34 protein-coding genes and 1 pseudogene are annotated in these 44,692 nt (G+C 75.2%); 29 read left to right on the top strand and 6 right to left on the bottom strand.

Annotated features, from left to right (window positions below):
* Together AB0Q99_RS32220 and AB0Q99_RS32215 are read right to left on the bottom strand one after the other, a co-directional pair.
* Nucleotides 1–1,840 (bottom strand): GAF domain-containing protein (locus AB0Q99_RS32220; protein WP_363577437.1); only part of this gene is annotated, 1,840 nt, incomplete at its 3' end.
* Nucleotides 1,841–2,093: 253 nt separating this feature from the next.
* A complete protein-coding gene (locus AB0Q99_RS32215; protein ID WP_363577435.1) occupies nt 2,094–4,397 on the bottom strand; it encodes an MMPL family transporter in 2,304 nt (767 codons plus the stop codon).
* Between the two features lie 181 nt (nt 4,398–4,578).
* Here AB0Q99_RS32215 and AB0Q99_RS32210 point away from each other — a divergent pair, with 181 nt between their 5' ends.
* On the top strand, nt 4,579–5,253 hold the full coding sequence (locus AB0Q99_RS32210) for a TetR/AcrR family transcriptional regulator (RefSeq protein WP_363577433.1): 675 nt from the start codon (nt 4,579–4,581) through the stop codon (nt 5,251–5,253).
* 100 nt (nt 5,254–5,353) lie between these two features.
* Here the strand turns inward: AB0Q99_RS32210 and AB0Q99_RS32205 are convergent, their stop codons facing one another.
* Nucleotides 5,354–5,842, bottom strand: coding sequence for an Lrp/AsnC family transcriptional regulator (locus tag AB0Q99_RS32205; RefSeq protein ID WP_363577432.1), 489 nt, complete (start codon nt 5,840–5,842; stop codon nt 5,354–5,356).
* 160 nt (nt 5,843–6,002) lie between these two features.
* On the opposite strand from AB0Q99_RS32205, the gene AB0Q99_RS32200 reads away from it, so the two are divergent.
* The 9 genes and pseudogenes from AB0Q99_RS32200 to AB0Q99_RS32160 all read left to right on the top strand — a co-directional run bounded on the left by AB0Q99_RS32200 (nt 6,003) and on the right by AB0Q99_RS32160 (nt 17,921).
* The gene (locus AB0Q99_RS32200; protein WP_363577430.1) at nt 6,003–7,667 is read left to right on the top strand and encodes a histidine decarboxylase; all 1,665 of its coding nucleotides are present in this window, start codon (nt 6,003–6,005) and stop codon (nt 7,665–7,667) included.
* Between the two features lie 93 nt (nt 7,668–7,760).
* Complete coding sequence (locus tag AB0Q99_RS32195) at nt 7,761–8,387, top strand: hypothetical protein (RefSeq protein ID WP_363577428.1); 627 nt, start codon at nt 7,761–7,763, stop codon at nt 8,385–8,387.
* 188 nt (nt 8,388–8,575) lie between these two features.
* Nucleotides 8,576–10,711, top strand: a complete 2,136-nt coding sequence (locus tag AB0Q99_RS32190) for a SpoIIE family protein phosphatase (RefSeq protein ID WP_363577426.1) — start codon at nt 8,576–8,578, stop codon at nt 10,709–10,711.
* A gap of 235 nt (nt 10,712–10,946) precedes the next feature.
* Nucleotides 10,947–13,535, top strand: coding sequence for a SpoIIE family protein phosphatase (locus tag AB0Q99_RS32185; protein ID WP_363577439.1), 2,589 nt, complete (start codon nt 10,947–10,949; stop codon nt 13,533–13,535).
* 145 nt (nt 13,536–13,680) lie between these two features.
* Nucleotides 13,681–14,238, top strand: a pseudogene (locus AB0Q99_RS32180) (RNA polymerase sigma factor); the annotation flags it as partial.
* A 56-nt stretch (nt 14,239–14,294) separates the two neighbouring features.
* Entirely contained in the window at nt 14,295–15,122 is an 828-nt protein-coding gene (locus tag AB0Q99_RS32175) for a zf-HC2 domain-containing protein (protein WP_363577424.1), read from the top strand.
* Between the two features lie 29 nt (nt 15,123–15,151).
* Nucleotides 15,152–15,961: an ABC transporter ATP-binding protein gene (locus AB0Q99_RS32170; protein ID WP_363577422.1), complete on the top strand. Its 810-nt coding sequence runs from the start codon at nt 15,152–15,154 to the stop codon at nt 15,959–15,961.
* Complete coding sequence (locus AB0Q99_RS32165; RefSeq protein WP_363577420.1) at nt 15,958–17,358, top strand: hypothetical protein; 1,401 nt, start codon at nt 15,958–15,960, stop codon at nt 17,356–17,358. The genes AB0Q99_RS32170 and AB0Q99_RS32165 overlap by 4 nt, the downstream gene beginning before the upstream one ends.
* Nucleotides 17,355–17,921, top strand: coding sequence for a hypothetical protein (locus tag AB0Q99_RS32160; protein ID WP_363577418.1), 567 nt, complete (start codon nt 17,355–17,357; stop codon nt 17,919–17,921). The genes AB0Q99_RS32165 and AB0Q99_RS32160 overlap by 4 nt, the downstream gene beginning before the upstream one ends.
* 541 nt (nt 17,922–18,462) lie before the next feature.
* Here AB0Q99_RS32160 and AB0Q99_RS32155 read toward each other — a convergent pair.
* Complete coding sequence (locus tag AB0Q99_RS32155; protein WP_363577416.1) at nt 18,463–19,908, bottom strand: hydrolytic protein; 1,446 nt, start codon at nt 19,906–19,908, stop codon at nt 18,463–18,465.
* A gap of 260 nt (nt 19,909–20,168) precedes the next feature.
* On the opposite strand from AB0Q99_RS32155, the gene AB0Q99_RS32150 reads away from it, so the two are divergent.
* The 16 genes from AB0Q99_RS32150 to AB0Q99_RS32075 all read left to right on the top strand — a co-directional run bounded on the left by AB0Q99_RS32150 (nt 20,169) and on the right by AB0Q99_RS32075 (nt 40,856).
* Complete coding sequence (locus AB0Q99_RS32150) at nt 20,169–21,011, top strand: LuxR C-terminal-related transcriptional regulator (RefSeq protein WP_363577414.1); 843 nt, start codon at nt 20,169–20,171, stop codon at nt 21,009–21,011.
* A 138-nt stretch (nt 21,012–21,149) separates the two neighbouring features.
* Nucleotides 21,150–24,443: a hypothetical protein gene (locus AB0Q99_RS32145; protein WP_363577412.1), complete on the top strand. Its 3,294-nt coding sequence runs from the start codon at nt 21,150–21,152 to the stop codon at nt 24,441–24,443.
* Nucleotides 24,440–25,177, top strand: coding sequence for a DUF4255 domain-containing protein (locus AB0Q99_RS32140; RefSeq protein ID WP_363577410.1), 738 nt, complete (start codon nt 24,440–24,442; stop codon nt 25,175–25,177). The genes AB0Q99_RS32145 and AB0Q99_RS32140 overlap by 4 nt, the downstream gene beginning before the upstream one ends.
* Nucleotides 25,174–27,402 (top strand): ATP-binding protein, encoded by a 2,229-nt coding sequence (locus AB0Q99_RS32135; protein WP_363577408.1) that lies wholly within the window; start codon nt 25,174–25,176, stop codon nt 27,400–27,402. The genes AB0Q99_RS32140 and AB0Q99_RS32135 overlap by 4 nt, the downstream gene beginning before the upstream one ends.
* 221 nt (nt 27,403–27,623) lie before the next feature.
* Nucleotides 27,624–29,183, top strand: a complete 1,560-nt coding sequence (locus AB0Q99_RS32130; protein ID WP_363577406.1) for a phage tail sheath family protein — start codon at nt 27,624–27,626, stop codon at nt 29,181–29,183.
* A 60-nt stretch (nt 29,184–29,243) separates the two neighbouring features.
* A complete protein-coding gene (locus tag AB0Q99_RS32125; protein ID WP_189917863.1) occupies nt 29,244–29,684 on the top strand; it encodes a phage tail protein in 441 nt (146 codons plus the stop codon).
* Nucleotides 29,681–30,199 (top strand): hypothetical protein, encoded by a 519-nt coding sequence (locus AB0Q99_RS32120; protein WP_363577404.1) that lies wholly within the window; start codon nt 29,681–29,683, stop codon nt 30,197–30,199. Before AB0Q99_RS32125 ends, AB0Q99_RS32120 begins: the two co-directional genes overlap by 4 nt.
* Nucleotides 30,196–30,354, top strand: coding sequence for a DUF6760 family protein (locus AB0Q99_RS32115; protein ID WP_167344238.1), 159 nt, complete (start codon nt 30,196–30,198; stop codon nt 30,352–30,354). The genes AB0Q99_RS32120 and AB0Q99_RS32115 overlap by 4 nt, the downstream gene beginning before the upstream one ends.
* A gap of 3,350 nt (nt 30,355–33,704) precedes the next feature.
* The gene (locus AB0Q99_RS32110; RefSeq protein ID WP_363577402.1) at nt 33,705–34,058 is read left to right on the top strand and encodes a hypothetical protein; all 354 of its coding nucleotides are present in this window, start codon (nt 33,705–33,707) and stop codon (nt 34,056–34,058) included.
* A 161-nt stretch (nt 34,059–34,219) separates the two neighbouring features.
* Complete coding sequence (locus AB0Q99_RS32105) at nt 34,220–34,645, top strand: phage tail protein (RefSeq protein WP_363577400.1); 426 nt, start codon at nt 34,220–34,222, stop codon at nt 34,643–34,645.
* A 129-nt stretch (nt 34,646–34,774) separates the two neighbouring features.
* Entirely contained in the window at nt 34,775–35,497 is a 723-nt protein-coding gene (locus tag AB0Q99_RS32100) for a LysM peptidoglycan-binding domain-containing protein (RefSeq protein WP_363577398.1), read from the top strand.
* Nucleotides 35,494–37,269, top strand: coding sequence for a VgrG-related protein (locus AB0Q99_RS32095; protein WP_363577396.1), 1,776 nt, complete (start codon nt 35,494–35,496; stop codon nt 37,267–37,269). The genes AB0Q99_RS32100 and AB0Q99_RS32095 overlap by 4 nt, the downstream gene beginning before the upstream one ends.
* Nucleotides 37,270–37,401: 132 nt before the next feature.
* Nucleotides 37,402–37,713, top strand: a complete 312-nt coding sequence (locus AB0Q99_RS32090) for a PAAR domain-containing protein (RefSeq protein WP_363577394.1) — start codon at nt 37,402–37,404, stop codon at nt 37,711–37,713.
* Nucleotides 37,710–38,168, top strand: a complete 459-nt coding sequence (locus AB0Q99_RS32085; protein ID WP_363577392.1) for a GPW/gp25 family protein — start codon at nt 37,710–37,712, stop codon at nt 38,166–38,168. The genes AB0Q99_RS32090 and AB0Q99_RS32085 overlap by 4 nt, the downstream gene beginning before the upstream one ends.
* Complete coding sequence (locus AB0Q99_RS32080; protein ID WP_363577391.1) at nt 38,168–40,186, top strand: putative baseplate assembly protein; 2,019 nt, start codon at nt 38,168–38,170, stop codon at nt 40,184–40,186. Before AB0Q99_RS32085 ends, AB0Q99_RS32080 begins: the two co-directional genes overlap by 1 nt.
* A 97-nt stretch (nt 40,187–40,283) precedes the next feature.
* Nucleotides 40,284–40,856 (top strand): phage tail protein, encoded by a 573-nt coding sequence (locus AB0Q99_RS32075; protein WP_363577389.1) that lies wholly within the window; start codon nt 40,284–40,286, stop codon nt 40,854–40,856.
* Between the two features lie 71 nt (nt 40,857–40,927).
* Here AB0Q99_RS32075 and AB0Q99_RS32070 read toward each other — a convergent pair whose 3' ends face one another.
* The gene (locus AB0Q99_RS32070; protein ID WP_363577387.1) at nt 40,928–41,104 is read right to left on the bottom strand and encodes a hypothetical protein; all 177 of its coding nucleotides are present in this window, start codon (nt 41,102–41,104) and stop codon (nt 40,928–40,930) included.
* 256 nt (nt 41,105–41,360) lie between these two features.
* On the opposite strand from AB0Q99_RS32070, the gene AB0Q99_RS32065 reads away from it, so the two are divergent.
* On the top strand, nt 41,361–42,134 hold the full coding sequence (locus tag AB0Q99_RS32065) for a zinc ribbon domain-containing protein (protein ID WP_363577385.1): 774 nt from the start codon (nt 41,361–41,363) through the stop codon (nt 42,132–42,134).
* Between the two features lie 184 nt (nt 42,135–42,318).
* Nucleotides 42,319–42,519: a hypothetical protein gene (locus AB0Q99_RS32060; protein ID WP_363577383.1), complete on the top strand. Its 201-nt coding sequence runs from the start codon at nt 42,319–42,321 to the stop codon at nt 42,517–42,519.
* Nucleotides 42,520–42,650: 131 nt separating this feature from the next.
* Here the strand turns inward: AB0Q99_RS32060 and AB0Q99_RS32055 are convergent, their stop codons facing one another.
* Nucleotides 42,651–43,286 (bottom strand): TetR/AcrR family transcriptional regulator, encoded by a 636-nt coding sequence (locus AB0Q99_RS32055; protein WP_363577381.1) that lies wholly within the window; start codon nt 43,284–43,286, stop codon nt 42,651–42,653.
* Nucleotides 43,287–43,395: 109 nt separating this feature from the next.
* Between AB0Q99_RS32055 and AB0Q99_RS32050 the strand changes: the two genes are divergently transcribed.
* Nucleotides 43,396–44,181 (top strand): SDR family oxidoreductase, encoded by a 786-nt coding sequence (locus AB0Q99_RS32050; protein ID WP_363577379.1) that lies wholly within the window; start codon nt 43,396–43,398, stop codon nt 44,179–44,181.
* The last annotated feature ends 511 nt before the right edge of the window (nt 44,182–44,692 follow it).

Genomic DNA, 44,692 nt, shown 5'->3' with positions numbered 1-44,692 from the left:
GGCCGATACCGGTATCGGCCCCGGCGAAGACCCCGGTGGCGGTCCCGGCTCCGGTGCCGGGGTGGGCCGGCCGGCCGCCGGGCAGGTCGCGTCGGTCCTCGATGAACAGCGGCACGCCGAGGGCCGGCGCCTCCGTTTCGGGCAGTGGGGCGTCGAGCGGTTCGCCCTCCAGGCGGTGCAGGAAGCGGTCGTGGTGGCCGGTGTGGAAGAGCAGGTGCAGCCGGCCCTCCTCGATGGCGTAGACGGCCAGGTGCTGTCCGCCGAAGGCCGGCAGGAGCTGGCCGGCGACGACCTCGCACACCTCGTCCATGGTGACCGCCGCGGTCAGCGCGCTGCCCAGCTGCATCATGCGGTAGATGGCGCCGAGGCGGGCGGGTGCCGCCCGGTCGGTCGGCGGGGCCGGGGCGGAGGGGTCGGGCCGGGCGTCCGGGGCCACACCGGTCGAACCCCCGGAGTCCTCGGAGTCCCCGGAGTCCTCCGTCGGCTCCCGGGCCCGCACCGGTGGCCCGGCGGCCGTCCCCGGTGGCTGCGGAGGGGCGGCGGGTGCCACCCTGCCGGTCACGCCGTTGGCGTCCGGGTGCAGGGAGAAGGCGAGCCACCGGTCCGGCGGGCGGCAGACCAGGAAGGTGACGGGTTGCTGCGAGACCATCGCCGCCCGGTGCCGGTCCTCGAAGACGGGATCGGACAGCCAGGGGACGACCTCCCACAGGCAACTGCCGAGCAGCTCCGGGCCGGACACCCCGAGCAGCTGCTCCAGGCCGCGGTTGGTGTAGGTGACCTCGCCGCCCGGGGTGAGCGAGAAGAGTCCGTCCCGGAGTCGTTCGACCGCGGTGACGGCCGCGGCGCCGGCCCCGGCGTCGAGCACGCTGCCGACCAGGTGGGACCGGGCCTCCTCCCCGGGCACCTCCGGTACGCGCCCCCACAGCTCCACCGTGCGGTACCCGTCGGCGGTGCGGACGCGCAGCCGCCGGGCGAGCACCCGGCCGTCCGCGCGGGCCGCCCGGGCCGCGGCCCGGAGCGACAGCCGGTCGCCGGGATGGAGCCGGGAGGCCAGCGTCTCGGCCCGGCCGTCGAACGTGCCGGGCGTGAGACCGAACAGGGCGCACAGCTCGTCGTCGGCGACCACGGCCCCGGTGTCGAGCCGCCAGTCGAACAAGCCGACCCGCACCGCCGGCACGTCGGGAGCCGGGACCTGGAGGGGGACGGTGGTGGCGTCGTAGTCGAGGGCGCCGCCGCGGGCCCTGAGGTCGGCGAGGGCGGCGCCGAGCCGGCCGGCGATGGCCCGCAGGTGACGGAGCTGGGTCCGGGACAGCCCCAGGTGCCCGGAGGCCGCCGCCCACACCACCGCCAGCGCCCCGAGGCTCTCCCGCCCCGCCCGGACCGGCACCGATGCCGAGCCGAACGTGTACGGCAGGGCCACCGCGAGCTGCGGGTAGCGGCGCACCGTCTCGGCGGCGTCGGCCAGGTGGACCGTCCGGCCCGACCGGTAGGCCACCGCCACCGGGATGGGGCTGTTCACCGGGATGAGCCGCCAGCCGCCGAGCAGCGAGGGCGGGGTGCCGCAGGTGGCGGCCAGCACGATGGACCGGCCGTCCCGGGAGCGGAGGAAGATGCTCCCGGCGTGGGCCGCGCTCTCCCCGACGGCCTTGACCACGGCCGTCACCAGGGCGTCCTCGCACTCGGCCCGCACCCGGTCGGGCGCTTCCGCCCGCACCCCGTCGGGCGCCTCCGCCCCGGCTGCGCGCCCGCGGCCGTCGGCGCCCGCCGCGGCGCCGACGGCCGGGTGGGCCGCCGTGCCTCGGTGCGGTCCCGCCTGTTCGGCGGGCTCGTGCCGACTCATGCTTCCCCGTCTACGTCCGACCGGCGCCACTGTCAAGAGGAGCACGGTGCGGAGGGAAGCAGGCGCGAAAGGGAGGCCGGTGCGCGGCGCTCGGGTGCGAGCCGGGTCGGCCGGGCCGACGGCCGCCTTCCGGGCCCCGGGCAACCGCGTGCCGATCGGCGATCGCGTGCCGATCGGCGAGGGCGGGGCCTCCGGTACCGCCGGTCGAGCGAGCGGCCGAGCTCGACCGGCAGTGCCGGAGGCCCGTGCAGGGTCAGCCGACCATCGCCGGGGAACGGGATTCCGTGGAGGCGGCGGCCGGCTGGTAGTGCTCGGTGTGCCCCTCGACGTGGAGCTGGGGCAGCCGGCGGTCCAGCCAGGCCGGCAGCCACCAGTTGCCGCGCCCGAGCAGGTGCATCACGGCCGGTACCAGCAGCAGCCGGACCAGCGTGGCGTCGATCAGGATCGCCGACCCCATCCCGACCCCGATCACCTTGATCGGCAGGTCGGGGGACGGGACGAAGGCCGCGAACACGGCGACCATGATGGCCGCCGCCGCGGTGATCACCCGCGCGGTGCCCGCCAGGCCGCTGACGATGGACTCCGCGTTGTCGCCCGAGCGCAGCCAGGCCTCACGCATCCGGCTGACCAGGAACACCTCGTAGTCCATCGACAGGCCGAACAGGACGGCGAAGGTCAGTACGGGGACGAAGGCGGGCAGCGGGGTGGGGTTGTCGATGCCGATCAGCCGGCCGGCGGTGCCGCCCTGCAGGACGAGGGCGACCACGCCGTACGCGGCCCCGACCGAGAGCAGGTTCATCACGGCGGCCTTGAGGGCGACGGCCAGACTGCGGAAGGCTACGAGCAGCAGGAGCATCGACACCGTGACCACGCCGCCGACGAGCAGCGGGATGCGGCGGGCGATGTTGTCGGTGCTGTCGATCGCGCTGGCGGTCGCCCCGCCGACGTGCACCCGGACCCCGGGGCCGGTGACGGCGGGCAGGACGTGCTCGCGGAGGTCGCGGACCAGGGTCTTGGTCGCGGTGTTCTGCGGACCGCTGTCCGGAACGACGGTCAGCAGCAGCGAACGGCCGTCGGCGCTGGGCACCGGAGGGGTGACGGCCGCGACCCCGGGCACCGCCCGCAGCGCGCCGGGCAACCCGGCCGCCGCGTCGGCGGGGACACCCGGCGACAGCTCGGCGACCAGGACCAGCGGCCCGTTGCTGCCGGGCCCGAAACCGGCGGCCACCACGTCGTACGCCAGCCGGTTGGAGCGCCCGGCGGGGTCGTTCCCCGCGTCGGGGAAGCCGAATCGCACGCCGAGGAACGGCGCCGCCAGGGCCAGCAGCACGACGACCCCGGTGACCGCACCGAGGACGCGGTGGCGCTCGACCAGCCTGCTCCAACGCAGCCAGCCGGCGGCCGGCGTGCCCTCGGACACAGTGCCATCGGCCACCGCGCCCTCGGACACAGTGCCTTCGGACCGCGTGACGCGGCGCCGGGGCAGCGGCAGCCGCAGCCGCTCGACGTGCCGTCCGAGGTACCCCAGCAGGGCGGGGAAGAGGGTGGCGGACGCGGCGAGCACGACGAGCACGGAGAGGATGGCCGAGACCGCGGCGCCGCGCATGAACGACAGGCCCATCGCGAACAGTCCGAGCATGCTGACCACCACGGTCATCCCGGCGACCACGACCGCGCGGCCGGCGGTGTCCAGCGCGGCGACCGTGGCGGCCTCGGGCGTCAGCCCCTCGGCGCGCCACTCGCGGAACCGGGTGACCAGGAGCAGCGCGTAGTCGATGCCGACGCCGATGCCGAGCATCGCGGCGAGCGAGGTCGACCAGTCCGGTACCGGCATGACCGCCGCGAGGACGGGCAGCAGGGTGCTGCTCACCGCGAGCCCTCCGAGCGCGGTGAGCAGCGGCAGGCCGGCGGCCACGACCGAACCGAAGGTGACCACCAGGATCAGCGTGGCGGCCGCCATGCCGATGCCCTCCGAGCCGATCGAGCCCTGCTCGGTCTGCTGGACCGTCATGCCCCCGAGGTGGACGCGCAGTCCGCCGTCGGCCGGGCGGGCGAGGTCGAGCAGCCGCTGGGTGTCCGCCTTGGGCATGTCGGGAGCATTGGCGACGTCGAGGTGGATCTGCCCCAGGGCGGTGCGGCCGTCGGGCGACACCTTGCCGCGCGGACCGTACGGGTCGTCGATGCCGCTGACGTGCGGCACCTCGGCCATCCGGGCGAGCAGGCTCTGGACCTGGGCACGGGTCGCGGCGTCGGTCACGCTGCCGTCGGAGTTCAGCACCAGGCTGATCGTTTCGCCACCCAGCCCGGGGAAGTCCCGTGCCAGCAGTTGCTGGGCCTGCTTGGAGTCCGAGCCGGGGGCGGAGTAGTCCGCGCTGTACTTCGCGCCGAGGCCGGTCGAGAGCCCGAAGGCCGCGCCGGCGGCGAGCAGCCACAGCAGGACCGTGCGGCCCCGGTTCCGGAAGCTCCAGCCGGCTATTCGGCCGAGCGGACCGGGTCTGTGCGGCGGCGCGGCGGCACCGGCGGCGGTCCGCCGATCGCCGTACGGTTCCTGGGACATGAGGTCCTCCGTACGTCCTGAGGGGCTCCGCCCCAGTAATGCGTTACGCTCCATAACGCTCTTTATGGAGCGTAACGTTTCCCTCGATCGGTACGGCTTGTCAATGCCGTGCCTGCCGAACGGGAGTCGAACGGGAGTCGAAGTCGAAGCTGTGGCCGAGGCCGGAGCCGAGGGAGTCGCGATGGCGGGTGAGTCGAACGAGGTGAGCGGAGGGCTGAGCCGCCGTGAGCGGGTGCGGGCCGGCACCGTGGAGGAGATCAAGCACGCGGCCCTGGGGTTGATCGGCGAGCACGGCAGCGCGAACCTCCGCTTCACCGACATCGCCCGGAGCATGGGGATGACCCCGCCCGCGTTGTACCGCTACTTCGCCGACCGGGACGAGCTGCTGACCGCCCTGGTCGCCGACTCGTACGACAGCCTGTCGGGAGCGCTGACGGCGACTCGGGACACCGTGTCGCCGGACGACCTGGACGGTCGCTTCCTGGCCACCTGCACGGGCTACCGCACCTGGGCGCAACGGAATCCGGAGCGCTTCGCCCTGATCTTCGGATCCCCGGTGCCCGGGTACGCGGCCCCGGTGGAGGGCCCGACCGCGGTGGCCGGCCGGCGGGCGATGGAGCACGTGGCCGAACTCGTCGCGGACACGGCCGAGCGCGGCCGGCTCGGCAGCCCGCTGGTGCCCGATGCCGAGGAAGCGATACTGCTGGCCTGGGCCACCGTGCACGGCTTCGTCATCCTTGAGGCGTACGGCCACTTCGACAGCCTCGATCAGGAGGCGCGAGACCGCCTCTTCACCGTTCAGGCGGGCCTCGCCGCGCGCACGGCCGGTCTGGCGCCGCCCGCCGACCGGCCGTGATCAAGGCTCACGTGGCAGGCGGTGCCGTCGCCCCGGGGGCGGCGCCCCGGTCGGGCGCGGGACCGGCCGACGGCCTCCCGCCCCGCGACGGGCGGGGAGGTCAGAGGGGATCCAGGTAACGGCGGCCCGGTATCTGTTCGAAGATCAGGTTGGTGCGGGTCTGGGCCACCGCCGGGTGGGTGGTGAGGTGGTCGACGACGAAGTCGCGCAGGGATTCGGGGCCGGCGACGCCGACGTGCAGGAGGTAGTCGTCGGAGCCGGCCATGTGGAAGACGGCCAGGACACCGGGCAGGTCGGGGGCGGTGCTCCGGAAGCTCTCGTTCTGCTCGCGGGTGTGGGCGCGCAGCCGGACCGAGATCATCGCCTGGAGCGGCAGGCCGATGGCCGCCGGGTCGACCTCGGCGCGGTAGCCGCGGATGACGTCGCGGTCCTGGAGGGCGCGGACGCGGGCCAGGCAGGTGGAGGGGGCGATGCCCACCGTCTCGGCGAGGGCGTTGTTCGGGAGCCGGGCGTTCTCGGCCAGGGCCCGGATGATCGCCCGGTCCGTGTCGTCGATGGAGGGCCGTTCGCGCTGCGGATTGTTCGGCATGGCCGCCAGGATTCCACTCGATTCCGTCGATGAGCAAACCCTTTCGGGCTTCGGCCGAATGTTCTTCGGAAGACCTTCCGGAAAACGCCGGAAAGTTTCATCCTGGGCGCGAGCGGCGAACGCCCTCGACCTCCCTCACCACGCCCGGAGCGCCACGCCCATGAGCCCGACCGCCACCTTCGCCGCGACCGCGACGGCGACTGCCGCGACCGCCGTCGACCCGGGCCCGGAGCTGGACGGCGGCGAGTTCGTGCTCCCCGCCGCAGGGCTGGACGACGCCCAGCGGCTGCGCGCGCTGGACACGGTGGACGAGTACCTGACGCGCAAGCGCGAGCACCTGGTCGGCTACCAGGCCACCCAGGACATGCAGGGCACCGCGCTGGACCTGGCCCGGTTCATGCCGAACAACATCAACAACCTCGGCGACCCGTTCCAGAGCGGCGGATACAAGCCGAACACCAAGGTCATCGAGCGCGCCGTCCTCGACTACTACGCCAGGCTGTGGCACGCCGAGCGCCCGCACGACCCCGCCGACCCCGAGTCGTACTGGGGCTACATGCTGTCCATGGGCTCGACCGAGGGCAACATGTACGCGCTCTGGAACGCCCGCGACTACCTCAGCGGCAAGGCCCTGATCCACCCGCCGGCCTCCCCCCGGGACGAACTGCGCTACGTCCAGGCCGCGCCCGACCGGCACAACCCGAACGCCCACCGGCCGGTCGCGTTCTACTCCGAGGACACCCACTACTCCTTCGCCAAGGCCGTCCGGGTGCTGGCCGTCGAGACCTTCCACGCCGTCGGCCTGGAGCTGTACCCGCAGGAGTGCCCGCTGGTCGACCCGGCCACCGGGCGCCGGGAGTGGCCGGCCGAGGTGCCGTCCCGCCCGGGCCCGTCCGGGTTCTCCTGGGACGGCCCGGGCGAGATCGACGTCGACGCGCTCGCCGTGCTGGTCGAGTTCTTCGCCGCCAAGGGGCACCCGGTCTTCGTCAACCTCAACCTCGGCAGCACCTTCAAGGGCGCCCACGACGACGTCCGGACGGTCTGCGAGCGGCTGCTGCCGATCTTCGAGCGGTACGGCCTGGTGCGGCGCGAGGTGGTGTACGGGACGGACCCGCGCACCGGCGAGGCGCTGGTCGACGTGCGCCGCGGCTTCTGGATCCACGTGGACGGCGCGCTCGGCGCCGGCTACGCGCCGTTCCTGCGGATGGCCTCCGAGGACCCGGCGCACGGCTGGACGCCGGAGACGGAGCTGCCGGAGTTCGACTTCGGGCTCGCCCTGCCCACCGCCGGGTCCGGCGAGGTCGACATGGTCTCCTCGATCGCGATGAGCGGCCACAAGTGGGCCGGCGCGCCGTGGCCCTGCGGCATCTACATGACCAAGGTGAAGTACCAGATCTCGCCGCCTTCCCAGCCGGACTACATAGGCGCGCCCGACACCACCTTCGCCGGCTCCCGCAACGGCTTCTCCCCGCTGATCCTCTGGGACCACCTGTCCCGCCACTCCTACCGGGACCAGGTCGACCGGATCCGGACCGCGCAGGAGCTGGCCGGGTACCTGGAGCGGCGCCTGGTGGCCATGGAACGGGAGCTCGGCGTCGAGCTCTGGCCGGCCCGCACTCCGGGCGCCGTCACCGTACGGTTCCGCAAGCCGAGCGCCGAGCTGGTGGCGAAGTGGTCGCTGTCCTCGCAGGACGTGCTGCTCGTCCCGGGCGACGACTCGACCCGCCGCAGCTACGTGCACGTCTTCGTGATGCCCTCGGTGGACCGGGCGAAGCTGGACGCCCTGCTCGCCGAACTCGCCGAGGACCCCGCCATCCTGGGCTGACCCGCCGGGCCCGGCCGCAGGGCGCGCGGCGGGCGGGAGGGGGCGGGGGCGTCGTACGCGCGCGGTCCGCCTCCCGGGGGGAGCATGGCTCCCATGGACACCGAGACGGTCGTACGCACCCGCCGGGCCCTGCACGCGGTGGCCGAGCTGGTCCTGGCCGGGCCGCAGTACCGGGCCTGCGGCACGATCCGGCTGCGCGCCTGCGCGGGCGGCTTCGCCACCACGGGCGAGCCGCGGCTCAGGGTGGTCGGCGCGGAGCTGATCGGGCCCGGACAGGCCCTGTCCCTGGAACGGACCACCTGCACGGCGCTCGGCGCGGCCCTCGGGATCACGACCGGTGCTCCCGCGGGGCTGTACCGGGACGGGTCGGGCAGCGGCGACGACCACCCGATCGAGGCGGACCCGTCCGCCGCCCGCCGGCTCGCGCACTGCTTCGCGCTCGGCGACGCCGCGCTGCGGGGGCTGTTCGTGGGGGCGGACCCGGTCATCTGGCCCGAGCACTTCGACATCGGGGTGACGGTCGGCGACGTGAACTACGGCGTCTCGCCCGGCGACGCGTTCCAGCCGGAGCCGTACGCCTACGTCGGCCCGCACGCCCCGCGGCAGGGCGGGTTCTGGAACGCACCGTTCGGTGCCGCCCGGACGATCCCCGAACCCGGCGGCGTGGCCGACGTGATGGCATTCCTCGACCGGGGCCGCCGACTGGCCACCGACGGCTGACGGCCGCGTGAGACGCCCGGTGGCCGCGTGAGACACCCGGCGGACGCGGAACGCGCATCGGCGGACGCGGGCCGCGCCCGGCTGCCGGGAGCGGCCCCCGGCGGGCACGACGGGACGTACGGTGCGGCCCGGGCCACTATGGGAGGGGGCCTACGGGTTCACTGGTCGGCTCGAATGGAGTGCTCCTGATGGGCGTGCCGTGGCATCGGTCGCCGGGGCCCGGCCACGAGGCCGCCGGGGCTCCGACCGGGCGCGGCCTGGACGAGGCGGCGCGGATCCTGCGGTCGGCGCCGGCCTGGCTGGACGCGCACATCGGCGGGCTCTACCTGCTGTCGGAGGACCGGCAGCTGCTCGAACTGGCCCTGACCCTCGGCGCCGCCCGGCAGTTCACCAGGCCGTGGCAGCGCGTCGGCCTCACCGCGCCGGTGCCGGTGGCCGAAGCGGTGCGCAGCGGCCGGGTCGTCTGGGTGGGCGGCGCGGAGGAGATGGCGCGCAGCTTCCCGAGGGTCGCGGTCGCCATGCCGTACGCGTTCTGCCTCGCGTCCGCCCCGCTCGTCTCGGAGCGGACCGTGTACGGGGCGGTCTTCATGCTCTGGCCCGCCGCGCATCCGGCCGAGCTGGCGCCCGGTGAACGGGACCGGCTCGACGCGTTCGCCGCACGCCTGGCCGTCGTGCTGGCGGACCAGGCCGAGGCGGGCCGGCCGGCCCGGGCGGGCCCGCGTCCCGAAGCGGCGGAGCCGGGTTCCGCCGCTCCGCCCGGCGCGATGGCGGACCGGCTCCCGGAGGGCGTGTGCGACCTCGACCTGGACGGCAGGCTGACCGCGGTCACGCCGACCGCCGTCGGACTGCTGGGCGTGCCGGTCGGGCGGCTGCTGGGCGCGCGGCCGTGGGCGGTCCTGCCGTGGCTGCGGGACCCGGTGTACGAGTACCACTACCGGGCCGCGGTGATCAGCGGGCAGCCCAGCTCCTTCGTCGCCCTGCGGCCGCCGGACCGCTGGCTGTCCTTCGAGCTCTTCCCGGACCCGTCCGGCCTGACCGCGCGGATCACCGTCGCCGACGGCGCCGGCCGCGAGCGGCCCGCCAGGGCCCCGTCGAAGCCGACGGCGCACACCCGGCCCGGAGCGCTGTACCACCTGCTCCACCTCGCGGGCGCGCTGACCGAGGCCGTCAGCGTGCAGGACGTGGTGAGCATGGTCTCCGAGCAGATCGTGCCGGCCTTCGGCGGCCGGGCCGTGGCGGTGCTGATGGCCGAAGGGGGCCGCCTGCGGATCGTGGGCCACCGCGGCTACCCGCCCGGGCTGGTCGACCAGTTCGACGGCACCCCGCTGACCGAGTCCACGCCCGGTGTGCAGGCGTCCACCAACCCCGTGCCGGCGTACTTCGAGTCCCGTGCGGAGCTGGAGCGGCTCTACCCGGGCCGCCAGGAGACGCAGGACGGGATGGCCGCCTGGGCCTACCTGCCGCTGGTGACCTCGGGCCGGCTGATCGGCACCTGCGTGCTGGCGTTCGCCGAGCCGCACCACTTCGACCTGGAGGAACGCGCCGTCCTGACCTCGCTCGGCGGACTGATCGCCCAGGCCCTGGACCGCGCCCGGCTGTACGACACCAAGCTCGGCCTCGCGCACGGCCTCCAGGAGAGCCTGCTGCCCCGGGCGCTGCCGGACGTGCCGGGCCTGGAGGTCAGCGCCCGCTACCTGCCGTGCACCGAGGGCATGGACATCGGCGGCGACTTCTACGACCTCATCCCGGTCGGGCCGGACGCCGTGGCTGTCGTGATCGGCGACGTCCAGGGCCACAACGTCAACGCCGCCGCGCTGATGGGCCAGGTCCGCACCGCCGTCCGGGCCTTCACGGTGGCCGACGCCGATCCGAGCACCGTGCTGTCCCGCACCAACCGGCTGGTGGTCGACCTGGACACGGCCCTGCTGGCCAGCTGCGCCTACCTGCGGGTCGACCTCACCCGCCGCGAGGCCTGGCTGGCCGACGCCGGCCACCCCGTGCCCCTGCTGTACAGCCCGGACGGCCGGGCGGGTGCGCTGGAGCCGCTCGTCGGCATGGTGCTGAACGTCGACCCCGCCGCCGACTACCCGCAGATCCGGGTCGACCTGCCGATCGGCGCCACGCTGGCGCTGTACACCGACGGCCTCATCGAGACGCCCGGTGTGGACATCGACCGGGCGCTGGCCGACCTGACGGCCACGCTGGCCCGGCACGGCGGCGAACCGCTCGACCGGCTGGCCGACGCCCTGGTCGACCGGGCCGGCCACGGAGAGCACCGCACCGACGACGTCGCGCTGCTGCTGATCCGGTCCGTCCCGCGCTGAGCGGGCGGCGAGGGCCGGTGCGGGGCGGTCCACGAGCAGCGCCGAGCCGTTACGCCGTGTCCTGTTCGGGCCGGGGCGGGACCATGGGTGTATGGCGAGAGACACGGACCCCGATCCCCGGGCGCCGGGCCGAACGGGCGGTCGTCGTGGGCGGCAGCATTCAGGCCCCGTCCCGGGGGACCCTTCGGTGCGGCGTCTGCGGTCGGTGCTGAACATCCGCAGCGTCGCCGGTCAGATGTTCCTCCTGCAGGTGCTGATCGTGCTGCTGCTCGTGGTGGCGGCGGTCGTCGCGCTCCTGATCGAGTCCCGCAGCGACCGGTTCGCGGCGGCGCGCGACCGTTCGCTCGCCGCGGCCGAGGCGTTCGCGCACAGCCCCGGTCTGGTGGCGACGATGCAGGGCCCCGACCCCAGCGCGGTGCTTCAGCCGCTGACCGAGGCGGCCCGCAAGGACGCCCAGGTCGACTTCATCGTGGTGACCGACCGCAACGGCATCCGCTACACCCACCCCCAGCCGGAGCAGATCGGCAAGAAGTTCGTCGGCACCATCGGGCCGTCGCTGCACGGGCTGGTCACCGTCGAGCAGGTGCACGGCCCGCTCGGCCTGGAGTACCAGGTGGTGGTTCCGGTGGAGGACGCCCACGGCGGGGTCGTGGGCATCGTGTCCGCCGGGATGAAGGTCGTCAACGTGAGCAGCGCGATCGACCGCCAGCTGCCCGTGGTGCTGGCCGCCGGCGCCGCCGCGCTGTGCCTGGCCACGGCCGGGACGGCGCTGGCGGGCAGACGGCTGCTGCGGCAGACCCACGGACTGGGGCCGGAGGAGATGACCAGGATGTACGAGCACCACGACGCGGTGCTGCACGCGGTGCGCGAGGGCGTGGCCATCGTCGGCGGCGACGGCCGGGTGCTGCTCGCCAACGACGAGGCGCGCCGGCTCCTGGACCTGCCCGCCGACACGGAGGGCCGGGCCGTCACCGACCTCGGCCTCGACCCCCGGACGACCGAACTGCTGCTGTCCGACAGCGCGGTCACCGACGAGGTGCTCCCGGTGGGCGACCGCCTGCTGGCCGTCAACAACCGCCCGACCGACAGCGGCGGAGGACCGCCCGGCAGCGTCACCACCCTGCGCGACTCCACCGAGCTGCGCGCCCTGGCGGGGAAGGCCGAGGTCGCCCGCGGGCGGCTGAGGCTGCTGTACGACGCGAGCATGGCCATCGGCACCACCCTGGACGTGCGGCGCACCGCCGAGGAACTCGCCGGGATGGCCTCCCGGGAGTTCTGCGACTACGCCACCGTCGACCTCGCCGACGAGGTGCTGAGCGGCGAGGAGCCGCAGACCCTGACGGCCGGTGCCACGGTGGAGCTGAGGCGGGTGGCGGTCGCGGGCGTCCGGGACGACTCGCCGCTGTACTCCCCGGGCCGGCTGGTCCGGTGGGCGGGCAGCACCCCGCAGGCGGCGGGCTTCGTCAGCGGGCGGTCCGCGCTGGTCCCCGAGGTGGCGACCGACGCCGGGTGGCGCAAGCAGGACGCCGAGCTCACCCAGGCGGTGCTGGACTTCGGCCTGGCGTCGCTGATCGCCGTTCCGCTGACGGCGCGCGGCGTGCTGATGGGCGTCGCCTGCTTCTGGCGCGGCCGGGACCGGGGCCCGTTCGAGGACGACGACCTGTCCTTGGCCGAGGAGCTGGCCGCCCGGGCCGCCGTGGCCATCGACAACGCCCGCCGCTTCACCCGCGAGCACACGATGGCCGTGACCCTGCAGCACAGCCTGCTGCCGCGGGCGCTGCCCGAGCAGAGCGCCCTCGACGTCGCCTACCGCTACCTGCCCGCCCAGGCGGGGGTCGGCGGCGACTGGTTCGACGTCATCCCGCTGCCGGGCGCCCGGGTCGCGCTCGTGGTCGGCGACGTGGTCGGCCACGGTGTGCACGCGGCCGCCACCATGGGCCGGCTGCGCACCGCCGTCCAGAACTTCTCCACCCTCGACCTGCCGCCGGACGAGCTCCTCGGGCACCTGGACGAACTGGTCGCCCACCTGGACCAGGAGACGGCCGGGGGAGAACTCGCGATCACCGGCGCCACCTGCCTCTACGCGATCTACGACCCGAGCACCGCCGGCTGCGCGCTGGCCCGGGCGGGCCACCCGCCGCCCGCCCTGGTCCACCCGGACGGCACGGTGGAGCTGCTCGACCTCCCCGCCGGTCCGCCGCTCGGCCTGGGCGGGATGCCCTTCGAGGCGGTCGAGGTGCGACTGCCGCCGGGGAGCAGCCTGGTGCTCTACACCGACGGGCTCATCGAGGACCGCACCCGCGACATCGGGGTCGGCCTGGACGTGCTCACGGGCGTGCTGGCCCGGCCGGACCGGCCGCCCCAGGAGACCTGCGAGGCCGTGCTCGCCGCCCTGCTGCCCGCCCGCCAGGCCGACGACATCGCCCTCCTGGTCGCCCGCACCCGCGTGCTGGAGCCCGACCGGACCGCCGAGTGGGAGGTCGCCTCGGCCCCGGAGGAGGTGGCCCGGGTCCGCGCCGAGGCCATCCGGCAGCTCGCCCGGTGGGGCCTCGACGAGGCCGCCTTCGTCACCGAACTGGTGCTCAGCGAGCTGGTCACCAACGCCATCCGCTACGGCAGCGAACCGATCCGGGTCCGGCTGCTCTACGACCGCACGCTGATCTGCGAGGTCTCCGACAGCAGCAGCACCGCCCCGCACCTGCGCTACGCCGTCGCGGAGGACGAGGGCGGCCGCGGCCTGTTCCTGGTCGCCCGGCTCACCGAGCGCTGGGGCGTCCGCTACACCGCCGACGGCAAGATCATCTGGGCCGAGCAGTTCCTCTGACGGGGGCGCCCCCTCCGCCTTCCGCGCCCCCGCCCTCCGGGCCCGCGACCGGGCGGGGGACCGGAACCCGAGGGCCGGACTCCCGCCTGTGACGCAGGTCACCCCCGACGCAGAACCCGCACGCCGGACCGGGCGTCTGGCTGGTGTGAGATCACGCAGGAGAGCACCGGACGAGCTGGACGAGGAACGCCTCGTCCGGCTGGTGGCCAGAGGTGACCGCGGGGCGTTCGACGAGCTGTACCGGCGCACGTCGCCCTGGCTGGCGGTGCGCCTGCGCCGCCGCTGCGCCGACGAGCAGATCGTCGCCGAGGTCATGCAGGAGACCTATCTGGCGGTGTGGCGCGCGGCCGGCGCGTTCGCCGGGAGCGCGGTCGGCGGGACGGCCGTCGGATGGCTGTGGACGATCGCGGCGCGCCGCCTCGTCGACGCGTTCCGGCGCCGTGCCCACCACGCCGAGCCCCCCGTCGCCGCCGCCGAGCGGGCGGTGGTGCCCGCGGCGGAGGACGAGGCGCTCGCCGGGACGGTCGGCGGCGACGTCGGCGACGCCCTGCGGCGACTGGCCCCGGAACTGCGGGCGGTCCTGCAGGCCACGGTGCTCGACGGGCTCTCCGTCCGGGAGACCGCCGTCCTGCTTCGACTGCCCGAAGGCACGGTCAAGACCCGCGCCCGCCGGGCCCGGATCGCGATGCGGGAGGCGCTGGCACGAGCGGGCGGGCCGGTACGAGCGGGTGGCACGAGCGAGCGGAGCGAGGTGGGCGCATGAACGGGGAACACGCGTCGGGGCGGTTGATCGAGGACTACGCGCGCGGTGACACCGCGATGGCCGCGGACACGGTGTGGGCGCTGGAAGCCCACCTGGAGACCTGCGCGCCGTGCCGGGCCCGGCTGGCGGCCTCCGTGGCCACCGGGGCACCCGACGTCGCCGCGCTCCTGGACACCGTCCGGGCCGGCCTGGAACCGCAGCTGGACGCGGTCCGCCCGGCGCCCGCCCGGCGGTACCGCCCGCGGTGGGTCTCGGGGTGGCTGACGCCGGTGATGACCCCGTGGCTGGCCATGACCGTCGTCGTCACCCTGACGGCGCTGCTGCTGGACGCGGTCGCGCCGCCCACGTTTTTCGGCGGGTCCTCTCCGCTGGTGCCGATCGCGCCCGTCCTGCCGCTGTGCGGTGTCGCCGCGTCGTGGTCGCGGGCCCTGGACCCGGCGCACGAACTGACGGCCTCGACCGCCCGGGCCGGGCTGCCCCTGCTCCTCAGGCGCACCACGGCGGTCCTCGTGCTGGTCCTGCCCGGGCTCCTGCTGGGCGGCCGGCTGACCGGGACCATGACGGCCGCGCAGTGGCTGCTGCCCTCCCTGGCCTTCACCTCCACCGCCCTGGCGCTGGGCAGCGTGGTGGGCGTGACCCGCGCCGCCGTCGGGCTGGCGGCCGCCTGGGGCGCCGTCGTCGTCGTCCCCGCGTGGGCCGTCGGCCACGTCCCGCCCGCCCTGCAGTTCCTCCTGCAACCGGACCGGCTGCCCGCGTGGGGACTGCTCCTCGCGCTCGGGACCGGCGCCGTGATCGCCCGCAGGAACGCGTACTCGACGCTGTGAAACCATCTTCGACCCCCGAGAGGGACCGCATGACACCGATGACGAGCGCGGCCGACACCGCGCCGAAGACCTACGCCTGGGAGATCCGGGCCGCCGGCCTGAGAGTGCGCGTCGGACGGAAGAAGATGGCCGTCGACGGGCTCGACCTCTCCTTGGGCATCGGCACGCACGGCCTCCTGGGGCCCAACGGCGCCGGCAAGACCACCCTGATCCGGACCCTGGCCACCGTGCTGCGTCCCACCGGGGGCGAACTGGAACTGTTCGGCACCGCCGTCGGCGGGCTGGGCGACCACCGGGCCCTGCGGCGCCGGATCGGTTATCTGCCGCAGGACTTCGGCTACTACAAGCGCTTCACGGTGCGCGAGTTCGTCGAGTACATGGCCTGGCTGAAGGAGGTGCCGAAGGCGGACGTCCCCGGGGCCGTCCAGCGGGCCGTCGAACGGGTGGGCCTGGCCGACCGCGCCGACCACCGGATGAAGACCCTGTCCGGCGGCATGGTGCGGCGGGCCGGCATCGCCCAGGCCATCGTCAACGACCCCGCGGTGCTGCTGCTGGACGAGCCGACGGCCGGACTGGACCCGGCGCAGCGGATGCGCTTCCGCGAGCTGCTGCAGGAACTCGGCCGGGACACCTGCGTGGTCGTCTCCACCCACCTGGTCGAGGACGTCGCGGCCGCCTGCTCCGACGTGGTGCTCTTCGCCGACGGCCGGCTCGTCTTCCAGGGCGCGCCGGAGGACCTGGCCGCGGCGGGCGGCCCCGAACACCCGGGCGACAGCCCGTTGGAGCGCGGCTACTCGGCGCTGCTCAGCAACTCCGGTCGGCCGGGAGGGATCTGGTGAACGGACTTGTCCTGCGCATCGAACTGAGGCGCTCCGCCGCCCCGTGGGTCGGCATCATCGTCCTGGGCGGCAGCCTGGCGGTCTTCTGCCCGTTCGACGCGGTCTGGTGGCGGGGCACCGCGGGCTGGACGGCCCAGTGGACCTCCATGGCCATGTGGACCCGCTGCCTGCTGGCCTTCTGGTGGCCGGTCTCGGTCGGCATCGGCGCGGTGTACGGGATGCGCGAACCCCGCTCGCGGATGGCCGAACTGCTGACGAGCACACCACTGCCGGCCTGGCGCCGCGCGGCGGTGCCGGCCGGTGCGCTGGCGCTCGCGACGGTGTCGGGCTTCGGCCTGCTGGTCCTCGTCGGCGGCGTCCAGGTGGCCCTCGGCCGGACCACCTACGCGCCGCTCGGCTGGCTGCCGATCTCGCTGGTGGGCGCGCTGGCCCTGGCCGCGGGGGCCGTGTTCGGCATGGGCGTCGCGCGGACCCTGCCCCATGTGCTCACCCCGCCGGCCCTGGTGGTGTCCTTCCTCCTGCTGACGGGCGCCCTCCTGCGGTCGACCACGGACGGCCGCGTGCCGTCGAGCAGCGCGCCGAACCGGCTCGCGCTGCTGTCCCCGGCGGTCGCGGAGCCGCGGCAGATGCTGCTGACCCTGTCCGGTGCCGCGCACCTCGGGCAGGCGCTCTGGCTGCTCGGCCTGCTCGCCACCGGCTTCGCCCTGCTGTCGGCCGTGACCCGTCGGGTCCGGCTGCTCGCGGTGGTTCCCGTCCTGGTCGGCGCGGTCCTGGCCCTGCTGGTCCTCCCGGCCGATCCGCGCGACACCTACGTCGTCGACCGGACCGCCGCCGCCCTGGTCTGCGACGGACCGGCGTGCGTGACGCGGGCGAACCGCGACCGCCTGGACGAGCTCGCACGGCGCGGCGACGAGGCGCTGAGCGTGCTGCGCGGCGCCCTGGGCGATCAGGCACCGCACTCCGTGCGGGAGGACGTCAGGCTGCGCGCGCTCGGCGACGACCGCGAGCTCTCCGGCGACGTGGTGCTGGTCGACTTCGACGAACGGCTGTTCGCCGATGCGACCGGTGAGGCCCTGACCCGCGCACTGGTCTCCCAGGGCCTGGCACCGAACTGCCACGGGAACAACGCCCGGGAGAGCGCGTGGGAGGGCGACATCGCACTCCAGAGCATCGCCGTGAGCTGGGCCCTGCACGACCCCCAGCTCCGACCGCTGCAGGAGAAGGGCACCGACGTGTACTCGATCAAGACCTGGGCGAGCGCCGACGCGGCCTGGCAGCACCTGATGGCGATGGCACCGGCCGAGCAGCGCTCCCGGATCGTCGAGCTGCGCGCCGCCGCCCTCTCCTGCGCACGGGAGGACGGGCTGCTGCGCCTGGCGGGGGAGGTGCCGCGATGAGGTGGCTGGTCCTGCACGCCCGTTCCCGGCAGGTGCCCGGCTCGGCCGCCGCGATCGCGCTCGTCTCGCTGGCGGTGTGGGCCCTCGCCGAGTCGGACCCGTCGAACCTGCAGATGGCGGTCTTCGTCCTCACCGCGAACGTGGCGGCGGCTTCGGTCGGGCTCGGCGGGTGGGACCCGGTGCTGGAGCGGACGGCCGCGATCCGGTGGGTGCCCCGCCGGGCGGTGCACGTGCTGCTGATCGGCCTGGTCGCGGGCCTGGCACTGCTGACCGTCCGGGCGGCGGGCGTGGACCTCGCGCCCACCGGGGTCGTCGTCCGGGACAGCGCGGGACTGGTCGGCCTGGCCGCGCTCGGGGCGGTGCTGTGCGGGGCGCGGTTCGCCTGGACCCTGCCGACCGGCTGGCTGGCCTTCACCGTCCTCGTCCCGTCCATGACCGGCGTCGTGGGGGAGGTGGTGAGCTGGATGATCTTTCCTCCCGGCACCTCGGTGTCCGCCGGGACCGCGTGGGCCCTGTGCGTGACCGGGACCGTGGCGTACGCCGTGGCCGGGCCGAGGCGGTGACGGGCACGCCTCGGCCGTCCTGACGGAGCGTCGTCCTGACCGACCGTTGTATCGACCGAACGCTGTATCGACCGAACGCCGTCCTGATCGAACGTTGTACCGACCGAACGCCGAAGTGTCGGCCCCGCTCCCCGGGGTCGACACTTCGGCGTTCCGGCGTTCGCGGCCGCGGTCCGGCGAGCGCTGTGGGAGTGGCCTGCGTCACTGCCCCGCCGACGGGCCGTCAGTGGTGGTCCGGGGCAGACTTCGCCGCCCCCGGGGGACGGGTCGGCTGCCCTGCGGGGACCTGTTCGGTTGCCCCGGGAGGGCAGACCGGGCCCGGCTGGTGCGGTCCTGAGGCGTTGTCGGCGGGGCGCGGACCGGGGCGCGGACCGGGCCGCCCTTTGCGCCGTGTTGACATGATCACGGGATGTGGGGGGAGATACGGGAGGCAGAGATCGGAGACGAACGGGTCGAAAGGGACTCGTCGGCATCATCGGGGCGCCAGGCACACCGTTCCGGTCCGGTTGCCCGGAGAGGGAAGGTCACGCTGTACGCCGATTCAGTTACCCGGCCTGAGGTCGCTCAGCGCGCCGCTGACGTTGAGGAGTTCGTGGCACGTGGCCGCCTGCTTGCCCGAGGCCGGGGTGCCCGGGGACTCGCAGGTCACGCTCGCCGTCACCGCCTGGTCCTCGGAGACCTGAATGGGGGTCACCCAGTGGTAGTCCTGGTTGCGGAAGGTCTCCAGGGCGATCGTGGTGATCGTCTGGTTGCCGGCCGTGATGGTGATTAGCCCTTGGTCGCCCTGGAAGTTGGCGACCACGATGTCCGTGACGTCGAAGACCTTGCCGTGCGGCACCTGGTAACTGCCCACGCCGGAAGCGGCGTTGGCGCTCTGTACGTCGATCGTGGCGGAGCTCTGCCGGCCGGTTCCCGGCACCGCCGGTCCGCCCGGGCCGGAGTTGCCGCCGCCGGTGCCGGGGCTCGGCTGGCCGGCGCCCGGCTTGCTCTGGCCGCCGGGGCTCCCGCCCGGGGAGGCCGTCGGCGCGCCGGGTTCGGGGGCGCCGGCGGTCGGGGCGGGGGTGGCGCTCTGCTGGGCGACGGCCTGCTCGGCGGCCTGCTTCGCGGAGCTGCGAACCGCCGGGCGGACCAGGGCGAACCAGGCCAGCAGCAGTGCGAGCAACGCCGCCAGGAGAGCGAGCAGCCATGTGGGGAGGATCGGAAGTTGGATGAACTCACCGTCCAGGCGCGGATGCTGATGGACAGTCACAGGATCGGCGGGGGCGGAAGTGCGCTCGGTGGCGCCCTTGCCGTCCGCGCCGCCCTTGCCGTCCGCGCCGCCCCGGCCGTCCGGGCCGCCCTTGCCGTCCGGGCCCCTGCCGTCCGCGCCCGCGCGGTCCGGGGTGTCCTGCGGGCCCACCGTGGCCTCGAACGGCCAGGTGGCGGACTTGCCGAACCAGATCAGCCTGCGGGTGCGCGCCTGCAGCCGCAGCTCGCCGGACTCGCCGGGTTCGAGGCGCAGCCGCTCCGGGGTGACCCGGAACCGCAGGTCCTCGCCGGCCTGGCCGGGGGTGAGGACCACCGTGCCGGGAGCGTTCCCGAGGTTGCGCACCGAGGCCCGGTAGCGGCCGCGCAGCCAGCCGCGGCGGCGGCGCGGTGCGAGCGCGGCCTGCAGCTCGTGGAACGGTGTCACGGTGACGGCGGCCTCGGGAACCGTCACCAGCTCGGGGCGTTCGGCCGGCAGCACCCGGATGCCGAGCGGGAACTCGCCGGCCCGTGCGGCGGGCGACCGCGGCGGGGACAGACGCACCGTCACCGTCTCGGAGGTCCCCGGGAAGAGGGAGATCCGGGCGGGCTCGACCGTCGTCCACGCGGCGCAGTCGCCGACCACCTCCAGGGAGTACGCCTCAACGATGTCGAGATCGTTGCGTACCGTCAGGGTCGTGGTGGCCACGCCACCGGGCGCCACCGTCAGCGCGGGCAGGCCGAGTTCGGCGGATGTGGTCATAGCGTGACGGTAGGCCTGTCGGCGGGCCGGCGGAGAGGGCCGTGCGGGCAAGCTGTGGGCACGGCCCTTGCCCGCGGGGACGGACCGGCCCTGCCCGGCGTCGGCACGGCGCACTCGGAGGGTCCGCGCCCGCACTCGGCGGGTCCGCGCCGGCACTCGGCGGGTCCGGCGCCCGCACCGCCCGGGCCGACGGCCGGGTCCGCCCCGCGGCGGCGACCGGCCGTCACCACGACAGGTCCACTGGAGAATGGAGTAGTTCGATGACAACGACCGACACGTCCCGCACCTGCCGTGAGGAAGCCGGCACCACGCTGCGGGCCCTGGTGCCGCCGCAGCCCGGCAGCGCCCGCGCGCCCGGCACCGCCCGTCCGTCCGGCAGTGCCGGTCCGTCCGGTACGGGCCGCCCGTCCGCCGGTACCCGGCTGCCCGGCGGTACCGGGCCGGTCGGCCCGGCCGTCTCCGCCGACGTGCGCGGGAAGCCGGGCCAGGTGCGGGTGGCGGTCTACGCGGAGGACCTGATCCTGCAGACCGGCGTGGTCCAACAGCTGCGCCAGCGGCCCGAGGTGGAGCTGCTGAGCGAGAGCGAGGCGGCGCGGGCGGAGGTCTCCCTGCTGGTGGTCGACGCCATGACGGAGGCGGTGGCCGAGCACCTGCGCCGGCTGCGGCTCGCCACCTCCGGCGCGATCGGCCTGGTGGTGGGCCACTTCGAGGCCGGCGGGCTGCAGACGATCGTCGAGTGCGGGGTCGCCGCCGTGCTGCGCCGCTCGGAGGCGGACCAGGACCGCTTGGTGCACCTCATCACCGCCCTGGCCAACGGCGAGGGCGTGATGCCCGGGGACCTGCTCGGCGAACTGCTCGACCGGATCGGGATGCTCCAGCGCACCATGCTCGACGGGCGGGGCCTGACCCTGTCGACCCTGACGGCCCGGGAGGCGGAGATGCTCCGGCTGGTCGCCGACGGCTTCGACACCAGTGAGATAGCCGCCAGGACCTCCTACTCCGAACGCACCGTCAAGAACGTGCTGCACGAGATCATCACGCGGCTGGGGCTGCGCAACCGGGCGCACGCGGTGGGGTACGCCATGCGGCGCGGCCTGATCTGAGGGGGGCGGACGGCCGTGGCCGGCTGCCCTCCGGGGACACCGGTCGTTACCCCCGGCCCGGGCGTCCGGGCTCTGTTCCCGGGTGCCCGGGCCGGGGAGACTGCGGGGGACCGCCCCTGCCAACCTGTGAGGTCGAGCGTGATCGGCGCCACCGCCACCCCCCGCTCCGTCCGGCGGCCGGTCCGGGCCGCCGTCGCGGTCCTGCTCGCGTTCGCGGCGGCCGTGGTGACCCCGGGCATCGCCGCCCCCGGCGGCCAGGGCGCCCCCGGGGCCCCGGCGGCCGCCGCCGAGCCGGCCGGCGGGCGGATCGTCTTCGCCGGCACCGACCACCGCGGCCTCGGCCGGGTGACCGGTGCGGCGGCCAGCACCCCGCTGTTCGGGCCCGGCCCGGTCCACTTCGACCGGGACCCCTCGGCCCGCGGCGACGAACTGGTCTTCACCAGCCTGCGGGACGACCGGCTGCCCCAGGTCTACCTGCGCGACGCGGCCGGCGCGGTGCACAGGCTCACCACCGGCATGGACACCGCCCACCCCGCGCCGGCCCCGGACGGCAAGGCCGTCGTCTTCGAGGCCGTGGAGGCCGGGCCCGGCGGACGGCCCCAGCACGTCCTGTGGGTGGTGAACCGGGACGGCAGCGGGCTGCGCCGACTGACCGACGGCTCGGCCGACGAGACGCACCCGACCGTCTCGCCCGACGGCCGGTGGGTCGCGTACGCCTGCACCGGCGACCCGGCGCACACCCAGATCTACCTGCGGCCGTTCACCGGCGGCGCGCCGGTCAAGGTCACCGACGTGACCACCGGGGACGCCGTCGACCCGGCCTGGAACCCGGTCGACGACGACGCGCACCGCAACCAGATCGTCTACACCTGGGACAAGGGCGCCGACCAGGGCCGGACCCTGATGCTCACCTCGCCCACCGGCGGCGACAAGCCCTTCTTCCTCCGCACCGGCTCCACCTGGCGGACCGGCTCCGCCGCCTGGCTGGCCGACGGCACCGGGGTGCTCTTCCTGAGCGCCGACCTGCTCACCCCCGCCGACCCGCCGCAGCCGCCCGTGCCGCCCAAGCCGCCGGTGCCACCGGTCGTCAACCTGTACCGCGCGCCGACCTGCTCCTGCGACGACCCCCAACTGCTCTACCGGACCGACCGGTTGATCGCGACCCCGACCTGGCTGGGCCCCCAGAACGGCGGCGGCCCGGTGGTCGAGCAGACCAGCGCCGCCGCCGCGAACATCGCCGACCTGGAGGACGTCCGCCCCGACGGCACCGACCCGCGCGACCTCGGCGTCAGCGTGCTCACCGAGGACCCGGCCGCCGACACCACCACCGATCCCGATCCGGCGGCCGACCCGCTCTTCCACCCCCGCCCCGGGTACGACCCCTGGTACGAGCGGCAGGGCTACACCCCCGACGGCCGGCAGATCGTGGTCACCCGCTACGAGGACTCGCCGGCCGGGCGGATCCAGCGGATCTGGCTGACCGACGCCGACGGCGCCGACCCGCACCCGCTGGACCTCGCCGGGCGCGGCCCGCTCGACCGGGACACCGACCCCTCCTTCTCCCCGGACGGCCGGCTGATCGTGTTCAGCCGCAGCTCCCCGGGCGACGCCCGGCAACCGGCGCGGCCCGGGCGGATCCTGATCGCCCAGGTGTCCACCGGCGCGATCGTCGGCACCGTCGAGCCGCCCGCCGGTGAACCGGGCGCCTCCGACGGCGAGCCCTACTGGTCGCCCGACGGCAGGCTGATCGCCTTCTCCCGCAGCGAGGTCGTCAACGGCAACGCGGGCAACCGGCACGTCTGGACCGTGCCCGCCGACGACCTCACCCGGCAGACCGACCTGAGCCGGACGGTCTGCCCGGGCCGCTGCAACGTCATCGACGACAGCCCGGTGTTCGCGCCCGACGGCCGGCGCGTCGCCTTCAACCGCAAGGCCGGTGACGGCGGGAACAACCACCAGGACGGCGTGCTGGTCATCTCCCCGACCGGCGGCGACTGCACGGTCGTCCTGCCCACCGCGCTCCGCGGACAGCGGGACGCCTGCACCCGCCCGCTGCCCGACACCTCCGAGACCGGACCGTTCCAGCCCCGCGACGTCGCCTGGACGGCGAACGGCGCGCAGCTGGTGCTCACCTCCCGCCGGGCCCTGCCCCCGAACTCGCCGGAGGGCCTCGCCGTCTACGACCTCGCGGCCGGCACGCTCACCCCGCTCGACCGGCGGCTGCCGGGACGCCAGAAGGAGCCGGCCGTCCAGCAGTCCGTCGACCTGGCACTGAGCGCACCCGGGCGGACCCCCGCGGTCCCGGTCGGCGGCGGCGCCGACGTGACGATCACCGTCACCGACAAGGGCCCCGCGCCCTCGCCCGGCACCGTCCTCACGGCTTCGGTGCCGACCGGCGCCCGGCTCGGCGGGCTGACCACCCCGGTCGGGCAGTGCGACGCCGCAGCGCTGCGGTGCGACCTCGGCACCCTGGTACCGGGCGCGGCGGTCAAGATCACCGCCCGACTGATCGGCACCAGCCCCGGCAACCGGGAGTTCGGCTGGAGCGTCACCGGGACGGTGGTCGACCCGAACCCCGGGGACGACTCCGCCCGGACCGTCCTGCCGGTGCTGGACCCGCCGTCGCCGTCACCGACGCCGTCCCCCTCCGCTTCGCCGTCCGCCTCGCCGTCCGCGCCGCCGAGCCCGACCCCGCCGCCGACCGCCACGCCGACCCCCGTGCCACCGCCGCCCGCACCCGCCCCGGCACCCGCCCCGGCACCCGCCCCGGCACCTGCCCCGCCGCCGTCGGCCGGCCCCGGAGTGTCGGTCGACGCCCAGCCGAACCCCGGCTACGTCGGCGGCCACGTGACCGTCAGCTACACCGTGCGCAACACCGGCCAGGCCCTCGCGACCGGACTGCGCCTCTCCCTCGGCCTGCCCGCCGGGGTGCCCACCGAGGCGCTGCCCCCGGGCTGCCGGGCCGGGACCTGCCGGCTGGCCGACCTGTCCCCGGGCGGCAGCCAGGTGGTCCGGGTGGTGCTGTCACCCGTGGCGGCGCTGCAGACCACCGTCACCGCGGAGCTGACCACCACCGGCACCGACGCCGACCCGGGGCGGCACCTGGCGAGCACCCCGCTGCGCGTCCTGCAGCCCCGCATCATCGCGGTGCCGCCGATCGGTAAGCCCGGCTTCGTGACCTCCGTCCGCGGCGTGGACTTCCCGCCCGGCGTCCCGGTGCGGTTCACCTGGCAGCCCGGCATCACCGCCGCGGCCGCGCCCACCTACCCCCGGGCCGACGGGACCTTCGCCGGCCAGCTGCTCATCCTCCCCAAGGACGAGACCGGCCCGCGGACCATCACCGCCGACGGCCCCGGCTTCTCCCCGGTGACCACCCCCTTCCTCGTGGTGGAGGGCAGCATCGGCCCGCCGGGGGAGGTGGAGCGCCGGTGATCCACGAGGTCGACGAGGCGCTGCGGCTGCTGCTCGCCGAGACCGGTCTGCCGGAACGCGGCGTCGAGGTGGTCCTGGAAGCGCCCACCAGCGACTTCGCCGCCCGGCGTACCGCGCCGACGGTCAGCGTCTTCCTCTACGGGATCCGCGAGGAGACCGACCGCCGGCAGGCGGGCGCCGTCGCCGAGCACGACGCGGACGGCATGGTGGTCGGCCACCGCGCCGCGCCCCGCTGGTTCGAACTGGCCTACCTGGTCACCGTCTGGACCAGCCGGCCGCAGGACGAACACCGACTGCTGGCCGAGGTGCTGCAGTGCCTGGCCGCCGTGGACGCGCTGCCCGCCCGGACGCTCACCGGGACGCTCGCGCGGCTCGGACTGACCGTCGAGCTCGACATCGCGGGGCGCGAGACCGGCCTGCCGTCGGTGTCCGACGTGTGGTCCGCGCTCGGCGGGGAGCTGCGGCCCTCGATCGACGTCCGGGTGCTCGCCCCGCTGCCCGGCGGGCGCACCCCCGCCGGGCCGCCGGTCACCGAGGGCCTGGTGGTGCACGTGGAGGACACCGGCCGGGACGGCGGCTCCACTCCCGGGGAGGGCGCCGCGCCCGCCGACGGTCCGGGCCGACGCCTGCGCTACCACGGCGGTACCGACCCCGGGCCGGACGGCTTCGCCGCGCCCCGGGACCGCGTGCTGCCGCCGGGCCGCCGGGCGCGGGGGAGGGGGAGGGCGCGATGAGCATCGACCTCGGGTCGGCCTCGTCGACGGCTCCGGGCGGGTCGGTCGGTTCGGTCGCTCCGGTCGGGTCGGCCGTGGACGACGCCGGCCCCGACCACCTCTGGGAACGGCTGCACCGGGTCGAGCAGCGGGTCCGGGCCGCGGTGCGCGAGCGCCGGGCCGACGACCCGGACCCGGACGACCCGTACCGCGGCCAGTACCTCGGCCCGGAGGCGGTGGAGCGGATCCTGGCGGCCCCCGCCGCGTCCGGCCACGGCGGCGCGGCCCTCGGTGACGGCCCCGCCCCGCCGCCCCCCGGCTCCCGGCTCGCGCGGCTCGGCACGGCCTTCGGGCTGCTCCCGGTGGACGTCGAACTCCTGCTGGTGGCCCTCGCCCCCGACCTCGACACCCGCTTCGAACAGCTCTACGGCTACCTCAACGACGACCTGACCCGACGCCGGGCGACCATCGGACTGGCCCTCGAACTGTGCGGACTGCCGGGAGCGGGCGGCACCGGCCGCTCCCGGTTCGCGGTCCGGGCCCCGCTGATCGCCGGCGGCCTCCTGGAGGTCGCCGAGCCGGAGCGTCCGCTGCTCTCCCGCACCCTGCGGGTGCCGGACCGGGTGACGGCCCATCTGCTCGGCGACGACGAGCCGGACGGCGCGCTCGCCGGACTGGCCCGCCGTGCCGCCGTCGGCGCCGCCGCGGTCGACACCGGCACCGGCCCGAGCGGCACCGGCACCGGCCCGAGCGGCACCGGCACCGGCGCGACCGGCACCGGCACGGCCGCGGAGCTGGTCGACCGGGTGCACGCGGCCGCCGCGACCGGCGGGCTGGTGCACCTGCTGGACCGGGGCGGGCACGCCGTCCGGCCGGCGGTGGCCGCCCTCGCGGCCGACGGCCGGGCGCCCCTGGTCGTGGACGCCGTCGCGCTGGCCGCCCGCCCGTCGCCGGGCACCGTGCGGGCGATCGCCCGGGAGGCGCGGCTGGGCGGGGGCGGTGTGGTGCTCGGCCCGCTGGACCGGCTCGAACCCGAACGGCCCGAGCGGGCCGCCCTGTTGCGCGAGCTGTGCGCGGAACTCGCCGGCATCCCGCTGATCGTGCACGGCCCGCAGGTGTGGGACCCGGCCTGGGCGCGGGAGAGTCCGCTCGTGGTCACCGTCCCGCCGCCGGACGCGCACGGTCGGGCCGCGCGCTGGGCCCGGGCCCTGGGCGGTCGGCCGGACGAGGGTGAACCGGCGCCGCTGAGCGAGGAGTTGACCGAGGCGGTGGCCGCCTACCGGGTGGACCAGGAGCAGTTGGAGCGGGCCGCCGCGGTGGCGGTCCGGACGGCGGCCGCCGAGCGGCGCCCGGTGCGCGCCGAGGACGTCCGGGCCGCGGTGCGGGCGCAGAACGCCGCCGGTCTGGCCCGGCTCGCCCGCCGGATCGAACCCGCCGTCGGCTGGGCCGACCTGGTGCTGCCCGAGCCCACCGCGGGCCGGCTGCGCGAGCTGGTGCTGCGGGCCCGGCACCGTGACCAGGTGCTCGGGACCTGGCGGATGCGGCCCGGCGGCGGCCGGGGCAACGGCGTGATCGCCCTGTTCGCGGGCGAGTCCGGCACCGGCAAGACGATGTCGGCCGAGGTGGTCGCCGCGGAACTCGGCATGGAGTTGTACGTCGTGGACCTCTCCACCGTCGTGGACAAGTACATCGGCGAGACCGAGAAGAACCTGGAACGCATCTTCACCGAGGCCGCGCAGGTGAACGGCGTCCTGCTGTTCGACGAGGCGGACGCGCTGTTCGGGAAGCGCTCGCAGGTCAAGGACGCCCACGACCGGCACGCCAACGTGGAGACGGCGTACCTGCTCCAGCGCATGGAGTCGTTCGAGGGGATCGCCGTCCTGACGTCCAACCTGCGCGCCAACCTCGACGAGGCCTTCACCCGGCGACTGGACGTCATCGCGGAGTTCCCGCTGCCGGACGAGGCGCAGCGGCGGGTGCTCTGGGACCGCTGCCTGGGGCCGCGACTGCCCCGCGGCGACGACCTCGACCTGGACTTCTGCGCCCGGCACTTCGAACTCACCGGCGGCTCCATCCGGGCCTGCGCGGTCTCCGCGGCCTACCTGGCCGCCGGGGCGGGGGCTCCGCTGGGCATGGCGCAGTTGGTCGCCGCGGTGGTCGGCGAGTACCGCAAGCTCGGCCGGCTGGTGCTGGAGAGCGAGTTCGGGCCCTGGCTGGGCGTCCTCGGGGAGGCCGGGCGCCGCTGACCCGTCCGCCCGGCCGGGCGACGGTGCTCGGGCGATCGACCGGGCGTCGCCGTGCGGGTGATCGACCGGGCGGAGAACCGGCCGCGTCCGCGCGGACCCGTCGGGGTGCCCGCCGGGGGCAGCCGTTCCTGCCCCCGGTCCGGGACCCGGGGACATGTCCGCGGGCGGCGCCCGGGCAGCAGACTCGGGGGCGAATGACCCGGCCATCCGAAGGAGCGCGCATGCCGTCCTACCTCACCCCGGGCGTGTACGTGGAGGAGGTCCAGTCCGGTGCCCGGCCGATCGAGGGGGTCGGCACCGCCGTCGCCGCGTTCGTCGGCTTCGCCGAGACCGGTCCCTTCCACGAGCCCACGTTGGTGACCAACTGGGACCAGTACGTCCAGCGGTTCGGCGGGTTCACCGAGGGCACCTACCTGGCGCACGCGGTGTACGGCTTCTTCGCCAACGGCGGCGGCTCCGCCTACGTCGTACGGGTCGGCGACCCGGCCCGGCGGACCTCCGGCGCCGCCCCGGCCGCCGCTGCCGCCGTGGGTGCGCCCGCGCCCGTCGCGATCGCGGGCTTCCTCTTCACGGCGCTGCCCGGCGCGGGCGGCGAGGTGTCCGTCGAGATCGCCGACGTGGAGGGCGAGAACGTCCCCGAGGACCGCTTCCGCCTGCTGGTCCGCCGGGGCGCCGAGGTGGTGGAGACCCACGACGTCTCGACCCGCAAGAGCACCAAGGGGTACGTCGTCACCCAGCTGCGGGAGTCGAAGCTGGTCGCGGTGGTCGAGCAGCCCGGCACCGCGCCGAGCCGCCCCGAGCGCGCGACCCACGCCCTCGCCGCCGCCCCGGCGCCCGCGCCGACCGCGCCGACCGCGGCCCCCGCCGGCCGGCTCGACCCGGCCGAGTACGTCGGCGACGCCGCCGCCCGGACCGGTTTCTCCGGACTGGAGGCGATCGACGAGATCACCATGGTCGCGGTCCCCGACCTGATGAGCGCCTACCAGCGCGGCGACCTCGACGGCGAGGGCCTGCGGACCGTCCAGCTGGCCGTGATGTCGCACTGCGAGCAGATGGGCGACCGGATCGCCGTCCTGGACCCGCCGCCCGGCCTGAACGCCCAGCAGATGCGGACCTGGCGCAACGAGGAGGCGGGCTTCGACTCCCGCTACGCCGCCCTGTACTACCCGTGGATCAAGGTCTTCGACCCGGCGAGCGGCCGCAACGTGCTGGTCCCGCCGAGCGGGCACGCCGCCGGGGTGTGGGCGCGCAGCGACGCCGAGCGCGGCGTGCACAAGGCGCCGGCCAACGAGGTCATCCGCGGTGCCGTGGACCTGGAGATCCGCCTCAGCAAGGGCGAGCAGGACCTGCTGAACCCGATCGGCGTGAACTGCGTGCGGGCCTTCCCCGGACGCGGCATCCGGATCTGGGGCGCGCGCACCCTCTCCTCCGATCCCGCCTGGCGCTACCTGAACGTGCGCCGGCTCTTCAACTACCTGGAGGAGTCCATCCTCCTGGGGACCCAGTGGGTCGTCTTCGAACCCAACGACGACCGGCTGTGGTCCAGCATCCGCCGGAACATCACCGCGTTCCTCACCGAGGAGTGGCGGCGCGGGGCGCTGTTCGGCCAGACCGCGGCCGAGGCCTTCTACGTCAAGTGCGACCGCGAGAACAACCCGCCGGAGTCCGTCGACCTCGGCCAGGTGATCTGCGAGATCGGGGTCTCTCCGGTGAAGCCGGCGGAGTTCGTGGTGTTCCGGCTGTCCCAGTTCTCCGACAGCACGAGCCTCGTCGACGAGTGACCGGCGCGTGGTCGGTATCAGGTCGGCATCCGACGGCACCCAGGAAGGTGACAACGAACCATGGCTGAAGGCGATCCGCTCTCCACACACATCTTCGGCGTCCAACTCGGCGGCTACAACGTCGAGTCCGTCAAGGAGATCAGCAATCTGACGGTCGATCAGGAGGTCGTCGAGTACAAGCAGGTGACCCAGGAGGGCAAGCTGATCGTCCGCAAGCAGCCCGGCGCCCGGCTGCCCGGCGAGGTGACGATCACCCGCGGCCTCGACAAGAGCGGCGCGTTCACGACCTGGATCAAGGAGACCCTCAACAACGGGGCGATCAACACCGCGCGGCAGAACCTCACCATCGAGGTCAAGGACACCACCGGTGCCACCCTGCGGCGGATCCAGCTCACCAACGCCTGGGCCAGCCGCTGGGAGGGCCCCACGCTCACCGCGGGCGAGTCCAGCGCCGCGACGGAGACCGTGACCATCGTGTTCGAGGAGATCAGCGTAGAGTGAGGCGACGGATCGGCCTTGACGAACTGCTGGAACGGGCCCCGGCCGCGGCCTCGCAGAGCGCCGCGTCGCAACAGCAGCAGCACCAGCCGGCGGCTTCGGCGGGGGCGCCGGGACCGGCCGGAGCGACCGGCTCCCGGGGGCAGGCACCGCACACCGCCTTCGAGTTCGAGCTGCCGCTCGGCTACGTCGACGACGAGGGCACCGTCCACCGGCACGGCACCATGCGCCTGGCCACCGCCCGCGACGAGCTGATGCCGCAGATCGACCTCCGGGTCAAGGAGAACCCGGCCTACCTGAGCGTGGTGCTGCTCAGTCACGTGATCACCAGGCTGGGCGACATCACCGACGTGCACGCCGGCATCGTCGAGCGGATGTACGCCACCGACGTCGCCTTCCTCCAGGACCTCTACCAGCGGATCAACAGCGAAGGCCACACGCGCGCCGCGGTGACCTGCCCGCACTGCGACGGCGCCTTCGAGGTCGACCTCGCCGGTGGGCGCCTGGGGGAATCGTGACGTACGCGCCTGCTCGGCTGTACGAGGAGATCGCGTACATCGCCTACCACTTCCACTGGCAGCGGGAGGACATCCTCGACCTGACCCACCGCGAACGCGGGCAGTGGGTGCGCGAGATCGCCCGGCTCAACACCCGTGTCAGCGAAGGAGGGTGAGCCGGGTGGGGCTTCGGGACTGGATCGGCCGCCGGAGGCCGGCCGAGGTGGCGACGGGAGCGACGGCCGGGGCGGCGGTCGGGATGGCGACCGGCGGCGCGCGCGGTGACTCCGGCGCCGCCGGCGCCGGGGCTGTCGACGTCGGTGGTGCCGAGGGCGTCGCTCGGCGTCGTCCGCCGACGGGGGACGGAGGATGGCGCGCGGTACGGCCGCTGACCCCGACCCTGGCCGGCCAGGCGCACGGGGTCAGCGACGGCCTGAGGTTCCGGTCCCGCCTCGCTTCGTGGCAGGACCCCTCGCTGAGCGGCCCGCTCGGCCACGCGGTCCTGCCGTCCGCGCCGGTGGGCATCCTGCGGGCGATGGCGGTACCGGTCGCCCCGGCCGCCACCGTCGCGGGCGGGGACGGGCCGGCGATGCCGGTCGTTGCGGATGCACCCGCGGAGGCCGGGTCCGGGGACGCGGGGTTCGGGGTCGGAGAAGCGGAACCGACGGCGGCTGCGGGGGAGTCGAGGCGGACGTGGCCGGTCCAGCGGGCCGGCGCGGTGCGGCGGCTGCCCGTGCGGTCGGCGCCGCGAGGCTCGCGCTCGGGGGCGGGGGCGGGGTCGGCGCCGGGGCCGGGGTCGGCCCGGGGATCGGCCGTTCCGGACGTCACTGCCGTCACTGCCGGTACTGCCGGTACTGCCGGTACTGCCGCGACCGGTGACACTGCCGGTACTGCGCCGGCGCCCGGTGGGGACGTCGCCTCCCCGCGTCAGGGTGAGGCGGTCGGCCCGGCGCGCCCGGTGCGGCCCCGTTCCGTCGGCGCGCCCCTGACCGTGGCGCGGCGCCCCCGGGCACTGCCCGTGCGCCCGGTGGCGGTGGTCCCGACATCGGGCGGGACGCCGGGTATCACCGTCGAGGCATCGAGTCGCCGAACGGATCCGGCCGACGGCTCGCGCTCGCCCGAGAGCGGCGAGGCTGTCGTGCGGCCGACTCCGACTCCGACTCCGGCTCCGGCTCCGACTCCGACTCCGGCTCCGGATCCGGCCCCGAGGCCGGTGGGCAGTGCTGCGCCCGCGTCGGCCGGGCAGCCGGACGGGGTCGTCCAACGAGCCGCCCTGCCCGGTGCTGCCGTCCCCGGCACTGCTGTCCCCGGTACTGCCGCGCCGGCCCGACCGGTCCTCGGCGCGCCCTTGACCTCGCTGCCCGCGAGCGCCACACCCGTGCTCCGCCCGAAGCCTTCTGACGCCGACTCAGGCACTTCGCCCATGCCGGTCGTTCCTGCCGGCCCGGGGCCCACCGGGACCGGCGCGGGCGGGCCCGACGCCACCGCTGACCGGCACACCCGTGCGGCCGCTGAGCAGCGCGGCCGTGAGCCCGCTGGAACCGCACCCGTCCAGCGCGCAGTGTCGGGGGCCGGCACGTCCGTGCGCGCACAGTCGTCCACGCCGTCGTCCACGCCGTCGTCGGGCCCCGAACGTACCGGGCGGGTACGTCCGGACCCGTCGCCCGCCCGCACGCGCGGAGGCCTGGGCGCGCCGCTTGACGCGCTGCCTGCGACGGCCGCCGTGCCGGGACGCACCGCCCCGCTGCTCGGCGGGCGGCCACCGGCCCGACGGATCACCGGCCCGACGTCGGGTGCTGCCACCGGTGACAGCACCGGGGGCGGCGCGGCGGCGCGGGGCAGGCCCGCCACCCCGGTGCCGCCGGCCGGTGAGGGACTGCCCCTGCACCGTGCCGGCCGGACTCCCGGCGACGGCCCGGCCGTCGGTGGTGCGAACCTGTCCGCTTCCACTACCGCCGCTGGGCCGTCGGCGCCTGCGGCGGACGAGGGGCCGCGCGTGCAGCGCGTCACCCGGCGCGGCAGCGAGCTCCCGGCAGGGTCGACAGCTCCCTCTCCGCGTGACGATGACGGACGGCCGGCAGGCCGGAACAGCTCGGCCGGCGCCGATTCCGGGGCGCGCGCGATGAGTTCGGAACGCAGCGGGAGCGAACCGGCTCGGCCGGTGGGACGGACCGACGCGCCACTGCCCGACGCCGGACCGGAGCACCGATCGGGCATCGTGCCGGAGCCCGTCGCTCCCGCGACCCCGGCCGGACGACCAGCCGGCCCCGCCGGGGCACCCGGCCGGATCGGCGCACCCACCGGCGGCGGCGCCGGTCCGGTGGTTCCTGCGCGCCCGGTGACCGGAGTCCGGAGCGTGCAGCGAACCGGGGCACTCACCGGTCCGAGGCGTGGACTGATCGGTGAGCGCCCGATGAGGTTCGCCCTCGCGGCCCCGCCGATGTCGCCCGCGGCCGGGACCGGGAGCGGGACCGGGAGCGGGACCGGGAGCGGCGCTCGCTCGGGCACGGCCGCGCTCGCGCCCGCCCCACCCGTGGTGCCGGCCGTCTGGCCCAGGGCGCTCCAGTCGCGCACGGACGGCGAACCGGGTGCCGAACCGACGGCGCCCGGCGGCCGGGCACGCGGGCCTGCGGCCGTTCCGCAGGGCTCGGGTGCGCGTTCGCGTACGAGTTCGCGGCATGCGCCCGGTCCGGGGGACGGCCGTGCCTTCGTCGGGCCGTCGGCGTCGCAGAGCGGTTCCTCGCGGTCCGGCGCTTCGGGTGTCGCGGTGGGGCGAGGTCCCTCGGCCGGTGCGGATGCGGGTGCGGGCGTGGTGCGTGCGGTCGCTTCGGTGCTGCAGCGTGCGCGAGGTGGGCGTTCGTCGGGGCGGAGGGACAGCGGAGGGACGTCGGATCGCCCGTCGGCGCAGGGGAGTCCGGTGCCGGATCGTTCGTCCGGCACGGGCGCGGGCGCGGGCGCGGTGCGTGGAGTTGCTGCGGTGCTGCAGCGTGCGCGGGGTGGGCGTTCGTCGGCGCGGGCGGACGTCGGAGGGACACCGGATCGCCCGTCGGCGCAAGGGAGCCCGGTGGTGAGCGGCCGACCCGCTGCGGTCGGGCCCATGGTCCCGCCGCGCGTCGTGCCCGGCCGTCCAGGTGTCGCGGTGCCGACCCCGGGCGGCCCGGTGCCGTCGACGGGCCAACCGCCACCGGGCGGCGTTCCGAGCACGGGCCGCCCGTCCGTGCGGCAGGCCGGACCACCGACGCCCGCAGGGCGCCCGGAGCCCGGCGGCCCCGCCTCGCTGCCCGCAGCGCGCCCGCCGGTGGTCCGGCTCGCGCCCCCGACGGCCCCGGCGCTCCAGCGACTCCCGGCCGGCTCCCGGGTTCTCCGGCCGGCCCCGCAGCTGTCCCCGGCGCAGCCGGGCCCGGGCGGGTCGGCGGAGCCGCTGGTCCCGGCGGCGGCGCCCTTGCCGGTCGTGCCGCGCGCCACCGGCGCGCCTTCCGTACGGACGGCCCTGCCCGCCGCGCCCGCGCCCGTGTCGTCCTCACCCGTGTCGCCCTCACCCGTGCTGCGCCCGCCCACGCCGCCCTCGCCCGGTACGGCGCGGGTGTTGCAGCGGGCGGCGGAGCAGGCGGGCCTGTCCGGGGTGCCGTTGACCGCCGTGCCGGCCCGCACGCCGACCACGGTGCAGGCCGCCCCGACGGCCGCCCCGCCCGCCGGCTCGTCCTCCCGGAGCGCTTCCCCGTCGCACCCCGGCGGACCGTCGGCCGAGACCGCCGGCCACGGCGCCGCCGACCTCGACGAGCTGGCCCGGCGTCTGGTCGAACCGGTCGGGCGGCTGCTGCGCACCGAACTGCGCAGGGGGCGGGAACGCAGCGGCCGACCGCACGACGGGCGCCGCTGAAACGGAGCAGCCCGCGACAGAGCAGCGAACGGCAGGACAGCGAACGGCAGGACAGCGAACGGCAGGACAGCGCACGACAGAGCAGAGCAGGGCAGGGCGGTCGACCGACGGCCGCCGCGACGCGACCGGAAGCACGAACCAGAAATCAGGATGCGGAACAGATGACCGACAACATCTTCGCGACCAGTGTGTTCTTCAGCCTGACCATCGGCGGCAACGACCTGGGCGAGTTCACCACCTGCTCGGGGCTGGGCGCCCAGGTCGAGATCGAGCAGTACGCGGAGGGCGGCAACAACGGGTTCGCCTGGCAGCTGCCGGGCCGCATCACCTGGTCGAACATCACCTTGACCCGTGCGGTCACCGCGGACACCACCAAGATCGCGCGCTGGCTTGGTGAGATCGTCCGGAAGGTCGAGCCGAAGGACGGCGAGATCGTGGCGCTGCGGCCGGACCTGAGCCGGATCGTCGGCTGGCAGGTGCTCGGGATCGTCCCGGTGCGCTGGGAGGGTCCGTCCTTCGACCCCTCCAACTCCCAGGCCGCGATGGAGACCCTGGAGATCGCCCACGCGGGCCTGCGCCCGTCCTGACGCCGTCGCCCCGCCACCCTCATCCGGCACTCCCGCGCCACTCCGGCGCGGCTCCGACGCCACTACCGTGGCACTCCCGAGCCGCCCACCAGCCCGCCCCACCCACGCACCCACGTAAGGAGCACCAGGATGTCCTCGGCGGTCCCCGCGAGCGTCACCCGGGCCCAACTGACCATCATGGAGCCCCCGTCGACGGTCGGCGCCCAGCCCGGTGGAACGCTCGCGCAGCTCCGGCTCCAGTTCAACCCGGCGACCCTGGTGCTGCGCAAGAGCACCGAGTGGCGGCGCACGCCGTCCCGGATGGCGGGCGAGTCCGCGCTGCCCGAGTTCGTCGGCAGCGGCCCGCGCTCGCTCTCCCTCGACGTGTTCCTGGACTCGACCGCGACCCACGACAACTCGGTGGAGCGGGCGGTGGAGAAGCTGATGACGGCGTGCGTGCCCACCCCGACCAGCCTGGCGCGCAAGACGCCGGCCAGTCCGTGGATCCGGCTGGACTGGGGCACCCTGAAGACGACCTCGTTCAACGGGGTGCTGACCGGCCTCTCGGTCACCTACTCGCTCTTCGACGTGAACGGCAGTCCGCTCCGGGCGGTCTGCTCGCTCACCATCGACGAGGCCAGCGTCGACCCGGCGGGCCAGAACCCGACCTCCGGTTCGCCGGAGGCCCGCAGCACCCACCGGGTGATCGCGGGGGACAGCCTGCCGCTGCTCGCCTGGCGCGCGTACGGGGACGCGACGGCCTGGCGCACCATCGCGGAGGCCAACGACATCGACGACCCGTTGGCCCTGGTCCCCGGTACGGAGCTGATCGTGCCGGAGATCGGCGAGCTCACCCGGGCCGGTCGGTCATGACCACCCCCGAGGCCCGCGGCGGCCGCTCCTTCGCCGCGGATCCGGTGGTCGAGGCGCCGGGCCCGCTGCCGCCGATCTGGGCGACCCAGCTGGTCTCCTGCGACATCGAGGAGAGCGTCGGCCTGCCCGACACCGCGGTGCTGAGCTTCCGGGACGCGAACCACACCTTCCTCTCCACGACCGGGATCACCATCGGGACCCCGCTGCGGGTGTCCGTGGTGACGGTGCAGGGCCACACCCGGGTGCGGCTGTTCACCGGCGAGGTGACGGCGCTGGAGCTGGAGGTGGACACCACGGGCTCGTACACGGTGGTGCGGGCCTCGGCGGTCACCCACCGCTTGATGCGCGGGCGCCGGGTGAAGGCCTTCCGGAACATGACCACCGCCGACATCGTCCGTGCCGTCGCCGCGGGCGCGGGCCTGGCCTGCGGCCGGATCGACCCCTTCCCGGTGGTCCACCAGCAGCTGTCCCAGGCGAACGTCCCGGACTGGGAGTTCCTCCAGTTCCTGGCGCAGGAGAGCGGCGCGCAGGTGCGCGTGGACGACGACGGGCGGCTGGAGTTCGTCCGGCCCGAGCCCGCCTCCGGCGCACCGGCCCCCACCACCCCGGCGCCGCAGAGCCCGCTGGTCCTGGAGTACGGCCGCAACCTGCTGGAACTGCGCGGGGTGCTGACCGGCGCGGGCGGCGCGGAAACGGTCGAGGCGCGGGGCTGGAACGTCACCACCAAGAGCGCCCTGGTCGCCACCGAGCCGTCGGTGGCCTCGCGGACCGTGCTGCCGGGGATGAGCCCGGCCGAGGCGGCCGCCGCCTTCCCCGGCCGGGCCCGGCTGACCGTCGCCGACACCCCGTACCGCACGCAGGCGGAGACGACCGCCGCGGCCCGGTCGCTGGCCGCCACGGTGGCGGCCGGCTTCGGCGAACTGGAGGCGGTCGCCGAGGGCAACCCGCGGCTGCGGGCGGGCACCCCGGTCGCGCTGGGGAACGTCGGTGCCGCCTTCTCCGGCCGTTACACCGTCACCGGCGTGCGCCACCTGCTCGAACCGTTCCGCGGTTACCGGAGCACCGTGGTGGTCAGCGCGTCGCCCGACCGCTCCCTGGCCGGGCTGGTCACCGGCGGCAACGCGCCGCCGCGCGGGCCGCGGATGCCGGGCCTGGCCGTCGCCGTGGTCACCGACGTCCGGGAGCCGGGCGGCGGGCAGCGCGGCTGGGTGAAGCTGAGGTTCCCCTGGCTGGACGACACGTACGTCTCCGACTGGGTGCGCACCGTGCAGTGGGGCGGCCACGGCGGGGGCGGGGTGATCAGCCCCGAGGTCAACGACGAGGTGCTGGTGGGCTTCGAGCAGGGCGACCTGGACAGCCCCTACGTGCTGGGCGGGCTCTACAACGGCGTGGACCGGCCCTCGGCGCACGACGTGCCGCTGGTCGACCCGGGCTCCGGCAAGGTCAACCGCCGTTCCCTGGTGTCCCGTTCGGGTCATCGCCTGGAACTGCTGGACGTCCCGGGCGGTGCCTCCGGCGTCCGGCTGGCGAGCGGCGACCGGAAGCTGGAGGTCAGACTCGACCAGCAGAACGGGGAGATCGTGCTGACCGTCCACGGCCCGGGCGGCGGGGGCAGCACGGTACGGCTCTCCTCCACCGGCATCACCCTCGACGCGGGCACCGGCGAGGTGAACGTGCGCGGCGGATCGGTGACGGTCCGCGGTACGACGGCGGTCACCGTGGACGGCGGAGCCGAGGCGGTGCTCAAGGGGGCATTCGTGCGCATCAATTGACGTGACATCAGATCATTTCGGACCACCTCGGACCACCTCGGACCGCTCCGACCGCGTCGGCCGACGCCGGAGCACCGGAACCAGACACCGCGCCCGCGACCCGCAGGGCACCCTCGGAAACGGAGACCGTACATGCCTCCCGCAGCCCGGACCGGCGACCTCACCGACCACGGCGGCGCCCTCACCACCCCGCCGCCGGGCGCCCTCGCCGTGGCGACCGTGCTGATCGGCGGCCGGCCCGCCGCGGTGGTCGGCAGCATCCACGCCTGCGTCCCGCACGTGGAGATGGGCCCCGCCAACCTGGTCGAACCCTCCGTGGGCACGGCGACCCGGGGCGTGGTCCTGATCGGCGGCCTCCCCGCGGCCCGCATGGGGGACAAGACGACCTGCGGCGCCACCATCACCTCCGGCGCGTTCGACGTGCTGATCGGAGGCGTCGCATGACCAGCGGTTTCATCGGCCGGGGCTGGGCCTTCCCGCTCCGGGTGAACGCCACCGGCGGCATCGGCATGGTGGAGCGGGACCGGGAGATCGCCGAGGCCGTCCGGCTCATCCTCGGCACCGCCCCCGGCGAGCGGCCGATGCGCCCGGAGTTCGGCTGCGGCATCCACGAGTACGTCTTCGCCCCGGGCGACAGCACCACCGCCGGGCGGATCGCGCGCGAGGTGCGCATCGCGCTGGAGCGCTGGGAGCCGCGGATCGAGGTGGACGACGTGGTGATCGCCTTCGACAGCGTGGACGAGGGCACGCTCTACATCGACGTGCACTACACCGTGCGCGCCACCAACGACCGCCGCAACCTGGTCTTCCCCTTCTACACCATCCCGGAGCACCCGGAGCAGCCGAACACGGTGGCCGGTACGGACCGGGCGGACGCGGCGGCCGGGGGCGAGCGCTGATGGCACTGCCCTCCCCGAACCTGGACGACCGCCGCTTCCAGCAACTCGTCGACGAGGCCAAGCGGTACGTCCAGCAGCGCGCGCCGGAATGGACCGACCACAACGTCTCCGACCCCGGCGTCACCCTCATCGAGACCTTCGCCTACCTGGTGGACCAGCTGCTCTACCGGCTGAACCGGGTCCCGGAGAAGAACTACTCGGCCTTCCTCGACCTGCTGGGCATCCGGCTCTTCCCGCCCGCCGCGGCCCGGGCCGAGGTCGACTTCTGGCTCTCCGCCCCGCAGCCCGAGACGGTCCTGCTGCGGGCGGGCACCGAGGTCTCCACCCTGCGCACCGAGACCGACGAGGCGGTGGTCTTCTCCACCGCCGACGACCTCCCGATCGTCCCCAGCGCGCTGGACCGGCTGGTCACCGTCAGCGCCTCCGGCGAACAGAGCGACCGCACGGCCCGGCTGGCCGACGGCGCGGACGTGCCGTGCTTCCAGCCCCGCCCGGTGGCCGGCGACGCCATGCTCTTCGCGCTGCCGGCCGTCGTGCCGCGCTGCATCCTGGTCGTCCGGCTGGACAGCCGGGTGGAGGGCGTCGGCGTCGACCCGCGCCAGCCGCCGCTGGCCTGGGAGGTGTGGGACGGCGCCCGCTGGACCGGCTGCGAGACCGGCGGCGACACCACCGGTGGCCTCAACCGGCCCGGCGAGGTGGTGGTGTTCGTGCCCGCCGGGCACACCGCGTCGGTGGTGTCCGGCCGACGGGCCGGCTGGCTGCGCTGCCGGGTCACCGAGCCCCGGCCGGGCCAGCCGTTCTACTCCGAGTCCCCCACCATCCGCCGGGCCGAGGTGTTCACGGTCGGCGGCACCGCGACCGTCGCCCACGCGCAGACCGTCACCGACGCGCCGCTCGGCGCCTCGGAAGGGGTCGCGGGCCAGCGCTTCGGCCTCGCCCGGCCGCCGGTCCTGCTCGACGGCGAACCCCCGGTGGTCGAGGTCGCGGCCGGCGACGGATGGGAGCCGTGGACGGTCGTCGAGCACTTCGGCGGCTCCTCGCCCGCCGACCGGCACGTCGTCCTCGACGCCACCACCGGCGAGTTCCTCTTCCCGCCCGCGGTCCGGGAACCCGACGGCAGCCTGCGCGCCTTCGGCGCCGTGCCGCCCAAGGGCGCCCGGCTGCGTGTCCCGCACTACCGCACCGGCGGCGGGATCGCGGGCAACGTCGCCCGGAGCACGATCACGGTGCTGCGCAGCTCCGTCCCGTACGTCGCCCGGGTCGACAACCGCGAGGCGGCCCGGGGCGGGGTCGACGGCGAGACCGTGGAGAACGCCAAGCTGCGCGCCCCGCACCAGCTGAGGCTGCAGGAACGGGCCGTCACCGCGGGGGACTTCGAGCTGATCGCCCGGCAGGCCGCACCGTCCGCCGCCCGGATCAGCTGCGTGCCGGTCGGCGGCCGGAGTCCGCTCGCCGAGGACACGGGCACGGGCACCGGGGCGGGAGTGGACGCGGGCGCGGGGGCGGGCACGGTGCGGGTGCTCGTCGTCCCCGACGCGGTCGCGGACGACGGCGAACGGCTGCGGTTCGAGCAGCTGATCCCCGACGAGCAGACGCTGGCCGCCGTCGCCACCGCCCTCGACGAGCGGCGCCTGATCGGCACCCGGATCGTCGTCCAGCCGCCCGCCTACCAGGGCGTGACGGTGGTCGCCCGGCTCACCACCCGCGCCACCGACCCCGACCGGGTCCGCGAGGCGGTGCTCGCCGCGCTGTACGGGTACCTCAACCCGCTGCGCGGCGGTGCCGACGGAGCGGGCTGGCCGTTCGGCCGGGCGGTGCAGTACGGGGAGGTGTTCGCCGTCCTGCAACGGGTGGCCGCCGTCGCCGGGGTCGAGGAGCTGCGGCTCTTCCCGGCCGACCCGATCACCGGACGGCGCGGCGCGCCCGCCGAGCGGGTCGAGGTGCCGCCGGACGCCCTGGTCTTCTCCCACCAGCACCAGGTCGTGGTCACCGCGGTCGCCGAGGACGGGCAGTCGTGAGCGCGCGGAGCGAGACCCTCGCTGCGGTGTGCGGGCTCGTCGCCGCGCGGTGCGGGTCCGCCGTCGCGGTGTGTCGGCCTGTTGGTGCGGGGTGCGCATGAGTCGCGCCGCGGTCCCCGGACTGCCCAGCCCGCACCCGATCGGCGACCTGCTGCCCGCGCTCTTCGCCGACGACGACTTCGCCCAGCGGTTCACGGCCGGTCTGGACACCGTCCTCGCGCCGGTCTTCACCACCCTGGACAGCCTGCCCGCCTACTTCGATCCCCGCCTGGCGCCGGCCGACTTCGTCGACTGGCTGGCGTCCTGGGTCGCGGTGGACATCGACCCGGCCTGGCCGGTGGAGGTGCGCCGCGCGGTGGTCGAGCGCGCGGTCGAACTGCACCGCTGGCGCGGCACCCGGCGGGGGCTCACCGAGCGGCTGCGGCTGGTGCTGGGCGTGGGCGCCGAGGTCGTGGACGGGGGCGGGGCCACCTGGTCCACCGCCCCGGACGCCGTGCCGCCGGTCGCGTCCGGTGGTGACGTCACGGTCCGGGTCTGGCCGCTGGGAGGCCAGCAGCCGGCCGAGGAGCAGGTGCTGACGGTCGTCAGGGCGGGCTGCCCGGTCCACCTGACCTGCCGGGTGGAGATCCTGCCCGGTCCACCCGGTTCATCCGGGCGAGCGGAGGGTTGACGGATGCCGGTGTGCCCGGACTGCGGAACGGTCAACGGCGAGGGGGACGACTTCTGCGGCAACTGCGGTGCCTACCTGGGGTGGTCGCGCAGCACCGCCCCGGCGGCGCCGGCGGCTCCGGTGACCTCGGCGGCTCCGCCGGCGCCGACTGCGGGGCCCGGGACGGCGCCGGCCGAGCCCGCCGCGCCCGCTGGGCCTGTCGCGCCCGCTGAGCCCGCCGCGCCCGCCGCGCCCACGACGTCGCGCACCGAATCCACCTGGCGAAGCGTGTCGCGACGGGTGGCGCGCGGCCGGAGGGAACAGCCGCCCACCCCGGACATCCCGGAGCCGGCTCCCGTCCCGGCGCCGCCAGCCGCTGCGACCCCGGCTCCGGTGCCGACTCCCGAGCGGCCACCGGCTTCTGAACCGGCACCGGCCCCCGAACCAGCCTCAGCCCAGGCATCCGCCCCGGCCCCCGCCCCCACCCCGCCGCCCGCCCCGGCACCCGAGCCGCAGGCCGACCCGGTGGCCGTGCAACCCGCCAAGCCGGTGGCCCCCCGCCCCGTCGTCCGGGCGTCCGGAGCGGCGGAGTCCCAGGACGGCCCGCCCTGCCTCCGGTGCGGCACGCCCAACCTGCCCGAGCGGAAGTTCTGCCGCCGCTGCGCCGCTCCGCTGACCGTCACCCCGGCCGCGCCCATGGTGCCCTGGTGGCGCACCCGTTGGCCGTTCCGGCGCCGGGCGCGGATCGGCGGGTCGGGCAACGCGCTGCGCCGCACCATCGCCCTGATCGTGCTGGTCGCGGTGGTGGTGGCGGGGATCCTGCTCTACCCGGCCGGCAAGCGGGGCTTCCAGGACGTGCTGGACAAGCTCGGCAGTACCGCGCCGATCACCCCCTCCCAGACCTCGGCGAGCGCCGCCGTCGAGGGCCGTCCCGCGACCGCCGCCGACGACGGCCTCACCAACACCTACTGGGGCGCACCCGCGGTCGGGGACTCCATCACCTTCGGCTTCCGCACCCCGTTCCGGCTGGTGGACCTGATCATCCACGCCGGTGACTCGACGGACCCGGAGCACTTCCGGCAGCAGGCCCGTCCCACCGTCCTGACCCTGGAGGTCACGGCGGCGGACGGAGAACTGCACCGGAAGGAGATCACGCTCAACGACCAACCGGGCCCGCAGACCGTGGCGACCGGGATCAGCGACGTCGTCCAGGTGAAGCTCACCGTGCGCGAGGCCGCCGGGACCGGCCCCGGCCGCGCCATCGCCCTGGGGGAGGTGGAGTTCTTCAAGCGCACCTGATCCGGCGGTCGGCGGGGTGCGAGGCCGTCTCGGTGCGCCGCCGTTATCTGACGTGCTGTCACCGTCGATGCACGATCGACGCGTTGGGGGAGAGGTCGTTCGTTCATCGCCCGTCGACCGTGCGCCGACGTACGGTTGGCGGGATTAACACGTTCACGTCAGGAAACCCGAAAGGAGTGCCCTCGTGACCACTCTCCCCAAGCGCGGTGCGGGCCCGCGGACGCTGGCGACGCTGACGGCGGCCCTGTGCGGGATCGCCGGCGTCGGCGCGGTCGGTGCGACCCCGGCGGCGGCAGCCGACCACCGGCAGGCGGTCTACGCGATCGCGCACCGGGTCGACACCGTCGCGGGCGTGGACGCCGCGACCTGGTCCGCGACTGGGTGAACCGCCACGGTTCCACCCACCGCATGGCCACCAGCGGCGACCGCATGTTCAGGTGAGGACGCGAGCCCGGCCCGCAGCCGGAACGGTCCGGATGCGGGCCGGACGCGGGTCGGGGCTCAGCGGGTCGGGGCTCAGCAGGTCGGGACGTCGGCCTCGGGCAGGGCCTCGTCACCGGGGTTCGGCGCCACGCCGCGGAGCAGGTGGGTGAGGAGGTCGTCGAAGACCCGGTCGAGGGCCGGGCCGGCGAGCCGGCCGCTCGCCGCCTGGGTGGCCACGCCGTGGACGGCGATGAAGAGGATGTCGCCGATCCGGTCGGTGTCGCCGGCCCGGATCCGCCCCTCGCGCTGACCCCGGGCGATCAGGGCGTGGAGGTCGTCCTTCAGCGGCTGCCAGGCCAGCTCCAGCCCCTCCGCGACGGCGGGGTCGTGCTTGCGGGCGAAGGCCAGCTCCAGGAGCGCGCCGTGTTCGGCGGCGAAGTCGACGTAGGCGCGGGCGATGGCGAACACCTGCTCGCGAAAGCCGTCCCCGCTCCTGGCGAGACCGCTGCGGGCCGCGGCGGTCAGCCGCTGGACACCGGTGAGGGCGAGGGCGTCGAGCAGGGCGCGCCGGTCCTTGAAGTGCCGGCTGGGCGCGGCGTGGCTCACGTTCAGGGCACGGGCGAGCTCACGCAGCGAGAGCGCGTCGACGCCCTGCTCGCGCAGCGTCTGTTCGGCGCGTTCCAGCAGCGCGGCGCGGAGGTCTCCGTGGTGGTACTGGCCGGTTCGCATGGGCATCAGCATACGAGTATGTAGTCGTTGACAACATTGTTGTCGATGACTACATTGGAGCGTGAGCGGACCCCGAGGTCCGCCCGCGTCACGCCGTATGAGGAGAGCCATGGACTTCACCCGCAAGACCACCCTGATCACGGGAGCGTCCACCGGCATCGGTGCCGCCTTCGCCCGTGAGCTCGCCGCCCGCGGGTCGGACCTCGTCGTCGTCGCCCGCAGCGAGGAGAAGCTGAACGTCCTCGGCAAGGAGCTGGCGGCGGCCCACGGCGTCACCGTGCACGTCCTCCCGCTCGACCTCGCCCGCCCCGGGGCCGCGGCGGAGCTGCAGCGCCGCGTCGAAGAGCTGGGCGTGACGGTCGACGTCCTGATCAACAACGCCGGGTTCGCGACCTTCGGTACCGTCGCCGCCAGCGACCCGACCCGGATCGCCGAGGAAGTGCACCTCAACTGCTCCACGCTCACCGACCTCACCACCAGGCTGCTGCCCGGCATGGTCGAGCGGGGCCACGGCGCGGTGGTCAACGTGGCCAGCACGGCCGCCTTCCAGCCGATCCCCAGGATGGCGGTCTACGGCGCGACCAAGGCGTATGTGCTCTCCTTCACCGAAGCGCTGGCGAGCGAGCTGCGTGGCAGCAACGTCCGGGCGGTGGCCATCTGCCCCGGCGCCACCGACACCCCCTTCTTCGACGTCGCGGGGGAGGATGCGGCGGTGGGCATCCGACGTCGCCCCGAGCAGGTCGTCGCCACCACGCTGGCGGCCCTGCAGAAGGGCCGGCCGAGCGTCGTCGACGGCTTGCTCAACCGCCTCGGAACGATGGCCCCCCGGATCCTGTCGCGACGCGCCACGGTCGCCGTCGCCGAGCGCGTCACCCGGCCGAGCCGGGCGGCCTGAGGCCCGATGTGCCGTGAGCAGGCCCGGCTCACGGCACATCGCCCGCGGCCGGGCGGCCCGGACCGGGGCATTTGTTCGTGGGCGCGGAGGAGGAGTACTGTTCTCCAGTCGCTCGCCAGGGAGCACCGGACACGCATCGGCGCGGACGGTCCCGGAGCGGCCAATCCACGAGAAACAGCACTTCCCGGTTCGAGCCGGGTCGAACTTGCCATGGGCGGGAACGGCTCCGGTGCTTATTCGGCGTGCTCGTTCTGTCGATTGCGGCCGATTCGCTTTTCGGAGCGGGGAGCGGCTAGAGTTTGAAACGTCGGACAGGGCGTCAAGCCCCGGAAGACACCGGCGAGTTGGACGAAGGAAGCCCCGGAAACGGAGCGGAAAACGTCTGATAAGCTGGAAACACGAAAGAACGAAGCCCAGAGGGTCCGCTGGAAGGCGGTCCGAAGGAAGCGTCCGTTCCTTGAGAACTCAACAGCGTGCCAAAAGTCAACGCCAGATATGTTGACATCCCCGG

Source organism: Kitasatospora sp. NPDC086791 (genome assembly GCF_040685975.1).
Classification (GTDB): domain Bacteria; phylum Actinomycetota; class Actinomycetes; order Streptomycetales; family Streptomycetaceae; genus Kitasatospora.
The sequence above is the reverse complement of the archived record's forward strand: the minus strand, read 5'-3'. Positions and strand labels throughout refer to the sequence as shown.

Coding starts and splice junctions, on each gene's coding strand:
- AB0Q99_RS32105 (WP_363577400.1), top strand. CDS start 34,220: ATGACCGACAACATCTTCGCGACCAGTGTGTTCTTCAGCCTGACCATC.
- AB0Q99_RS32190 (WP_363577426.1), top strand. CDS start 8,576: ATGGGCGTGCCGTGGCATCGGTCGCCGGGGCCCGGCCACGAGGCCGCC.
- AB0Q99_RS32090 (WP_363577394.1), top strand. CDS start 37,402: ATGCCTCCCGCAGCCCGGACCGGCGACCTCACCGACCACGGCGGCGCC.
- AB0Q99_RS32100 (WP_363577398.1), top strand. CDS start 34,775: ATGTCCTCGGCGGTCCCCGCGAGCGTCACCCGGGCCCAACTGACCATC.
- AB0Q99_RS32215 (WP_363577435.1), bottom strand. CDS start 4,397: ATGTCCCAGGAACCGTACGGCGATCGGCGGACCGCCGCCGGTGCCGCC.
- AB0Q99_RS32130 (WP_363577406.1), top strand. CDS start 27,624: ATGCCGTCCTACCTCACCCCGGGCGTGTACGTGGAGGAGGTCCAGTCC.
- AB0Q99_RS32155 (WP_363577416.1), bottom strand. CDS start 19,908: ATGACCACATCCGCCGAACTCGGCCTGCCCGCGCTGACGGTGGCGCCC.
- AB0Q99_RS32160 (WP_363577418.1), top strand. CDS start 17,355: ATGAGGTGGCTGGTCCTGCACGCCCGTTCCCGGCAGGTGCCCGGCTCG.
- AB0Q99_RS32075 (WP_363577389.1), top strand. CDS start 40,284: ATGAGTCGCGCCGCGGTCCCCGGACTGCCCAGCCCGCACCCGATCGGC.
- AB0Q99_RS32200 (WP_363577430.1), top strand. CDS start 6,003: ATGAGCCCGACCGCCACCTTCGCCGCGACCGCGACGGCGACTGCCGCG.
- AB0Q99_RS32185 (WP_363577439.1), top strand. CDS start 10,947: ATGTTCCTCCTGCAGGTGCTGATCGTGCTGCTGCTCGTGGTGGCGGCG.
- AB0Q99_RS32135 (WP_363577408.1), top strand. CDS start 25,174: ATGAGCATCGACCTCGGGTCGGCCTCGTCGACGGCTCCGGGCGGGTCG.
- AB0Q99_RS32175 (WP_363577424.1), top strand. CDS start 14,295: ATGAACGGGGAACACGCGTCGGGGCGGTTGATCGAGGACTACGCGCGC.
- AB0Q99_RS32080 (WP_363577391.1), top strand. CDS start 38,168: ATGGCACTGCCCTCCCCGAACCTGGACGACCGCCGCTTCCAGCAACTC.
- AB0Q99_RS32170 (WP_363577422.1), top strand. CDS start 15,152: ATGACACCGATGACGAGCGCGGCCGACACCGCGCCGAAGACCTACGCC.
- AB0Q99_RS32195 (WP_363577428.1), top strand. CDS start 7,761: ATGGACACCGAGACGGTCGTACGCACCCGCCGGGCCCTGCACGCGGTG.
- AB0Q99_RS32150 (WP_363577414.1), top strand. CDS start 20,169: ATGACAACGACCGACACGTCCCGCACCTGCCGTGAGGAAGCCGGCACC.
- AB0Q99_RS32125 (WP_189917863.1), top strand. CDS start 29,244: ATGGCTGAAGGCGATCCGCTCTCCACACACATCTTCGGCGTCCAACTC.
- AB0Q99_RS32050 (WP_363577379.1), top strand. CDS start 43,396: ATGGACTTCACCCGCAAGACCACCCTGATCACGGGAGCGTCCACCGGC.
- AB0Q99_RS32085 (WP_363577392.1), top strand. CDS start 37,710: ATGACCAGCGGTTTCATCGGCCGGGGCTGGGCCTTCCCGCTCCGGGTG.
- AB0Q99_RS32205 (WP_363577432.1), bottom strand. CDS start 5,842: ATGCCGAACAATCCGCAGCGCGAACGGCCCTCCATCGACGACACGGAC.
- AB0Q99_RS32210 (WP_363577433.1), top strand. CDS start 4,579: ATGGCGGGTGAGTCGAACGAGGTGAGCGGAGGGCTGAGCCGCCGTGAG.
- AB0Q99_RS32055 (WP_363577381.1), bottom strand. CDS start 43,286: ATGCGAACCGGCCAGTACCACCACGGAGACCTCCGCGCCGCGCTGCTG.
- AB0Q99_RS32095 (WP_363577396.1), top strand. CDS start 35,494: ATGACCACCCCCGAGGCCCGCGGCGGCCGCTCCTTCGCCGCGGATCCG.